A 56,265-nucleotide genomic window follows, 5' to 3' on the forward strand; every position below is an offset into this window, starting at 1 on the left:
TGCTGCAGCTTTCTGGTAGCGATGCAGGAAATCCGAGAACCGGGGGAGGTAAGGGCCATCCTGCTTTACAGTGCCGTTCTCCACCAATGCTGCGAGAAGCTGATCGGGCTCGCAGTGATCAACAAGCCGGTCGAGTTGCTCTTGGGTGAGCTGAATCGAAAGTGGAACGGTTTGCGTGGCGCCGCTATTCGCTGGACCATCAATGCGTTCCCAGCTTTCGCTGTGGCCGCGGTATTTCCACTGCTCGATGGGGTCCATGAGCTTGTCGCTGATTTCATCCCCCCAGACTTCCATTGCGAGCAGCAGATTGCGTGGGTCGTAATAGCGGACCAACGCCGTCATGCCATCGCCAATGTCGGCAATCAGGAATTGACGCAGGTGGCGCACGAGCGGATCAATATCGGCACGGCTCCAGATCAAGGTGAGACATGGGGCCTGCAAGTCCATCGCATCCAGCTCGGCCAGCCACGGTGCGTTGGCGTCAGCCACCCGTGCGAGGAAGAGCGAAGCATCTCCTGCTTCTTCTTCTGGCAAGCCGGCGTAGACGTTGCGGAATTCGGTGCCCGCCTCGCGCAGCAAGGCGGCCAGGCGCAAAGGGTAAGCAGCGCCATCCGCCAGCACATAGATATGAACCGTGTTTTCGTTTCCTGACATTGCACACTTTGGGATGGCTGAGAGAGTGGCCGGCTCGCGATGACGGAGCGACGTCTGCGAGCCGGAGGGCTTGCCGGGCGTGCTAGTCGTCTTGGCGCGCGAATGCGCTGGCATCCGGAACGTGCTGTACCAGGGCCGGATCAATGACGAGGGGTTGGGCTGCCTGGATATCGCGCGTGTTCTTTTGCACCGCAATGGCGCCGAACAGTGCAAGGGCAAACGACATGCCGTAGAAACCCTTTTCGCTCAGGGCAAGCGTGGCATTGAACAGACCCACGCACAGTAGCAACACCGCCAGAAGGACGGAAACCCAGCTCAGGCCGTAGTAGATGCCCGTGACGGGGATACCTTCGAGCCGGTCTCGCACGCTCTTTTGTACCGACACAGCGGCAAAGAGGCCGTAGACGAGCACGGTGAAGTAGTAGCCCCGCTCGTTCAACTGCATGTTGGCATTGAAGAGTCCAACGAGAAACGCAAGAAAGCCGGCTAGTAGCGCCGCCCAGGAAGTTGCGACAAAGGCAAAAGAGGGGTGGTGCGCTTGATAGGAATTTCGCATGATCAGTTCGATGATGGTTGATGAAAAGTTGGGGGGAGTTAGCGGGGCACCACGGCGGTATTGCGCATGGCGGCCTTCAGCAGGCATTCGAGGCACACCTGCTTGGGCTTGAGATCGACCGGCATGCTGCTTGGGCCGGTGAGGTTTTTACTGGCGGCGTGGACTTTCCACGCGCCTTCGGTGCCGTTTTCGATACCGCCGGTGGTCAACTTGATATAGCTGCCTCCACCGTTGAGTTGCAGCTCCTGCTTGGCCTTGATGATGATCTTCTCGGCGGTGGCGGTAATTTCGAGCTTGGCGAGCAGGTGGATGGAATCTTTGAGGGCCTGCACATTGATGTTGCCGGCGGCAGCAACAAAGCGCATTCCTGCCTCGTAGACAAAGACACGCCATGCCTGCCGAACGCTGGCGAAGAATCCTCCGCCAGCTGTGACGGATACATGGTCTCCGGTGGTAATGGCGAGATGCGTGCCACTCTGCAGGTGGGTCAGACCCGGTGTTGAGGTGGCGATGCCCACGGGGCTGGTCAGCGCAAGCTGAGGAGCCGTGAATTCCTTGAGCGGTCCATCGCCCTTGAGCGCGGCATGCTGGCGTGCCATGGCCTTGGCGATTTCCTTCTGCTCGCCATTCTGGGCATCCGCCTGCTGAGCGGCGTCGGCCAGTTGCTCGGTCTGACACTCCGCTTGTTGCAAGGCGTCCACCATATCGCCCATGCTCAAAGCGTAGTCGTCTCCGTGGTTACGCTTGTAGGTCGTCAGAAGCATCCCCATCGATGCCCGCATGGCTCCCCACGCATCGGTGCGCAGCTCGTAGCCCTCACCGCGCTTATGCCCGCGACCCTGCCAGCCAGGAATCGCAACGATGTGGCCGAGCGCCAATTCCGATGATTGAAAGTCCGAGCCGATTTGAGCCTGCGGTTGCCCCGGTGTGTCATCCGCCAGAATCTTGTTTTGGCGGCCACTGCCGCGGCCTTCTTCATCGGGCAATTCCTGGCTGGCAAAACCCGAGAGCGCTTGCATTTGAGGCAAGACCCACGGTGGCAGGTTCATCTGGTTGTAGACGCGCTCGGTGGCGATGAGGCAGTCCGGGTCGCCATGAATGCCAATTACCAGGACCTCTTGCCCGACCCGCGGCAGGTGCATGGCGCCAAAGCGATGGCCCGCCCACGCATTGGCAACGCGTAGCCAGCATGAGCTGTGCTCGTCGTTGTTGCCGTACAGGTCGTACGGCATCTGCACCTTGATGCGCCCGTACTGATCGGTATGTATCGGGTGTCCTGCCGGGCCGACTACACGCGCTTGGATCGGGCCAGACATACGTGGCTTGTGCTGCGTGCGTGCAGGCCGGAATATTTCGTTGGTGGGCTGTACCTCGAATTCCACTTCGCAACGCCATTGCTGGCCGGTTCCCGTGGTTTCGCCTATGTCTTCAATGCGAAGCTTGGTGCCGAAGATGAGGTATTCACGGTTAGCTTCCTGTTCAAGAAAACCAACGAGGTGGAAGGTGCAGCCCGGCACTATTGCGCGCAAGTTACCCTTGCCTTTGCCGCGCAATCCATGCTGCCGGATTTCCTCCATCCGAATGCGAGCGATGAATCGGCCTTCGTCCCATGGGTCGCTGCCGGTTGCCGGCTGGCTGTGGTCGCCGGGGTATTCGTAGAGACTGTGCGTTGAGTGCGCCGTCTCGCGCGGGTCGCAGTCCCGAATGCTCAGGTCGGCACGAGGCTTGCCAAAGTCGTAGTCCGATGTACGCCACTCGCCCGAGACAAGCTGGTCAATGAGTTCGAATTCATGGGCATGTTCTTCGTCGATGCGGTCTGGTGCGGCCTGCCAGCGGATCGTGTGATATGCGGCGCTTGAGCAGGGCCCGAATGCGCTATTGCTGTCGGTTAGCACAAGGCGTTGCCGCCCGCCGGAATGGGCCATGAACCAGGAAATTCCCCACTCTTGAGTGAGGCGCTGGAAGTAGGCGAAGTCCGTCTCGCCATACTGCTGCTGAAAGACCCTTGTGGGGTACCTCCGCATATCCAGGCGCTTTTCTACCGGATAGATGTAATTTGCGAGCAACGCATCCAGAATCTGAACAACGTTCTTTTCCTGGTAGATCTTGTAGTCTGAGCGCCGCGTTGCAAGCCATAGCCAGGGCCTCAGTGTGAGGCGATAGGCGATATGTCGGCCTACCAGATAGGGGCCGCGCACCCGTGTGACGATCCCGGTGATCTCGCGTGTGCCTGCACCTGCGCGGCCTTGCAAACCGATGCCCGAGCCATCCAGTTCGATCCGGATCGTGACTTCAGTGCCCTCCAGGGTCTTCTTGTCTAGGTCGGCTGCGGGGCCATAGATCGCGTGACGCTCATCTGGCGTGCGCAGTTCCAGATCGTATTCGAACAGTTCGTTGAGGTTGTCCGTGCCGGATAGACTTGAAAACACCAAGGTGGGTTGCCCAAGGAGCATGGGCAATGCTGCGCCTGAAACGGAAATGGTGCGGCCAGAAAGCGGCAAATGATCAAGGCCGTCCATGAGGGGGCTCCTTTGGCAGGTAATCGACAAAATGAAATACGTGCAAACCTGCCAAAGGCTGCCAAAAGCGATGCCGCAAATACATGAGACGGTTCTGAAAACCGTTTCTGATTTTCAAAATCAGAATTCAGAACAAGTGATAGCAAATCGAACGTCGAATGCGACATTGATGGGCTTGTCCCAAAAGAAAACGGGCACCCGAAGGTGCCCGTTTCTCTGGCGCGTTGAAAAGCAGCGTTTGGTTCAGCCTAGCAACAACGCATCGTCATCCACCTTGGCGCCGCGTGTTTCCTCGAACTTCTGCAGCAGATGCGGCACGTCCAGGCCTCGGCGTTCCTCGCCTTGCACGTCGAGGATCACGTTGCCCTGATGCAGCATCACCGTGCGATCGCCGTAGTCCAGCGCCTGGCGCATGGAGTGCGTCACCATCATCGTCGTGAGCTTGCTTTCCGAGACGATCTTGGCGGTCAGCTCCAGCACGAAGGCGGCCGTTTTCGGGTCCAGCGCGGCGGTGTGCTCGTCCAGCAGCAGGATGCGCGACGGCTGTAGCGACGCCATCAGCAGGCTCACGGCCTGGCGCTGGCCGCCGGAGAGCAGGCCAATGCGATCGGTCAGCCGGTTTTCGAGGCCCAAGTCCAGCCGGCGCAGTTGCTCGCGGAAGATCTCGCGCCACTTGCGGTTGGTCGCGAACTGGAAACCACGACGCTGGCCGCGGCACATGGCCAGCGACATGTTCTCTTCGATGGTCAGGTTTTCGCAGGTGCCGGCCATCGGGTCCTGGAACACGCGGGCGACCTTGTCGGCGCGTTGCCACGCGGTCTTGCGCGTGACGTCTTCGCCGTCGATGGTGATGCTGCCCGAATCGACGATGTAGTCACCGCTGATGGAGTTCAGGAACGTCGACTTGCCGGCGCCGTTCGAGCCGATCACGGCCACGAACTGGCCCGAGGGGATCTCCAGCGACAGGCCGCGCAGCGCGCGCATCTCGATGGGCGTGCCTGGGTTGAAGGTGAGGGTGAGTCCTTGTGCGCTCAGCATGTCAGTTCCCCTTGGTACCGGTCTTGGCCAGCTTGCCGAACACCTTGCGACGCATGCCGGGCAGCACGAGGGCGATCACCACCAGCGCAGCGGTCACCATATTCAGATCCTGTGCCTGCAGACCGATGAAATCGCTGTTGAGCGCCAGGGCGATGAAGAAGCGATACAGGATCGCGCCGACCACCACGGCCAGCGTGGTCAGCACCAGGCGGCGTGCCGGCAGCACGGTCTCGCCGATGATGACGGCGGCCAGGCCGATGACGATGGTACCGATCCCCATCGACACATCGGCGCCGCCCTGCGTTTGCGCGTACAGCGCGCCAGCGAGGGCCACCAGTGCGTTGGACAGCGCCATGCCGGCCAGCGTGGCTGCGCCGGTGGCGATGCCCTGGGCGCGGGCCATGCGCGGGTTGGCGCCCGTGGCGCGCAGCGACAGGCCGATCTGCGTGGAGAAGAACCAGTCCACCAGCAGCTTGACGACCACCACGACCACACCCAGCAGCACCGGGCGGAACACGTAGTCGGGCATCCAGTCCGGCTGCAGCAGCGAGAAGACGGTCGGCTCGGAGATGAGCGGCACATTGGGCTTGCCCATGATGCGCAGGTTGACCGAGTACAGCGCGATCATCATCAGGATACTGGCGAGCAGATCCATGATTTTCAGGCGCACGTTGAGCCAGCCCGTGACGAAGCCTGCAGCGGCACCGGCCAGGGTGCCACCCAGCGTCGACACGAACGGATCGTGTCCGCCGGCGATGAGCGTGGCAGCCACAGCGCCGCCCATCGGGAAGCTGCCGTCGACAGTGAGGTCGGGGAAGTTGAGGATGCGGAAGGAGATCAGCACCCCGAGCGCCACGAGACTGAAGATCAGACCGATCTCCAGGGCGCCGAGCAATGAAAACAGTGACATGACGGAGTAGGGCGCGGTGATTGGGCACCGGCCTGTGTGCAATGAACGGGACGCTTGTGGGTAGCAGCGTAAGCGCCCGGCCATTATGCGGCGGATAGCCACGTTGCGGCGCGGGCAGCCAGACCCGCGCCAGGCCGGCTCCGTCAGGCGGAGGCCGACCCGGCGCCTTGCGAGTTACTTGATGACTTCCTTGGCGTCCTTCAGCAGGTCCGCCGACAGGGTCGCGCCTTGCTTCTTGGCCGCGCCTTCGTTCACGAACAGCTCCAGGTCGGTGCTGCCGGCCGAGGCGATGGCGCCGGGCTTCTCACCCTTCAGGATGCGGGCGACGACCTTGCCGGTCTGCTGGCCCAGCTTGTAGTAGTTGATGCCCAGGGCGGCGATGGCGCCACGCTTCACGCTATCAGTGTCGCCAGCCACCAGCGGAATCTTCGCTTCGTTGGCCACCTTCACCAGCGATTCGTATGCCGACACCACGTTGTTGTCGGTGTTCGTGTAGATCACGTCGACCTTGCCGATCAGGTTCTTGGCGGCCGGGGCGATGTCCACGGTGCGCGGCGCAGCCGATTCGACCAGCGTCATGCCTTGCGCCGACAGCAGTTTCTTCAGCTCAGTCACGACCACGACCGAGTTCGCTTCACCCGGGTTGTAGACCATGCCGATACGCTTGGCATTCGGCACCACACGCTTGATCAGGGCGATCTGCTTGTCCAGCGGCAGCTTGTCAGACACGCCGGTCACGTTGGTGCCGGTCGGCGCCCAGCTCTTGACCAGTTGTGCGGCCACCGGATCGGTCACGCCTGAATACACGACGGGGATCGACTTGGTGGCAGCCACGACCGCCTGCGCCGACGGGGTAGCGATGGCGATGATGGCGTCCGGCTTGTCGCCGATGAACTTGCGGGCGATCTGCGCGGCGGTGGCCGTGCTGCCTTGTGCGCTCTGGTATTCCCACTTCAGGTTCTTGCCTGCGTCAAAGCCTTCGGCCTTGAGTTGTTCCTTGGCGCCGTCGCGGATGGCATCGAGCGCCGGGTGCTCAACGATGGCGAGCACTTCAACCGACTTCGTGGCCTGGGCCAGCGCAGGTGCGGCTTGCAGCAGAGCCATCGGAATGGCAGCGAGCGCGGCAATGCGGAAGGCGTGCTTGAACGTGGACATAAGGATCTCCTGTTTCCTTTTGGGTGGTTTCGCTCTGGCGGCGAGCGGGATATGCCCGTGCCGGCGTGGTTGGTTTTTCAGACTCTCTTGATTCTTGAGTGCACCGAAGCAGTGCAATGCCGGCGCACGTGGGCGCACATTATGGGACAAATCGCAATGCTTTTCAGCAAACACTTCAAAAGAACTTGGGGGTGCAGGAGGGGGATTCCGGTTGCGTGCGATGCAACGCGGCCATCAAGTCAAAAAGGGGCACGAGGCCCCTTTTTTCACTGCCCCAACGGGCTGCTGCTTACTGGATCTTCGCTTTTTCGCGCAGGTCTTTCAGCATCGCCTGGAACTTGCTGCGTTGCCAGTTCTGGTCGCCCATCATCATCTCAAGCAGTTGCGGCTTGACGTCTTCGTACGACGGGATCTTCGCGTCGCGCGTGTCGTCCAGACGGATCACGTGCCAGCCGAATTGCGTCTTGACCGGCGTCTGCGTGATCTGGCCCTTCTTCAGGCCGGTAAGAGCTGCCGAGAATTCCGGCACGTAGGTGCCCGGGTTCGCCCAGTCCAGATCGCCGCCGTTGGCGCCCGATCCCTTGTCCTTCGATTGCGCCTTGGCGATGTCTTCAAACTTGGCACCGGCCTTCAGCTTGGCGATGATGGCCTTTGCGTCGGCTTCCTTGTCCACCAGGATGTGGTGGGCGTGGTATTCCTTGCCGTTGCCGAACTGCGCCTTGATCTTGTCGTACTGCTTGTGCAGCTCGTCTTCGGTGGCGGGGCTGTTCTTGACGTAGTCCTCAAACTCGGCGGCCACGAGCACGTTCAGGCGGGCCGATGCCAGCTGTTCCTGAATGTCGTCGCGCTCCAGCAGACCGCGCTTGGCGGCGTCCTGCTCGATCAGTTCACGGTCGACCAGCATGTCGCGGGCCTTGGCACGCAGCTCGGGCGATTCGGGCTGGCCCGACTTCTTGATCAGCGCGTCCACCTTGGCGCTCGGGATGGCTTTGCCGTTGACCACCGCGGCATTTTGCGCCATGGCGGGAGCAACGGTCGCAGCAAAGGCAACAGCCAGCAGGCTGGCAGTGAGGCTGGAAATCTTCATGGGATTGCGTTCGAGGGAAGGACGAGTGAGCGTGGAATGCGCTTACGTGTTTTCTTCGGGAGTGACCGCGCGGATCGCCAGCGCATGGATTGCCGCTGGCCACAGCGTGTGCAGCGCATCATACACCATGCGATGACGCGCCAAACGGTTCTTGCCGGCAAAGGCCGCGCTGACGATTTCGACGTTGTAATGCCCGCCGCCGGAAGCCGCGCCGGCGTGTCCGGCGTGCTTGGCACTGTCGTCTTCCACGGCGAGGTGGACGGGCTCGAACGCCTCGCGCAGGAGGCGTTCGATTTCACGCGGATCGGCGGCCATCAGCGGTCGTCTCCGATGTTGGCGTCGTTGGCCGCGTTGGCAGGGCGCTCCTGCATGTGGCGCGCAAGCCAGACACTTTGCACGAGGATGAAGACCACCATCAGCCCCATCGATCCGAACAGCTTGAAGTTGACCCACACGTCGGTGTCGAAGTTGTAGGCCACGTAGAGGTTCAGGCAGCCCATGGCGAGGAAGAACACGGCCCACACGAGGTTCAGGCGGCCCCACATCGGCTCGGGCAGCGACACCTGCTGCTCCATCATGGCGCGGATGAGGTTCTTGCGAACGAACACCACGCTGCCCAGCAGCACAACGCCAAACAGCCAGTACAGCACCGTCGGCTTCCACTTGATGAAGGTTTCGTTGTGGAAGATGAGCGTCGCGCCGCCGAACACGCCGATGATGAGCAGCGACAGCCACTGCATGGCGTCGACCTTGCGGTGCTTGAACCACACCCAGGCGATCTGCAGCACGGTGGCGACCATCGCGACGGTGGTCGCCACATAAATACCGGCCACCTTGAAGGCAGCAAAGAACAGGATGACCGGGAACAGATCGAACAGGAATTTCATGCGGGAACGCGCTTAGGTGGGCAGGTGCGGAAGATCAATCGCCGAATTTTAGCGCAGCCGAGTTGATGCAATACCGCAGACCGGTCGGTGCGGGGCCATCTTCGAACACGTGGCCGAGGTGCGCGCCGCAGTTCTTGCACTGCACTTCAATGCGCAGCATGCCGTGCGAGCGGTCGGTTTTCTCGGCGATCACCTCGCCGTTGATGGGCTGGAAATAGCTCGGCCAGCCGCAGCCCGCATCAAACTTGGTCGACGATTCAAACAGTGGCGTGCCGCAGCAGACGCAGCTGTAGACGCCGCGATCCCAGTGGTCCCAATACTTGCCCGTGAAGGGGCGCTCGGTGGCGGCTTCGCGGGTGACGCGGTATTCGATGTCGGAGAGTTGGTCGCGCCATTCGGCGTCGGATTTCGTGACGGTCATGGTGATGAGATTCCTTGTTGGATTCGGCAGCCGCCGGACGGAAGCAATCGGGCGGCTGACGTTGTTTGTCGTGCTGCTGCGGCAATCCTGACAGGCGCGGATTAGAGCACGGTGTCAGTTCCGGCGCATCACGCTTGCCCGCATGTCGGCATACCGGATCACGACGAGCAGCTCACTTCCAACGACGATGCCCAATCGGGTGCGGGCTGGGCGTAATGCTCGAAGCCGGGGTGATCGTCGAACGGGCGGGCCAGCACGGCACGCAGGTTTTCGACTTCGGAGAAATCCTTTTCCTTGGCGCGGCGGATGGCGATTTCAGCCAGGTGGTTGCGCAGCACGTATTTCGGGTTGACGCGGTGCATAGCAGCGGCGCGCTCGTCGTCGGATTGCGGTTCGGCTTGCATGCGCTGGCGATAGGCGGCAAGCCACACGTCTGCGGCTGCGCGATCGAAGAAGAAATTGCGCACGGTGCGCGCTTCTGCCGCGGCGGGCGTGTCGTCGCGGCGCACCTCGGCAAGGTGGCGGAAGAACAGCGTGTAATCGGTGCGCTGTGTGTGCAGCAGTTTGAACAGGTCACCGAACAGGGTTTCGTCTTCGTCCTGCGCGGTGGAGAGGCCCAGCTTCGCGCGATAACGTGCGTAGAAGGCTGCGCCGTAGACGTCGCGGTAGGTCAGCAGGACGTTTTGCGCGGCGTCGATGGCGGGTTGAGCCTGTGCTTCGTCGCTCAAGTTGATGAAAACGTCAGGATCTTCGCCGAACAAAGGCAGCAACGCCTGCGCAAGGCAGAACAGGTTCCAGTAGCCAATTTGCGGCTGCTGGGCGTAGGCGTAACGGCCGCCGGTGTCGGAGTGGTTGCAGATGTGGTTGGCGTCGAAGCCATCCAGGAAGCCGAACGGGCCGTAGTCGAGCGTGAGGCCGAGGATCGACATGTTGTCGGTGTTCATCACGCCATGGCAGAAGCCAACGGCTTGCCAGTCGGCCATCAGTTCAGCGGTGCGGCGGGCAAGTTCGCGCAGCAGGGCGAGATACGGTTGCGGCTCGCTGCGGGAGGCGGGGTAGAAGCGGTCGATGACGTAATCGGCGAGTGCGCGAAGCTGCGGCAGTTGTTCGCTGGCCGCAAAGTGCTCGAAGTGGCCAAAGCGCACAAACGACGGCGCGAGGCGTGTGACAACAGCGGCGGTTTCGATCTCTTCGCGACGGACGGGGGCGTCAGCGCCGGTCACGCACAGGGCGCGCGTGGTTGGAATGCCGAGGCCCGCCATGGCTTCCGAGCACAAAAATTCGCGGATGGACGATCGCAGTACCGCCCGGCCGTCACCCATGCGCGAATACGGCGTACGGCCGGCGCCTTTGAGCTGGACTTCGCAGGGGCCTTCGGTGGTCTGCAGTTCGGCCAGCAACAGCGCGCGTCCATCGCCCAACTGACCGGCCCACACGCCGAACTGGTGGCCCGAATAGACGGTGGCGAGCGGGTCGCTCCAGGGGGCGACGGCGTTACCGGTAAAGACGGCCAGCCCGGCGGGGGTGTCAAGTTCGGCGCGCGTGATGCCGAGCGACGCCGCGGCGTCTGGCGAAAACCCAACCAGATAAGGTTCGCCAATCGGTCCGGAAGGCATGGGCATCGGCGGCAGGCGTGTCAGAAAGCGTTCGCCCAGCGCGGAAAAACCGGGGGCGACGGTGGGACGGCCAGGCCAGTCGAAAGGGCTCGCAAGGGAATCGTCAGGCAAGGCGGCAGGGGAGGCAGTCATAGGGTGGGGCGGTAGGGCAGGCGGCCGATAGCACAGGAAACGGCGCAAAAACAGTGCCGAACCTTCAAACGTTGTGCGCTTTGCAGCGCAGCAAAATACGCTTTACGTAGGGGAAAACGCCATGTTGAGACGCAGCAACGCTATCGCGTATTGTACTTGCGAGTAAAGAAAGCTGCAGCCTGCGAACCCTTGCACCACAACGATTCGCACGGTTTTTCAGATGGCCGGGTAAACATGGGGGCCGATGTGGCAGCGCACAACAATATCCCGTTGACGTGCTTGGCGATCACGGGAACAATCGGCCAAAAAATAGAACGGTTGTTCAGTTTTTTCTAGGAGACACCATGGCCCTGATGGGACAAATGATGAGCGCCCCTTTGCTCATCTCGACCATCATCGAACATGCAGCGCGCAATTCCGGTTCGACTGAAGTCGTGTCGCGCCGCGTCGAGGGCGATATCCATCGCACCACGTACCGGCAAGTGCGAGACCGCTCCAAGCAACTGGCAAATGCGCTGGCCGCACTCGGTGTGCAGCCCGGCGAGCGTGTCGGTACGCTGGCCTGGAACGGCTATCGCCACCTTGAAATCTATTACGGCGTGTCTGGCTCGGGCTCGGTGTGCCACACCATCAACCCGCGGCTATTTCCCGACCAGATCGCCTACATCGTCAATCACGCTGACGACCAGTACGTCTTCTTCGACCTGACGTTCGTGCCGCTCATCGAGGGCATCGCACCGCATTGCCCGAACGTGAAGGGCTGGGTGGCGATGACTGATCGCGCGCACATGCCCACCTCCAGCGTGCCGATGCTCTGCTATGAAGAGCTCCTGGACGCGCAGAGCGCCGACTACACCTGGCCGCAGTTCGACGAGAACACCGCAGCCGGCCTGTGCTACACCTCGGGCACCACGGGCAACCCGAAAGGCGCGTTGTATTCGCATCGATCCACGGTGCTGCATTCGTATGCGTCAGCCTTGCCGGATGCCCTTGGGTGCTCGGCGCAGGACGTGATCCTGCCGGTGGTGCCGATGTTCCACGTCAATGCGTGGGGGCTGCCGTATTCGGTGCCGTTGGTGGGTGCCAAGCTGGTCTTCCCGGGGCCGAAATTGGATGGCGCCTCGCTGTATGAGCTGTTCGAGCAGGAAAAGGTGACGTTCTCTGCCGGCGTGCCGACCGTGTGGCTGGGCCTGCTGCAACACGTGCAGGCCAACAAGCTGAAATTCTCGACGTTCCGCAAGACCGTGATTGGCGGTTCGGCTGCGCCGCCGGCCATGATCCGCACGCTCAAGGAACTGGACGTGGAGGTCATTCACGCGTGGGGCATGACCGAGATGTCACCGCTGGGCACCACGTGCAAGCTGATGGGCAAGCATGCTGACCTGCCCGATGAGGCCAAGCAGCAAGTGCTCGAGCGCCAGGGTCGCGCCATCTACGGCGTCGAAATGAAGATCGTCGATGCTGAAGGTCAAGAACTGCCGTGGGACGGCAAGGCCTTCGGCGATCTCTACGTGCGCGGGCCGTGGACGATCCAGAGCTACTACCGCAACGACATGTCGCCGCTGGTCGACGGCTGGTTCCCGACGGGTGACGTGGCGAATATCGATGTCGACGGGTACATGCAGATCACCGATCGCAGCAAGGACGTCATCAAGTCCGGCGGCGAGTGGATTTCGTCCATCGATGTGGAAAACGTGGCCGCTGCGCACCCTGGCGTGCACATGGCCGCGTGCATCGCGTGCCATCACCCGAAGTGGGACGAACGCCCGCTGTTGGTGGTGATGAAGAAGCCCGGTGTGGAACTCACGCGCGAGGAGATGCTCAAGTTCTTCGAAGGCAAGGTCGCCAAGTGGTGGATTCCGGATGACGTGGTGTTCGTCACCGAAATTCCGCTCACGGCCACCGGCAAGATGCAGAAGCTGAAACTGCGCGAGCAGTTCAAGGATTATCAGTTTCCCGCAGTACAGGCTTAGCTACATATAGAAACCGCCGCCCGTGCATGGGTCACCCCGGCACGAGGACGGCGGGCGTAAGACAACCGGATCAGGGCCGGCCGCCGCGCGACGGACACGTCGACGCAGTGGGATGAAGCCCGGGCGCGTTGCAACCTGGAGACGCAAGCAGCCGCACGCCCACCAGAGGCACGCGGAGAGTGACTCGCCGGCGGCTCCACCACATGAAGGAGACACGCATGACGAAGTTCCGTCCGTTGGTTGTGGCTGTTGCATGTGTTGCGGCAATCGGTGGGGCAGTCCTGCCCACTGCATCGTCCGCCGCCGAAACCGTGAAGATCGCCTGGATCGATCCGTTGTCCGGCCTGATGGGCGCGCTGGGCCAGAACCAGTTGCGCAGCTGGCAGTACATCGCCGATCTCGCCACGCAGAAGAACTGGGCCGGCGACGGCACGAAGTTCGAAGTGGTGGGCTTTGACAACAAGCTCTCACCGCAGGAAAGCCTGACGGCGCTCAAGCAGGTGGCCGATCAGGGCATCCACTACATCGTGCAGGGCAACGGCTCGAGCGTCGGCATGGCGCTGGAAGACGCCGTGGCCAAGTACAACGAACGTAATCCGGGTAAGGAGATCGTCTACCTGAACTACGCTGCGGTGGACCCGGATATGACGAACAGCAAGTGCAATTACTGGCACTTCCGCCTGGACGCCAACTCCGACATGAAGATGGAAGCGTTGACCAGCTTCCTGGCGAAAGATCCGAAGGTCAAGAAGGTCTACCTGATCAACCAGAACTATTCGTTCGGTCATCAGGTAGCGCGTGCGGCCAAGGAATACCTCAAGCGCAAGCGTCCGGACATCGAGATCGTGGGGGAAGACCTGCACCCGCTGGCGCAGGTGAAGGACTTCTCGCCGTACGTCTCGAAGATCAAATCGTCGGGTGCCGATACCGTCATCACCGGCAACTGGGGTAGCGACCTGGCGCTGCTGATCAAGGCCGGCAAGGACGCGGGCCTAAACGCGAACTTCTATACCTACTACGCCTCGACCACGGGCGTGCCGACGGCGATGGGCTCCGCAGGCGCAGATCACGTGAAATACGTGGGCTACTGGAACGTCAACAACGACGGTTACAAGGGTGCAGATATCGTCGAGGGCTACAAGAAGAAGTACAACGACGATTTCTACCTGATGGCGTCGTACACCGGTATCGCCATGCTGGCCAAGGCCATCAAGCAGACCAAGTCTGTCGAGCCTGCCAAGGTTGCCAAGGCCTTTGAAGGCATGAAGGTCGACAGCCTGAACGGCACCTTCGAGATGCGCGCGTCTGACCACCAGGGTCAGCAGCCGCTCTACATCGCCACCTGGGAAAAAATCAACGGCAAGAACGTCAAGTTCGACCAGGAGAACACCGGCTACGGCTGGAAGACCGACGCTGTGCTCGACCAGTACGTCGCGTCGCAGCCGACCTCCTGCCAGATGAAGCGTCCTCAGTAAGGCCGCGGATGGTGTGCCGAAGGGCTGCCCGATGCTATCGTGCGGCGATGTTTTAAACGGAGTCCATGGGCCACGCATTGATGCGTGCGTCCCATGCTCCGCCGAATCTGCTGGAAGGGTTGCAGCGTGGAATTTCTAGTCATCAATCTCTTGAACGGCATCAGCTACGGGCTGTTGCTGTTCATGTTGTCTTCGGGCCTGACGCTGATCTTCAGCATGATGGGCGTTCTCAATTTTGCGCATGCCAGCTTCTACATGCTGGGCGCGTATTTCGCCTATGTCGTCAGCGGCTATCTGGGCTTCTGGGCCGCGCTGATCGTGGCGCCGCTGCTCGTTGGTGCGCTTGGCGCCGTGGTCGAGCGCTACGGGCTGCGCACGGTGCACCGCTATGGCCACGTCGCCGAACTGCTGTTTACCTTCGGTCTGGCCTATCTGATTGAAGAAGGCGTGAAGCTGGTGTGGGGCCTGCCCGCCGTGGCGTACCGCGTGCCGGACGCACTGGACGGCCCGCTGTTCACGCTGTTTACCTCGTCGTTCCCGAAGTACCGCGCCTTCATGATGCTGGTGTCGCTGCTGATGCTGGTGGGCATCTTCCTGCTGCTCACGCGCACACGTATCGGGCTTGTCATTCAAGCCGCGCTCACGCATCCGGACATGGTGGAAGCGCTGGGCCATAACGTGCCGCGCGTGTTCATGCTGGTGTTCGGCGGCGGCTGTGCGTTGGCGGGGCTGGCGGGCGTGATTGGCGGCAATGCGTTCGTGACCGAGCCATCGATGGCCGCGGCGGTCGGCTCCATCGTCTTCGTGGTGGCGGTCGTGGGCGGCATGGGGTCTCTGGTGGGCGCGTTCATCGCGTCGCTGCTGATCGGCTGCATCCAGACCTTTGCCGTCACGCTGGATATTTCGGTGACGAGCGTGCTGGAGAAGATCGGCGTCACGCTCAATCCGGACGTGCCGCTCATCTCCGTCTGGAACCTGACGATTGCGCAAGTCGCACCGGTGCTGCCATATCTGCTGCTGGTGCTGATGCTGATCTTCCGCCCGCGCGGGCTGATGGGTACGCGGGAGAGCTAAATGGAACGCACCATGCACCAACAAGCGCAACAACAAGCCGCGCTGCCGGCCAACGATCGAGCGCAGACGATGAAATTCAAACCGGTCAATCTTGCCCGCTGGCTGCTCTGGGGCGCCACCGCGCTGGTGATGATCGTGCTGCCGCTCATCTGGCCGCAGGGTTTCGCCATCACGCTGCTCTCGCAGATGGGCATCATGATCATCTTCGCGCTCTCGTACAACATGCTGCTTGGCCAGTCCGGCATGCTGTCGTTCGGGCACGCGGTGTACGCCGGCCTGGGCGCCTTCATGGCTGTGCACGTGCTCAACAAGATCGGCGCCATGCAGACGCTGGGCATCGGCGGGCCGCTCGCCGTTGCGCTATTGCCCATTGCAGGCGGCCTGGGTGGCGCGCTGTTCGGCGTGATCTTCGGCTATGTCACCACCAAGAAGGCCGGCACGACGTTCGCCATGATCACGCTGGGTATCGGCGAGATGGTGTTTGCTAGCGCGTTGATGTTCCCGGACTTCTTTGGCGGCGAGGGCGGTGTCTCCACCAACCGCAGCATTGGCGACGCGCTGCTTGGCGTGACGTTCGGGCCGGGGCGCCAGGTGTATTACCTGATTGCCGCGTGGTGCCTGATTTCGATGGCGCTGATGTATGCGTGGACGCAGACGCCGCTGGGCCGCATCGCCAACGCCGTGCGCGACAACCCAGAGCGGGTGGAGTTCATCGGCTACAACACGCAGCGTGTGCGCTTTCTGGTGGTGATCCTGTCCGCGTTCTTCGCGGGCATTGCCGGCGCGCTGTCGTGCATCAACTTTGAGATCGTGACGGCCGAGAACGTGTCGGCAGTGCGCTCGGGTTCGGTGCTGCTGGCGGCCTTCATTGGCGGCATGGGCAGCTTCTTCGGGCCGATCATCGGCGCGGTGCTCACGGTGTTTTTTACCGTGGCGCTGTCGGGCATCACCAAGGCGTGGCTGCTGTACCTGGGGCTGTTCTTCGTGCTGATGGTCATGTACGCGCCGGGCGGCATCGCCAGTCTTCTGGTCATGCATCTGCCGATCCTTCGGCGCGGCAAGCTCAAGACGCTGCTGCCGGCTTATGGCGTGGCGATCGTGCCGGCTGTCATTCTGCTGATTGCGTTGATCTCCACCGTGGAAATGATCTACGCCGTGCAGGACGACGCCTCGGGTGGTGTGGCCACGCTGTTCGGCCTGTCTGTCGAACCGAATACCCTCAAGCCGTGGATTGTCACCGCCGTGCTGTGGCTGGTGGGCGCTTTCGGTCTGCGTGCTGCGGCTGGCAAGCTACGCACCGCTTGGGACAACGCATTGCAGGAGCCGCAACCATGAGCCAACCGACATCTGGGCCGACCGCAGCGCTCGAGTTGCGCGATGTTCGCAAGCGCTTTGGCGCAACTGAAATCATTCGAGGGGTCAACCTCACCATTGGCAAGGGTGAGCGCCATGCGCTCATCGGCCCGAACGGCGCCGGCAAATCGACCACGTTCAACCTGATCTCGGGCCGCTTTCCGGCCAGCTCAGGAAGCGTGCGCCTGAACGGAGAAGAGATCAGCGGCTTGGCGCCGTTCGAGATCAACCGCAAGGGCCTGTCGCGCAGCTTCCAGATCACCAACATCTTTCATCGGTTGTCGGTATTTGAGAACCTGCGCTGCGCGGTGCTCTGGTCGCTCGGCTACAAGTATTCGTTCTGGCACAAGCTGGCCGAGCTGCGTGACGCACGCGAGCGCGCTGAAGAAGTGCTCGAGCAGATCGGCATGACACATCGGCGCGATGCCGCCGCAGGCTTGCTGACCTACGCCGAGCAGCGGGCGCTGGAAATCGGCGTCACCATCGCGGGCGGTGCCGACGTGATCCTGCTGGATGAGCCAACCGCCGGCATGAGCCGTTCCGAATCGGATCACGCGGTGGACCTCATCCGCAAGGTCACGGTAGGCAAGACGCTGGTGATGGTCGAGCACGACATGAGTGTGGTGTTTGGCCTGGCCGATCGCATCTCGGTGCTCGTCTATGGCGAAGTGATCGCCACCGATACGCCCGAAGCCATTCGCAATAACCGCCGCGTGAAAGAGGCTTACCTCGGCACCACGCTGGACGAACCTGCAGGAGCGCATTGATGGCAACGAATACTCCGATGTTGGAGGTGCGCGACCTGCACGCGTACTACGGCAAGAGCCACATCCTGCACGGCGTCGACATGCACGTAGGCGAGGGCGAGATCGTTGCGCTACTCGGCCGTAATGGGGTGGGGCGTTCGACCCTGGCCAAGTCCATCATGGGCATGGTCCGGCACGAAGGCGAAATCCTGCTGCGCGGCAAGAACGTGAGCGGCCTGCGAACCTTTGAAGTGGCGCACAAGGGTATCGGCTATGTGCCCGAGAACCGGGACATCTTCCCCACGCTGACGGTGCGGCAGAACCTGCTGCTTGGCGAGAAACGCAACCCGAGTCAGCCCAAGCCGCGCTGGCAGGTCGAAGACATGTACCAGATGTTCCCGCGCCTGAAGGAGCGTGAGAACACGGCTGCAGGTGTGCTGTCGGGCGGCGAGCAGCAGATGCTGACGCTGTGCCGCACGCTGATGGGCGACCCCGATTTCATCATCATCGACGAGCCGACCGAAGGTCTTGCGCCGCTGATCGTGACACTCGTGGGCGAGTACCTGAAGACGCTCAAGGAGCGGGGGATTTCCGTGCTGCTGGTGGAGCAGAAGCTGGCCATTGCCCTGGACATTTCACAACGCGTCTATGTGATGGGGCACGGGCAGATTGTGTTTGAAGGAACGCCCCAGCAGTTGAAAGCGGACGCGAAAGTCCGGCAGGAGTGGTTGGAGGTTTAAACGCCACACGTCGGACCACAGCGCACAGAAGGCCCGCATGGACAACCGTGCGGGCTTTTTTTCTTGCAGTCAGTTGGCGATCGTGCCCGCCGCAGTTGCTTCGGCGGTGGTTTCGGCTTGCTGCAGGTGCTCCACGCTGAACTGCATCTCCGAGTACTTCACGAACCGCGTCTTGAATTTCCAGCGGTAAGCCAGCCAGATCGCCACAAACAGGATCACACCGCAGTACGTTGCGATGAAGGCGCCAAAGTTATCCACGGGTGCAAACAGCGCTTTGGTGTTCTGCCCAAGAATGATCACCACGCACAGGATCGCCACCATGATCGGCCCGAACGGGAAGAACGGCGACCGATACGCCAGTTGCTCCACGGAATGCCCCTGGCTCGTGAACCCCTTGCGGAACCGGTAGTGCGCCAGCGCAATGCCGAACCACGCGATGAAGCACGTTACCGCAGATGTATTCAGCAGCCACAGGTAGACCACCTGGTCGCCAAACAATGAACTGAAGAAGCACAGCGCGCCAACGGCGGATGTGGCCAGCAGCGCGCGGTGCGGCACGCCGTTTGCCGACACCTTGGCAAACCAGCGCGGCGCCTGACCTTCGAGCGACAGGTCGTACAGAATCCGCGTCGACACATAGAGGCTCGACGTGCCGGACGACAGCAGCGCGGTCAGCACCACCGCATTCATCATCCCGGCGGCAAACGCGAGGCCCGCATGCTGGAACACAAGCGCAAATGGGCTGACGCCGACGTCTGTCGCTTCATTGCGCAGCAGGTTCGGATCGGTGTACGGCAGCAGCACGCCGATGATCAGGATCGCCAGCACATAGAACAGCAGGATGCGCCAGAACGTCTGGCGAATGGCGCGCGGGATGGTGCGGGAGGGGTTCTCTGCCTCGCCGGCGGCAACGCCAATGGTCTCGACACCCTGGAACGAGAACCCGGCAATCATCGCCACACCGACCATGGCCGGCACACCGCCCACGAACGGCGCTTCACCCACGGTGAAGTTCTGCCAACCCGACTGCGGCCCGCCGTGCATGATGCCGAGGATCATCGCCAGGCCGATCAGCAGGAACACGATGATCGTCACCACCTTGATCATCGAAAACCAGTATTCCGCCTCACCAAAGCCGCGCACGGAGAAGGCGTTGAGGCCAAACATGAGCAGCAGGAATGCGGCGCTCCACACCATGCCCGACACGCCCGGGAACCAGTACTTCATCACCAGCTGTGCGGCGGCCAGTTCCACAGCAACGGACACGGCCAGCGCAAACCAGTAGTTCCACCCCAGCGCAAAGCCGAAGCCTTCTTCCACGTACAACCGGCTGTAAGTCACGAACGAGCCCGAGACGGGCAGATGCACTGCCAGCTCGCCAAGACTCGTCATCAGGCAATAGACCATCACGCCGATCAGCGTGTAGGTCAGCAGCGCGCCGCCAGGCCCGGCCTGCGCAATGGATGCGCCGGACGCGACGAACAGCCCCGTGCCGATGGCGCCGCCAAGGGCGATCATCATCAGGTGGCGCGCGCGCAGGCGTCGGCGCAGTTCGGATTGGGCCTCAAGCCCGGTGGGGGTGATGGATGTGTGCATAGCCGGAGGCGCCAGGGTGGGCGGCCCAATGAAAACGCCCGCCGGATGCTGTGCAAACGGCTGGCGGAGCGGGGTGATTACTGCGTACGGTGTGCGACGGTCGGCAATTCGGGGCCGGGGTCTTGGCCGGCCAGCGAATCGCGTAGCACAGGCGGGCGCGGGAAGTGCATGTCCTGGTAACGGACAATGCCGCCGCCACGCACCAGCCGGTAGCCGATCCAGATCAGGAAGAACACCGGGATGCCGATGTACGTGGCGATCACCGCCGGCCAATCAACGGTGCCGGTGGTGAACGCCTGGTAGTTCTGGCCGAGCGTGATGACCAGGCACAACCCAAACGCGAACAACGGGCCATATGGGAAGAACTTGGAGCGGTACGGCAACTGCGCCGGATCATGCCCCTGCGCCACGAGCCCCTTGCGGAAGCGATAGTGACTGATGGCAATGCCGAGCCATGCCACGAAGCCGGTCATGCCCGAGGTATTCAGCAGCCACAGGTAGACCGTCTTGTCGCCATACAACGAACTCAGGAAGCACAGCGCGCCGACGGCGGTCGTGGCCAGTAGCGCATTGCGCGGCACACCGTTCTGGGTGAGTTGCGCAAAGATGCGCGGCGCGCGGCCCTCGGTGGCCAGGTTGTAGAGCATCCGCGTGGACGCATACATGCCTGAATTGCCCGCCGACAGCACCGCCGTCAGGATCACCGCATTCATCAGGCCCGCGGCAAACGCCAGGCCTGCGTGCTTGAAAACGAGCGTGAAGGGGCTCACGCCAATGTTCGTCACTTCCGTCGACAGCAGATTGGGGTCGGTGTACGGCACGAGCACGCCGATGATGAAGATCGCCAGCACGTAGAACAGCAGGATCCGCCAGAACACCTGCTTGACCGCACGCGGAATGGTGCGCGCCGGGTCGGCCGATTCGCCGGCCGCCACGCCAATCAGCTCCGTCCCCTGGAACGAGAACCCCGCGATCATCGCTACGCCGATCATCGCCGGCAGCCCGCCCACGAACGGCGCATCACCCATCGTCAGGTTCTGCAGGCCCGATTGCGGACCACCCTTCATGATCCCGAAGATCATCGCCAGGCCAATGCCGATAAAGAAGATGACGGTGACGACCTTGATGAGTGCGAACCAGTATTCTGCCTCGCCAAAGCCGCGCACCGAGATGGCATTGAGCAGGAACATGATGGCGAGGAACACAGCGCTCCACAGTACGCCCGGCACGTCGGGAAACCAGTAATGCATGACGAGCTGCGCGGCCGCCAGCTCAACGGCAATCGTCACGGCCCAGTTGTACCAATAGTTCCAGCCGAGTGCGAAGCCAAAGCCTTCGTCCACATACAGCGCGCCGTAGGTGGCAAAGGACCCGGAAACGGGCATGTAGGCAGCAAGCTCGCCCAGGCTGGTCATCAGGAAATAGACCATTGCCCCGATGAGGATATAGGCGGCGAGCGCGCCTCCGGGGCCCGCCTGCGAGACCGACGCACCCGAGGCCACGAAAAGCCCGGTACCGATCGACCCGCCGATGGCGATCATGGTGAGATGGCGCGCGCGCAAGGTGCGGCGCAAGCCCGGCGTCTCTGAAGACGGGGTAGCGTGTTCTGACATGGATACAGAGTGGTCGATTTTGCTCGGATCGCGAATCAAATCGACGAAATGTGACGAGACGTTCCCGCGCCTGGTGGGCGTCCGGCGAACGAAATGCGCGACTCTATCAAAACCGTCACGCAGCGGGCAAAAAATCCATGCTGCAGCACACGCGTTTGAACCCATCGGGGCACGCTGCATCGCCCGCCAGACGGCGCCGTGCAGCGCAAAAATAAAAATTGAACGACCGTGCTATTTTGTGTATTCTGTGTCGAGTCGCGGCCTTACCGCGCGTTAAAAAAACGATAGTTGAGAGACAGTTCAACCGCGAGGCACGGTGCGCCTGATCTGCCGGCCCTCGCATCACCAAAGGAACCAGCATGACTGCGGAGTACAAGGTCCAGGACGGCGTTGCCGTCATCACGCTCAGCAACCCGCCCGTCAACGGCCTTGGCCACTCCACGCGCCTGGGTATTGTCGAAGGCATGGTCAAAGCTGGCGATGACGCCAACGTCAAGGCCATCGTGATCACCGGTGCGGGCAAAGCCTTCTCGGGCGGCGCCGATATTCGCGAATTCAATACGCCCAAGGCGACGCAAGAGCCGACGCTGCACGCCGTCATCAAGGCGGTTGAGTCGAGCAACAAGCCGGTCGTGGCGGCCATTCACTCGGTGGCGATGGGCGGCGGGCTGGAACTGGCGATGGGCTGTCACTATCGTGTGGCCGCACCGGGCGCGCAGATCGCGCTGCCGGAAGTGAAGCTGGGCATCCTGCCGGGCGCAGGCGGCACGCAGCGTCTGCCGCGCGCCATCGGCCTGGAACCGGCCTTGAACATGATTGTGTCCGGCAACGCCATTCCGTCGGAAAAGCTGGCCAAGAGCGGCCTGTTCGACCAGATGATTGAAGGCGACCTGATGTCGGGCGCCATCGATTTCGCACTGAAGGCCGCAGCCGAAGGCAAGCTCCCCAAGCTGCGCGATCGCAAGGTCGAGCACGATAACCCGCAAGGCTTCCTGCAATTTGCCCGCAACACCGTGGCCGCGGTTGCCAAGAATTTCCCGGCGCCGGGCAAGTGCGTCGACGCCGTGCAGGCCGCAGTGGAAAAGCGCTTTGACGACGGTATCAAGTTTGAGCGCGACTTGTTCATCGAACTGGTGAATACGTCGGAATCGCGCGCGCTGCGCCACGCTTTCTTTGGCGAACGCGCTGCCAGCAAGATCCCCGATGTGCCGGAAGACACGCCGGTGCGCAAGGTGGAGAAGGTCGCGGTGATCGGCGCCGGCACGATGGGCGGCGGTATCTCGATGAACTTCCTGAACGCAGGCATTCCGGTCACGATGCTGGAAACCAAGCAGGAAGCACTGGACCGCGGTGTCGCCACCATCCGCAAGAATTACGAGAACAGCGCCAAGAAAGGCAAGCTCACGCAAGAGAAGGTCGAGCAGCGCATGGCCCTGCTGACCCCGACGCTGTCCTACGACGACATCAAGGACGCCGACCTCGTCATCGAGGCCGTGTTTGAAGAGATGGGCGTCAAGGAAGTCGTGTTCAAGAAGCTTGACGAAGTCGTCAAGCAGGGCGCGATCCTGGCGTCGAACACGTCCACGCTGGATGTCGACAAGATCGCCAGCTTCACCAAGCGTCCGCAAGACGTGGTCGGCATGCACTTTTTCAGCCCGGCCAACGTGATGAAACTGCTGGAAGTCGTTCGTGGCAAAGAGACTGCCAAGGACGTGCTGGCCACGGTCATGAAGCTTGGCAAGGCCATCAAGAAGACGGCGGTCGTCTCCGGCGTGTGCGACGGCTTCATCGGTAACCGCATGATCGAGCAATACAGCCGCCAGGCCGGCTATCTGCTCGACGAAGGTGCGCTGCCGGAGCAGGTCGACAAGGCCGTCGAGAAGTTCGGCTTTGCGATGGGCCCGTTCCGCATGGGTGACCTGGCCGGCAACGACATCGGCTGGGCTATCCGCAAGCGCCGCGCCGTGGACAAGCCGGACATCGTCTATTCGAAGACCGCCGATCTGCTGTGCGAGATGGGCCGCTTTGGCCAGAAGACCGGTGGCGGCTGGTACGACTACAAGGCGGGCGACCGCAAGCCGTACCCGAACCAGCAGGTCAACGACATGATCGTCCAGCATTCGAAGGATCTGGGCATCACGCGCCGCAAGATCTCGGACGAAGAAATTGTCGAGCGCCTGGTATTCGCGCTGGTCAACGAAGGCGCAAAAATCCTGGAGGAGGGCATTGCCTCCAAGGCGTCGGATATCGACATGGTCTACCTGACCGGCTACGGCTTCCCGCTGTTCCGCGGCGGCCCGATGCTCTACGCAGACACCGTCGGCCTGTACAACGTCGCGCAAGCCATGCACCGCTACAGCAAGGGCTACCACGGCGAAGCGTGGAAGCCGGCGCCGCTGCTGCAGAAGCTGGCGGACGAAGGCAAAGGCTTCAACGGCTGATGCGCGGCTAACCGACCAAGCAACTAAGCGACTAAGCAACTAAGCAACTAAGCAACCGCCATGCAATTCACGCCCACCGATTGCCTGCTGATCATCGACGTGCAGAACGACTTTCTGCCCGGCGGTGCGCTGGCGGTGCCAGACGGCGACCAGGTCATTCCGGTCGTCAACCGGCTCGCACAGGCATTCGGGCGTGTGGTGCTGACGCAGGACTGGCACCCGCGCGAGCACGTGTCGTTCGCTGCCAACCATGCAGGAACGCAACCGTTCGGCACGATCGACCTGCCTTACGGTCAGCAGGTGCTGTGGCCGGTGCACTGCGTGCAGCACAGCGCCGGCGCCGCGCTGGCTGACAACCTGGACGTGCCGCATGCGCAGTTGATGGTTCGCAAGGGCTATCACCCGCACATCGACAGCTACTCCGCATTCTTTGAAGCGGATCGCAAGACGCCGACGGGCCTGCTCGGCTACCTGCGCGAGCTTGAAATCAAGCGCGTGTTCTGCGTTGGGCTGGCCACGGATTTTTGCGTGGCGTGGTCAGCGCTGGATGCCTGTGCTGCGGGGCTGGAAGTCGCTGTCATCGAGGATGCGTGCCGAGCGATCGACCTGAACGGCTCGCTCGCGCAGGCGTGGCAGCAGATGATGGATGCGGGCATCGCGCGGTTGCAGTCGCCGGACGTTTTGAACACCTTGTCTTGAACGGATAACGGAATACATCGGGCGCTGCCCAAGCCGCGCCCGCCACCAGATACGAGGAGCAACACCATGACCGAAGCAGTCATCGTTTCCACCGCACGTACCGGCCTGGCCAAGAGCTGGAAGGGCGCCTTCAACATGACGCACGGCGCCACGCTGGGCGGCCACGCTGTTCAGCACGCCATCGAGCGCGCCAAGATCGAGCCGGGCGAAGTGGAAGACATCCTGATGGGGTGCGCGAACCCGGAAGGCGCAACGGGCGCCAACATTGCGCGCCAGATCGCCCTGCGTGCCGGCTGCCCCGTGACCGTGCCGGGCGCAACCGTCAACCGCTTCTGCTCGTCGGGCCTGCAGACCATTGCCATGGCCGCGCAACGCGTGATTGCCGATGAAGGCGACATCTTCGTGGCTGGCGGTGTGGAATCCATCTCGTGCGTGCAGCAGGAGATGAACCGCCACATGATGACCGAAGGCTGGCTCAACAAGCACAAGCCGGAAATCTACTGGAACATGCTCCAGACCGCCGAGAACGTCGCCAAGCGCTACAACATCGCCAAGGAGCGCATGGACGAGTACGGCGTGCAAAGCCAGCAGCGCGCCGCCGCCGCTGCTGCTGCCGGCAAGTTCAACGACGAAATCGTCCCGATGACGACGGTGATGGGCGTGGCCGATGCCAAGACCGGCCAGCTCATGACCCGCGAAGTCACGATCTCTGCCGACGAAGGGATTCGCCCCGACACCACGCTTGAAGGCGTGGCGAAAATTCGCTCCGCCGTGCCGGGCGGCGTGGTCACTGCTGGCAACGCCAGCCAGTTCTCCGACGGCGCATCCGCTGCCGTGGTGATGAATGGCAAGGTGGCTGCCGCCAAGGGCCTGCAGCCGCTGGGCGTATTCCGCGGCTTTGCCGTGGCAGGTTGCGAGCCGGATGAAATGGGTATCGGCCCGGTGTTTGCCGTGCCCAAGCTGCTGAAGAAGGCCGGCCTGAAGGTCGAAGACATCGGCCTGTGGGAACTGAACGAAGCGTTTGCCGTGCAGGTGCTGTACTGCGCAGACAAGCTGGGCATTCCGATGGACCGCCTGAACGTCAACGGCGGCGCCATCGCCGTGGGCCACCCGTACGGCGTGTCGGGCGCGCGCTTGGTCGGCCACGCGCTGATCGAAGGCAAGCGCCGCGGCGTCAAGTACGTGGTCGTGACCATGTGCATCGGCGGCGGCCAAGGCGCAGCCGGACTGTTCGAGGTGCTCTAAACAGACAGGCTCCCGCATAAAAACGGGAGCCTGTTTTGTTTGTGCCAGAGCTGGCTTGATCGCCAGCCCATGCACCCAGACGGTTTGGCCGTTGCTGTTCTTGCCCTTGATGGCGCCTTGAATTTTCGTAAGCGGGCGGAAACAAGACGGGAAACTGTCTGAGCGAAGCGAGTTTTTCCCGTCTCGGCCCGGTTACGGAAATTCAAGGAATCCTTCGCCATCTCGGGCGCGCCTTTCTTTTGCTTACTTTTCTTTGGCAAGACAAAGAAAAGTGAGTCGGGCCCGGCAGGGCACGAAACACAGGATGCACCACCAACATCATGTCCTCGAAACTGCTATCCCGCCGCGACCTCAGCTTCCTGCTCTATGAATGGCTCAACGTCGAGTCACTCACAAGCATTCCCCGTTACGCTGATCACTCCCGTGAAACGTTCGACGCCGCACTCGACACCTGCGAGCGCATCGCAACGGACCTCTTCGCCCCGCACAACAAGAAAAACGATCAGGAAGAACCGCACTTCGACGGCAACAAGGTCCACATCATTCCCGAGGTCAAGGCAGCGCTGGATGCCTTTAACAAGGCCGGCCTGATGGCTGCCGGGCAAGACTTTGAGCGCGGCGGCATGCAACTGCCCACCGTGGTCGAGAAAGCCGGCTTCGGTTATTTCAAGGCCGCCAACGTCGGTACCAGTTCATACCCGTTCCTCACGATCGGCAACGCGAATCTGCTGCTCGCGCACGGCACGCCCGCGCAGATCGAGACGTTCGTGCAGCCTGAGATGGAAGGCCGCTTCTACGGCACGATGTGCTTGTCGGAGCCGCAGGCGGGCTCGTCGCTGTCGGACGTCGTCACGCGAGCCGAATACGAAGGCGAGTCGCCTCTTGGCGCGCAATACCGCTTGACCGGCAACAAGATGTGGATCTCCGCCGGTGAACACGAGCTGTCGGAGAACATCGTCCACCTCGTGCTGGCGAAGATACCCGGCCCGGACGGCAAGCTGATTCCCGGCGTGAAGGGCATTTCGCTCTTCATCGTGCCGAAGTTCCTTGTCAATGCCGATGGCTCGCTCGGCGAGCGGAATGACGTGGTGCTGGCAGGGCTGAACCACAAGATGGGCTATCGCGGCACGACCAACTGCCTGCTGAACTTCGGCGAAGGTACGCAGTTCCGCCCGAAAGGTGCAGACGGCCAGCCGCGCGCCGGTGCCATCGGTTACCTCGTCGGCGAGCCGCACAAGGGCCTTGCCTGCATGTTCCACATGATGAACGAGGCGCGCATCGGCGTCGGCATGGGCGCAACGATGCTTGGTTACACGGGTTATCTGCACGCGGTGGACTACGCGCGCAATCGCCCTCAAGGTCGCCCGGTCGGGCCGTCTGGCAAGGATGCGGCGTCTCCGCAAATCCGTATCGTCGATCATGCTGATGTGCGTCGCATGCTGCTGGCGCAGAAGGCGTATGTAGAAGGCGCGCTGGGCCTGAACCTGTATTGCGCCAAGCTCGTCGATGAAGAGCGTGGCGAAACCGATGCGGCCAAGCGCGCAAAGCTCGGTCTGCTGCTCGACATCCTCACGCCGATTGCGAAGAGCTGGCCGTCGCAGTGGTGCCTCGAGGCCAACAGCTTGGCGATCCAGGTGCACGGCGGTTACGGCTACACGCGCGAATACAACGTCGAACAGTTCTACCGCGACAACCGCCTGAACCCGATTCACGAGGGCACGCACGGCATCCAGGGGCTGGACCTGCTGGGCCGCAAGGTCGTGATGCAGGATGGCGCCGCCTTCGCCGCGCTGGGTGAGCGCGTGCAGGGCACCGTCGGCCGTGCGCTGGAAACCGACGATGAAACGCTGGTCGGCTATGGCCGCGCGCTCGGCATGGCCACGCAGAAATTGGCCAAGGTCACGCAAACACTGTGGGCCGCTGGCGACCCGCGCGTGACGCTGGCAAATGCCTCCGTCTATCTAGAAGCCTTCGGCCATGTCGTGGTTGCGTGGATCTGGCTGGAGCAGGCGCTGGCCGCCGCCAAGGCATTGCCGGCGGCGCAGGGCGACGATGCAGATTTCTATCGCGGCAAGCTGCAGGCCGCGCGCTACTTCTTCCAGTGGGAACTGCCGAAGATCGACCCGCAGATCGTGCTGCTGGGCTCGCTCGACACCACAACGCTGGACATGCAGGACGCCTGGTTCTAACGACGATAACGACACTGGAGACACCATGGGTACGCTCAAGCATCTGTTTGATCTTTCCGGCAAGACGGCGCTCATCACCGGCGGCTCACGCGGGCTCGGCCTGCAGATTGCCGAAGCGCTAGGCGAGCAGGGCGCGCGCATCGTTCTATCTGCCCGCAAGGCCGATGAACTGAAGGAAGCGCAGGCACATCTGAAGTCGCTCGGCATCGAAGCCGACTGGATTGCCGCTGACGGCGCCATCGAAGCCGACATTCAGCGCCTGGCCGACGAGGCGCTGGCCAAGCTCGGCCACATCGACATTCTCGTCAACAACGCGGGCGCAACGTGGGGCTCGCCGGCGGAAGACCACCCGGTCGAAGCCTGGGACAAGGTGATGAACCTGAACATCCGCGGCCTGTTCCTGCTCACGCAGCAGATCGGCAAGCGTTCGATGATCCCGCGCAAGTACGGAAAGATCGTCAATGTGGCGTCGATTGCGGGCCTGAAGGGCAATCCGCCGGGCTCGCTGGACACGATTGCCTACAACACAAGCAAGGGCGCGGTGGTCAATTTCACGCGCGCGCTGGCCGGTGAGTGGGGCGAGCACAACATCACCGTCAACGCCATTGCGCCGGGCTTCTTCCCGTCGAAGATGACGCGCGGCTCGCTGGAAAAGCTCGGTGTGGACAAGCTGGCCGAGCGCTCGCCGCTGCATCGCATCGGCGACGACGAAGACCTCAAGGGTGTGGCTGCGTTGTTTGCGTCGGATGCCTCCAAGCACATCACTGGCCAGATCCTCGCCGTCGACGGCGGCGTGAGCGTGGTCTAATTTCGGCTGCTTCTCACTCTTTCTGACGCAGCATGAACGCAGACAACAACGGTTTTCCGATCGACATCCCTTTCCTGAAGCTTCTCGGCATGCGCTGCCTGAAGGTGGCCGATGGCGAGGGCGTGGTCGAGCTTGCCCTCGAAGCGCAGCACATGAACAGCTGGGAAATGGCCCACGGCGGCGTGACCATGACGATGCTCGACGTCGCCATGGCCATGGCCGGCCGCTCGGCCGACGTGCACGGCCGCGGCGTGGTGACGATCGAGATGAAGACGGCGTTCATGCAGCCCGGGCGCGGCACGCTCAAGGCCAGCGCGCGTTGCGTGCATCAGTCCACCACCATGGCGTTCTGCGAGGGCGAGGTGCGTGATGCCGATGACAAGCTGGTCGCTCGCGGCTCGGGCACGTTCAAGTTCGTCAAGCGTATGCCGCCGCCGCGCACCCCAGAACCCGGCGCCGACGGCTGACCAGACCACACGGCAGTTGCAGTACCCAGTTGCACATCGGACAGCGTCCGACACACAAGAAGAGCAACCACGGAGACAAGCATGCAACAACCTGCGCGGCGCACGGCGTATGCCCTTGCCATTACTCTGCTTTGCTGCACCGGACTGACCATGACCCTGGAAGGATGCGCCTCCAACCCCGCGCCGGCCGACGCACCGGCTGCCAGTGCATCGACCGCCGTGCAGCCGCCGCCGGCGCCCAATCCGCCGATGCAGAAGCCGCTCACGGCCGACGAATCTGATCCGAACAAGATGGGCTGGATGCAAGGCTTCCCGCCGCCACCTGATCGCATCATCCGTTTTGACCTGGCGGGCAATATGTTCCCGCGCACGCGCTACGGCTACAGCCACGTGCGTGAGTTCGTGCCGACGCGCGTGATATGGCGCGGCGATGGCCCCGTCAGCAAGCTCCCCCGCGCCGAGCGTGACATCAGCGGCGTGCTGTTTACGGATCCGAACGGCACGCGCCGCACGTTTGCCGAAGCGCTCAAGCTGACCTACACCGACGGCATCCTCGTCATGCACAAGGGCAAGGTGGTCTACGAGCGCTACTTTGGCTCGCTCGATGCGCACACGCAGCACATTGCCATGTCGGTCACGAAATCGTTTGTCGGCACACTGGCCGCCATGCTGGTGGCCGACGGCAAGCTCGATCCGGCCGCGCCCGTTACGCAGTACGTGCCGGAACTGAAGGACACCGCCTACGGCGACGCCACCGTGCGCCAGGTCATGGATATGACCGTGGGTGTGCATTACTCCGAAAACTATGCCGACCCGAACGCCGATGTCTGGGCCTACGCCCGCGCCGGCGGCATGCTGCCGCGCCCGGCAGGCTACAAGGGCCCCGACAATTTCTACGACTACCTGACGACGCTGCGCAAGGAAGGCGAGCACGACGCGGAGTTCTCGTACAAGACCGTCAACGCTGAAACGCTGGCGTGGATCGTACGCCGCGCGTCGAACAAGTCGCTGGCGGCGCTGCTGTCCGAGCGTATCTGGCAACCGATGGGTGCACAGGATGACGCGTACTTCTCGGTCGACAGCATCGGTACGGAATCGGGCGGCGGCGGCCTGAACACTACGCTGCGCGATCTGGCGCGCTTTGGCGAGATGATTCGCAACGACGGCCGCTTTAACGGCAAGCAGATCCTGCCCAAGAGCGTGATCGAAGACATCCGCCGCGGGGGCGACCCGGCCAAATTTGCCAAGGCAGGCTACACGACGCTGCCCGGCTATTCGTATCGCAACATGTGGTGGGTTTCGAGCAACGACCACCACACGTTCGAAGCGCGCGGCATCCATGGCCAGCGCATCTATATTGATCCGGTGGCCCAGATGACGATCGTGCGCTATGCCTCGCACCCGATCGCCGCCAATGCGGCCAATGATCCGGTCACGCACCGCGCGTATGCGGCGCTGGCCGAGTACTTCATGCAACACAAGTAACACCTCGACCCAACACCGATATCCGATATTCAGGAGCGTTTTTTCATGTCGAAGACCTATCAGCGCATCGTTCTGGCTTCGCGCCCGCAAGGGGCCGTGACACCCGACAACTTCCGCCTGGAGACGGTGGAGATTCCGGAACTGCAGGACGGCCAGGTGCTGGTGCGCAACCATTTCCTGTCGCTCGATCCGTACATGCGCGGCCGCATGAACGACAGCAAGTCGTATGCGCAGCCGCAGCCGCTAGACGAAGTGATGATCGGCGGCACCGTTGGCGTGGTGGAAGCGTCCAAGAACCCGTCGTTTGCCGTGGGCGACAACGTCGTCGGCATGTTCGGCTGGCAAGAGGTTGGCGTGTCTGACGGCCGTGGCATCCAGAAGGTTGATACGCGCCACATTCCGCTGTCGGCGTATCTCGGTTCGGTCGGTATGCCGGGCGTGACGGCGTGGTATGGCCTGAACAAGATCATGCTGCCCAAGCCCGGCCAGACCGTGGCGGTGAGTGCTGCTTCCGGCGCGGTGGGCAGCGTGGTGGGGCAGCTTGCCAAGCTCAAGGGCTGCCGCGCCGTGGGCTTTGCCGGCGGCAAGGACAAGTGCGACTACGTGGTCAACGAACTGGGCTTTGATGCCTGCATCGACTACAAGGCCGCCAAGGACCCGAAGGAGCTGTACAAGATGCTCAAAGAGGCGACGCCCGATGGCATCGACTCGTATTTCGAGAACGTGGGTGGCTCGATCCTGGATGCCGTGCTGTCGCGCATGAACGCATTCGGCCGCATCGCCATGTGCGGCATGATTGCCGGCTATGACGGCCAGCCGCTGCCGCTGCAGAACCCGCAATTGATCCTGGTGTCGCGCCTGACCATCGAGGGCTTCATTGTCTCCGAACACATGGACGTGTGGCCGGAAGCACTGCGCGAGCTGGGCGGTTTCGTGGCGCAGGGCAAGCTGAAGTTCCGCGAGAGCGTGGCAGAGGGCTTGGCGAGCGCACCGGAAGCGTTCATGGGCCTGCTCAAGGGCAAGAACTTCGGCAAGCAACTCGTCAAGCTCGTTTGAGTAGAGCCGCACGCGGACTGTCAATCGCTTGACAGTCCGCCGGGCGAGGGCCGCCACAGAATGGCCCACCCACAACGAACGCGTGAAGGAGACACCATGAACGCACCTGAAACCGCACAGGCCAAGCGGCCCGACAGCATGACGGCCAACCTCAGCCCCGAGGCCGCAGCCCGCTACCGCAACCTGCCGCGCCCGCCGCAATTCGCCACGGTTGAAGAAGAGCGCCTGCACCGCAAACAGCGTCTGGCTGCAGCGTTCCGCCTGTTCTCCAAATTCGGCTTCGACGAAGGCGTGGCCGGGCACATCACGGCGCGCGATCCGGAACACCAGGACAGCTTCTGGGTGAACCCCTTCGGTGTGCATTTCAGCCAGGTGACGGTGTCGAACCTCATCCGCTGCGATCACCATGGCAACGTGGTGGAAGGCGATTACCCCGTCAACGCCGCCGCGTTTGCGATTCACTCGCGGGTGCATCAGGCGCGGCCCGATGCGGTGGCCGCTGCGCACTCGCACAGCACATACGGTCGCGCGTGGTCGACGCTCGGCCGCAAGCTCGATCCGCTCACGCAAGACGTGTGCGCTTTCTATGGCGACCATGCCCTGTACGACGATTTCGGCGGCGTGGTGGTCGAACTGGACGAAGGCCAGCGCATTGCAGAGGCCCTGGGTGACAACAAGGCTGCGATCCTGCAGAACCACGGCCTGCTGACGGTCGGCAAGACGGTCGATGAAGCAGCGTGGTGGTTCATCACGATGGAGCGCTCCTGCCAGGTGCAGTTGCTGGCCGAAGCCGCTGCGGCGCGCACCGGCGACGCACCGCGCACGATTTCCGATGCCGCTGCCCGTCAGGCGTATTCCATCGTCGGATCGGCGCAGGCGGGGTGGTTCCAGTTCCAGCCGCTATATGCGCGCATCGTCAAAGAACAACCCGATCTGCTCGACTGATCGGCATTACAAATTTCTGGAGCACGCATGACGGACTTGATCCTGCATCACTACGCCACCTCGCCGTTTTCAGAGAAGGTGCGCTTGATCCTTGGCTACAAGGACCAGCCGTGGAAGTCCGTCACGGTGCCCGTGATCCTGCCCAAGCCGGACGTGATGCCGCTCACCGGCGGCTACCGGCGCACGCCGTTCCTGCAGATCGGCGCGGACATCTATTGCGATACCGCGCTGATCGCGCAGGTGCTGGAGTCGATTCATCCCGCCCCGACGCTGTATCCCGCAGACCATGCCGCAGCGGTGTTTTCGATGGCGCAGTGGGCCGATACGACGCTGTTCTGGGCCACCGCCACTTTCGTGACGCAGCCGGCGGGCTTCCAGAGCCTGTTCGGCGACGCGCCGGAAGCCTTCGTCAAAGCCTTCGTGGAAGACCGCAAAGCAATGCGTGTGGGCGGCACCGGCTTGCGCACGCCGCTGCCGGAAGCCACCTCCACGCTGCAGGTGTTCCTTGCTCAGTTGGAGCGGCAGTTTGCGACAGGCGAACGCATCTTCCTGTTTGGCGAGCAGCCGACCGTGGCCGATTTTTCCGTCTACCACTGCCTGTGGTTCATCCGCCGCGCGACGGCGGTGGCGGGCATTCTCGATGCGCACCCCGAAGTCGTCGCATGGATGCATCGCGTCGCGGCATTCGGTCACTCGCAAGCGCAACCGATGACGCCTGCCGAAGCGTTGGATATTGCCAAGGCCGCCACACCACGCGCGCTGACTGAAGCGAACGCCACCTTCGACGACAGCCACGGCTTGCCCAAGGGCACGCGCGTGACGGTGGCCGCGGTTGATTACGGCGTTGATCCCGTCGAAGGGGACCTCGTGGTCTCCACACGCGACAGCGTCGGCGTGCTGCGCGAAGACCCGCGCGTCGGCCAAGTGGTGGTGCATTTTCCGCGCGTGGGTTACGCCGTGCGCAAGGTTGAGGCGGCAGGCTGATACGGCTGCGCCATCTCGATCGCCTTTCCTATTACAACGACATCAGTGAGACACGTATGAAGCAATTCGCAGGCGGTGTGGCCGTCATCACGGGCGGTGCGTCGGGTTTCGGCAAGGAGTTCGCCAAGATCGGCGCCAGTTTGGGCATGAAGCTGGTGCTGGCCGATATCCAGCAGGATGCGCTGGATGCCGCCGTGGCCGAATTCTCGGCGCAGGGCGTGGAAGTGATTGGCCTGCGCGTCGACGTGTCGAAGGTGGAAGATGTGCAGGCGCTGGCCGATGCGGCCATCAAGGCGTTCGGCAAAGTGAACCTGCTGTTCAACAACGCCGGCGTGGGCGCCGGTGGTCTCATCTGGGAAAACACCGAGCGCGACTGGGATTGGGTGCTCGGCGTGAACTTGCACGGCGTCATTCACGGTGTACGCATCTTCACGCCGCTGATGCTGGAAGCCGCCAAGAAAGATCCCTCGTACGAGGGCCATATTGTCAATACGGCCTCGATGGCGGGGCTGCTGAATGCGCCGGCCATGGGCATCTATAACGTGTCCAAGCACGCAGTGGTGGCGCTGTCCGAATCGCTGTATCAGGACTTGAGCCTGGTGACCGAGCAGATCCATTGCTCGGTACTGTGCCCGTACTTCGTGCCGACCGGTATTACGCAGTCTGACCGCAACCGGCCGCAGGATTTGGCCAACACGGCGCCGCCCACCAAGTCGCAGTTGGTTTCGCGGGCCATGTCGGAGAAGGCCGTCAGTTCCGGCAAGGTCACCGCCGAGCAAGTCGGCCAGATGACCTTTGACGCGATCCGCAACGCCGGCTTCTACATCTACTCGCACCCGCATGCGCTGGCGCCTGTGCAGCATCGCTTTGAAGACATCATCTCGCAGCGCAATCCGTCTGATCCGTTTGAAGGCAAGCCGGACGTGCGTGCGCGCCTGGTCGATGCGCTGCGCGGGTAACCACACATTTCCATGACTCCGGAATCGCCATGAACACTGCTACCGCCGCCGCTATCACGGAATCGCAATTCACCGATCTGCCTAACGGCACGCGGCTGCATTACGCCAGCGCCGGCAAGCGTGGCGCCCCGCTGATGCTGTTCGTTCACGGGTTTCCGGAGTTCTGGTACGAGTGGGAAGCGCAGCTTGCTGCGTTTGGCGACACGCACTTTGCCGTTGCGCCCGACATGCGCGGCTACAACCTGTCGAGCAAGCCGGCGGCGGTGGATGCGTATCGTCCGAAGTTCCTGGTGCAGGATCTGACGCAGTTCATCACGGCGCTGGGCTACGAGCGTGCCATCGTGGTGGCGCACGACTGGGGCGGGGCCATCTGCTGGAACCTTGCCATCCAACATCCGGAATTGGTCGAGCGACTGGTGATCGTCAATTCGCCGCATCCGTGGGTGTTTGCGAATGCGCTGCTCAGCGATCCGGCGCAGCAGGCTTCATCGGCGTATATGAACTGGCTGCGCCAGCCGGGTTCGGAAGACGCGCTGGCCGCCAATGACTTTGAAAAGCTCGAAGGTTTCTTTCACGGCATGGGGCAGCCGGTGGCGGAATGGTTCACGCCCGAGGTGCGAGCGCGCTATCACGCCGCCTGGAGCCAGCCGGGCGAGGGCGGTTCCCACGGCCTGACCGGCGGCGTGAACTACTACCGCGCCTCACCGTTGCATCCGCCTACCGAGGGCGTTGCGCCGTTGCGCATTGACCAGATGCCACCCGAGGCGTTTGTCGCGAAGGTGCCCACGCTCGTGATCTGGGGCGAGATGGACATGGCACTGCCGAAAAGCCTGCTCAATGGGCTGGAACGCTTCATTCCCGACATGCGCCTGGAGCGGATTCCCGACGGCACGCACTGGGTCGTGCACGAACAACCGGAGCGCATTACCGCGCTGATCCGGTCGTTCGTTTCCTGAGCGCCTGAGTTAGTTACATCGACTCCGCCAGCATGCGGCGGTAGTCGTCGGCCGTGGCGATGCGCGGGTTGGTCTTGTGGCAGTGGTCGAGCAAGGCGCCTTCCACCACGTGTTCCAGCGCATCTTCCGGCACGCCCATCTGGCGTAGGCCGGTCGGCAGGCCAAGGCGCGCCGTCAGGTCATGCACCGCCTGGGCGAGGTCCGCGCCGGCCGGCAGATTCATCACGCGGCGCATGCGCGCATACCGGTTGTCTCGCACCACCGTCTCGGCCGTCTCGTTGAAGCGCAACACCGCCGGCAGCACCACCGCGTTGAGCGTGCCGTGATGCAGCCCTGTCTTGCCATCGACCTTTACGCCGCCCAGCGGGTGCGATAACGAATGCACGCACCCCAGCCCCTTCTGGAACGCCATCGCGCCCTGCATCGACGCGCTCATCATGTTCAGCCGCGCATCGCGGTCGGCACCATCGCGCGTGGCACGTTCGATGTTGGCCCACGCACGTTCGAGGCCATCCAGCGCAATGCCGTCCGCTGGCGGGTTGAACGCGGGTGCGAGAAAGGTCTCGATGCAATGCGCAATCGCATCCATGCCGGTGGCGGCCGTCAACGCGGGCGGCAGACCCAGCGTCAGTTCCGCATCGCAGATGGCTGACTTGGGCAGCAGGTGCCACGAGTGGAAGCCAAGCTTGCGGCCGTCTTCCAGAATGATGATCGCGCCACGCGCCACCTCGCTGCCGGTACCGGCCGTGGTGGGGATCGCAATCAACGGCGCCGCCGCTTCGGTGATCTTCGTGCTGCCGCCCTCGATGGTCGCGTAGGTGGTGAGCGGCTCGGGGTGCGTGGCTGCAATCGCAATCCCCTTGGCCAAATCGATCGACGAACCACCGCCGATGGCGATCAGCCCGTCGCAACCGGCGTCTTTGTATTGCGCGGTGGCCTTCAGCACCATCGCCTCGGTCGGGTTGGAAGGCGTCTCGTCGAACACGGTGACGGGCAGGCCGCCCGTGGCGTCAATCGCGCGCTGTGCAAGTCCGGCGGCGGCCACGCCTTTGTCGGTCACGATCATCGGCCGTCGGATGCCCACGCGTGCGCATTCGCTTTTCAGTTCGTTGACGGTGCCAAAGCCGAGGTGAACGTGGGTGAGGTAGAAGATGAGGGCCATGCTGTCTCCGGATGGTGATTGTCGGTGTCGCCCGTCTTGTCGTGCGGGCGTGGTTCAATGGATACTCCGATGATAGCCAAATTAGAACGATCGTTCAGTTCTCGCCCTCATGCAGCACCCGTCTCTCGACTCGCACGTCGCCCAGTTACTCGATCTGGTTGCGCGTGCCAAGCGTCCGCCGCTGAATGCACTTGACCCAGCCGACGCCAAGATCGCCTACGAAAAGAGCAGCCCCATTGTCGACATCCCGGTCATCCCGCTGGAAGCCGTGCACGACCTGACGGTAACGGCGCGCGATGGCCATGTCATCCCCATTCGCACATACGCGGCGCGCGAAGCCAGCTGGGCAGATCCATTGCCGCTGCTGGTGTATTTCCACGGCGGCGGTTTTACCGTGGGCAGCATCAAGACGCACGACCAGCTTTGCCGGTCGCTGGCGGCCAAATCGGGCGCGATGGTGTTGTCGGTAGATTACCGGCTTGGGCCCGAGTGGAAATTTCCAACCGCAGCGAACGACGCGTTCGACGTGCTGCAGTGGGTGTTCGATGAGGCCGCCACCATCGGCGCCGACCCAGCCCGCATCGCTTTCGGCGGCGACAGCGCGGGCGGGACGCTTGCCGCGGTCAGTGCCATTGAGGCACGCAATCGCGGTTTGGCACCGGTGCTGCAACTGCTGATCTACCCCGGCACCACCGCGCGTGAATCCACACCGTCGCACCGCAAGTTTGCCGAGGGCTATTTGCTCACGCAGGAAATGATCCACTGGTTTTTTTCGCAATACCTGCGGACCGACGCCGACCGCGACGACTGGCGGTTCGCCCCGCTGGACGCCGGTGGCCACGGCGCAGACGTAACCGGCGTGTGCCCCGCGTGGATTGCCGTGGCTGGCTTCGACCCGATCCGCGATGCCGGCATCGGCTACGCCAACAAGCTGCGCGCAGCCGAGGTCCCGGTCAAGCTGAAACTGTACGAAGGCATGATTCACGACTTCTTCAAGATGGGGCGCTTCGTGCCGGCTGTGGAAGATGCGCACCGCGACGCCGCCAATGCGCTACGCCGCGCCTTCGGCACTGAGACCGAATCCCCATAACCCGAGCACAAGAGGAGACCACATGGCGATCGAGGATTTCCGCCACAGCACGCCGCTGCGCGTACGCTGGGCCGAAGTCGATGCGCAGAGCATCGTCTTCAATGGCCACTACCTGCTGTACGCCGATGTGTGCATCACCGAATACTGGCGCAGCATCGGCGTGCGGTATCCGGTGGATGTGGTCGACACCTTTGGCGTGGATTTCTACGTGGTCAAATCCACGCTCGAATATCATGCCTCCGCGCGCTTTGACGACGAGCTGGACCTGCGCTGCCGTGTGGCGCGTCTGGGCCGCTCCAGCATGCGCTTTATCATCGAGATGTATCGCGCAGACGAGCATCTCGTCACCGGCGAGGTCATCTATGTGTGTGCCGACCCTGCCACGCAGACCTCCGCGCCGATTCCCGATACGCTGCGCGAACGCATCCTGAACTTTGAAGTTCTGAAGCCTGAAGTGTGAGAACTGAGCATGACTGCCCCTGAATCTGTCCGCCCGCTTGCCGGCATTGAAGTCGACCGCTGGGACGCCGTGCGCGAAGAAGCCCGCGCCATCCGCTACGACGTGTTTGTCACCGAACAAGGCGTGCCCGTTGAACTGGAGTGGGACGCGTGGGATGACCAGTGCTGGCACGCGCTGGCGCATGACACGGCTGGGCGCGCTGTCGCCACGGGCCGCCTGCTGCCCGACGGCCATATCGGCCGGATGGCGGTGCGCAAGGAGGCGCGGGGCACGGGCGTTGGGGCGCGCGTGCTGGAGGCCCTGATCGACAAGGCGCAGTCGCTGGGTTACCCCGAGCTGATCCTGAACGCGCAAACCCACGCCATGCCGTTCTATGTACGTGCGGGCTTTACGGCCGAGGGCGAAGAGTTTGAAGAGGCCGGCATTCCGCACCGGACCATGCGCCGCGTGCTTACACGTTGATGTCCTGGGCGGCCCTCGCAATGGCTGCGATGGCCACCTGCGCTGCCGGCGACGCGGTTCTGCCGTGCAGCCGCACGATTCCCGTCGTGGATGGCGGCGATAGCCAACCCTTCACCGCAAGCCGCACCAGCGCACCGGTTTCCAACTCGTCCTGCACTGCTGCGTCCGTAGCACCCAGCACGGTGTCCGTCGTGAGCGCCACCGTCTTCAATACGCCGTAGTTGTCGCACTCCAGCGCGATGCTGGCCTCCTGACCGGCTGGCAGGCCAAGCAGCATCGCCAGCTCCACCTTGGATGGGCTGAGGAGCTTCGGTACGGCAATGCCGTATTCCCAGACCTCACGCAGCGTGTGCGTGTGCCCTGCTAGCGGGTGGCCAGCGCGCGCGTACAGGTGAGGGGGCTGGCCTCCAATCAATTGGATATCGAGCGCGGCGTCTTTCGGCATGTCGCGCACGTCGGCGGCGAAGAATTCGATGTTCTCGCTACGCAGGCTCTCCAGCAATTGCACCCAATTGCCGACCTCCATGCGCAGGGCGACTTGCGGGTGCTGCTGCCGCAGTTCCTGGAGTGCCCGGGGCATAAGCGTTGCCGTCAGCAGCGGCCCCACACCGAAGGCCGTGTCGCCGAGCTGGCTGTCGCGATACAGATCAACGTCGCGTTGCAGGCAGCGCGCCTCGAACAGCAGGCGCCGCGCGCGTTCGATGACGAATTCGCCGGCGGGCGTGGGGCGCACGTCACCGGTTTCGCGATCGAACAGGCGGATGCCGAGATCGTCTTCAATCGCCTGGATGCTCCGGCTGAATGCGGGCTGGCTCAGATGCACCGCTTGCGCGGCACGCGCGAAGTGCAGCGTATCGGCAAGGGCTACGACGTGACTCAGGCGGCGCAAATCCATGGCGTTGCGTTCTGTGCATCAAATAAATGTTCATTATGCATTGGACGCATTGATGGCGAACTCCTAGGCTTGTCTGCACAACAAAAGCGAGGAGACACCAATGAGTTCGCACATGGAGCACGCGCTGATCGTCGCCTGCATCCTGGGATTTGCCGTCATGGAGTTCGTGACACGGCGCTACCAGGCCAACGTGCGCGGCCGCGCGACCGCCAACGATGCCTGGCTCGAGGTGCTGATGTTTATCAGCCTAGTCGCTGTCACGCAGCCGATCGCGCTGCTGGGGAGCAACGCCCTCTGCAAGTGGCTCATTCCGGCGCAGCACAACGCGTGGGCGGATCTGCCCTGGTGGGCGATGACCGGGTTGCTGCTCATCGGTGACGACCTCACGCAATACCTCTGGCACCGCGCTTCGCACACGCCGCTGCTGTGGCCGTTGCACCGCGCGCATCACAGCGCGTCGTACATGAGCGTGCGCATTACGTACCGCAACAACTTTTTCTACTACCTGATGATGCCGGGGCTGTGGATTGGTGGTGTGGCGGTGTACCTGGGCTTTGGGCCGGTGTATGCGGCGTACCTGGTGGTCAAGCTGGCCGTCATTGTTGGCGCACATTGCGCCTGGCCGTGGGATGCACCGCTGTATCGCATCCGCGCGCTGCGTCCGTTGATGTGGGTGATCGAGCGGACGATTTCCACGCCCGCCACGCACTGGGCGCATCACGCGCTCACAAACGCCGATGGCATCGGCCACTACAAGGGCAATTTCGGCAACCTGCTGTTTTTCTGGGATGTGCTGTTTGGCACGGCGCATATCACGCGCAAATATCCCGCGAAGATTGGCTTGCAGGATGACGTGCTGTTCGGCGCCGAGCGGTGGACGGCGCAGATGTTCTATCCGCTGGTGCAGTCCAAGCGCGAACATTCTGCATTGCGCCCGGGCGGCGGCGCCGTCACCGAAATGGAAATGGACCAGGCCGCGAGCGCGAAGCAGGAAGCGGCCTGAGCGGCGCGCCGCTTACGTATCGGCGTGCGTGACGGTATCGAGCACGCCGAGGTAGCGCGTCTCACCAATCTGGCCTTGCGCGTCGAAGCGGCGCTCGGTCACGTCAAAGCAGCCATCGTGGCGGATACGCACGATCGTGCTGGCGCGCGTGCCATAGCGCGGCGAGCGGATGAAGGCGGCAGAGAGCAGCTTCTCCCATTCGGGCGCCACGCCCGTGGCGGGCAAGGAGGCGGTCGGCGCTTCACGCGTTTCCGACAGCAGATCGAGATAGCGCGCCACATCCAGCGCATTTCCGTGCCGGCCCGTATCTGCGGCCAGGGCCTCGGCAAAGGCGGCCATGCGGTGCCGCACCTTGAACCACGGCGTATCGAGCAATGCGTTGGACAGGCCATACAGGCCGGGCGCGAGCTTGCGCGGTGCTTCGGCGCGGTTGCTCGTCCACCAGAGTTCGTCGCGTGTGGCGGTGAGCAGGTTGTAGCCGTTGTATGCGCGGTCGCGAGCGGTGAGGCTATCGAGATAGGCGGGCACCGACATATCGTCCGCCGTCAGGAAATTCGAGACAAGTTCCCCGCGCGAGCGCGCATCGGGCCGGCGCTCGGACGGCGCGCGGTAGTTCGTCAGCGCGGCAAAGCGGCCATCGCGCGTCATGCCCATCCACGTACCTGCGTGACCGACCACCTGGGCCATGTCACGCCCAGCCAGCACGTTGGGCGCGTCGCTCCACCACGCCAGCGGCGCTGCAGGGCGGTCATAGAATTCGTCCCGGTTGGCGGCCACCACCAGCGCGTAGTCGGGGTGGGCGTGCCAGGCCGTGAGAATCAAACACATGAGCACTTCCTTTGAACATGCCGCGCAACGAACGGCCAATGGTCAATGTGACGACCTGTGTTGCGCGGGCTTCGGCCAAGCATAGCAGCCTGCCGAATTTTTGCGATGACGATTGCGGCAAGGCACCGTCAGCTGTTTTCTAGATCGACAAACAGCTCTGCATGGCGTTCACCCGCGACGAATTCACGCGGGCCGCCGGTTTCCCACAGGGCCGCCAGCGTGGCTGCAAAGGCGGGCGGGACGTCGTCGTAGGATTCCATCCACGTGGCCTGGCCGTCGCGTGTTTCGGGACGGCGCATCAAGGCGCCTGCCACGCCTGTCGCTTCTTCCACGGTATCGAGCCAACGCTGCCACTGCGGCAAGGCAGCAGCGGCGTCATGCTCGGCGATGCGGAAGTAGACGAACAGGTGATCGGCCATGGTGGAGTCCGGTGTCAGGCGTTTTCTGAAACGGGAATGACGTACGGCAGGTTTTGCAGCGTCAGCACTGGGCCGTCCGGCGTGGCGAGGTGGATGACGGTGTCGAGCGCGTCCAGCTTCAACTCGACCAGCAGATCGGTGCCGCCATCCGGCGCCATGGCTGCGTTGACCACCATGCCACAAGGTTGGTTCGGGTCGGTTGCGCTGTAGACCTCGGCACCGGCCGACGTGGGTGCATTCACGTGCGCGCGCTGCATGCGCCGCTTGAGCGTGCCGCGATACTGGCTGCGCGCCACGATTTCCTGCCCCGGGTAGCAGCCCTTGCGGAAATCGACGCCGCCCAGCAATTCCAGGTTGACCATCTGCGGGACGAACTGTTCCTGCGTGGGCAGGGTGATGTGCGGCACACCTGCTTGCAGGCTCAGCCAGTCCCACACCTCGGTGCCGACCAACGACAGGCGCGACGACAGCGTCTTCCAGGCGTCCTGGAAATGCTCGGCATGGACCATCCATTGATAGCGGGGGCGTCCGCCAGCATCCGGCAGGCGGACGACCGCACCGAATTGCTGGCCCACCGTGGCAGGCTGCTGCGCCACCGCATTGACAGTATCCGGTTCAGGCAACACGGCACCGGCCTCGCGCAGCGCTTGCGCCGCATCGGGCCCGGCGACGCCGATGGCGATGAACTCGTCCATCGGGCGCAGCTTGGCCTTGGCGCGCAGCACGAACATCGACAGGCGCTTGGTCAGCGCCGGAGCGATCGCCTTGTCTGTCTGCAGCACGATCGTATCGGCTTGACGCCACACCAGCAGCGTGGCCAGCAGCCGTCCCTTGGGCGAGCAATAGCCGGCCAGACGCGCCTCATTCAAACCAAGGCCTGTAACGGCGTTGGTGAGCTGGTTATGCAGAAACTCGGCCGCATCGGCGCCTTCGACGGCGATGCGCGCAATATCGGTCGGTGCGCAGAGCACGCTGCCGCGCGTGGCGGCGTCAAATTGCACGTCGAGCGGGGGAAAGCTCAGCGTATCGACAAAATCGTGGAAGACATCGTTCATGGTGTGCGGGGCCGCCTTAGATTGACCGGTATTATATTGGGCTGTCTAAAGGGCGGCTTGTGCCCTATCTATCCATTTCAAGAGTGCGGAAATCGCCGGGGTCAGCCGGCTCCGCGCGCAGATTCGCAACAGAATGTTCTCTTTTCTCAAACGCTTGATCCTGCTGGCGATCCTGATTGTGCTGGCAGCAGCAGGCGGTGTGGTGTGGTGGGCCCAGCAACCGGTGAGCCTATCGGCCTCGCCGCTGGAGGTGGTGATCAAGCCGAACTCGAGCGTGATCTCGGTCGGCAAGCAGCTTGCCAATGCCGGCGTCGGCGTGCAGCCGCAGTTGTTTTCGGTGCTGGCGCGCGCCACGGGCAACGCCAAGAGCCTCAAAGCCGGCGGTTATGCGCTGGAAACCGGCGCGACGCCCATGTCCATCCTCGACAAGATGGCGCGCGGCGAGGTCACGCATTACGTCGTTACCGTTATCGAGGGCTGGTCGATGCGGCAGATGCGGGCGGTGGTTGACGCAGAACCTGCGCTCAAGCACGACACGGCCGGCATGTCTGACGCAGACCTGATGCGCAAGATCGGCGCGCCTGAAACCAACCCGGAAGGCCTGTTCTTTCCAGACACCTATCTTTTTGCGCGCGGCAGCAGCGATGTGGAGCTCTACCGCCACGCCTACCAGGCGATGCAGAAGCGCCTGAACGACGCCTGGACGAAACGCTCGCTGGATCTGCCTTACAAGACGCCGTACGAGGCGCTGACCATGGCGTCCATCATCGAGAAGGAGACCGGCCAGAAGCTGGAGCGGCCGATGATTGCCGCCGTGTTCGTCAACCGGCTGCGAAAGAACATGCTGCTGCAGACCGACCCGACGGTCATCTATGGCCTTGGTGCCGGTTTTGACGGCAATTTGCGCAAGCGGGACTTGCAAACCGACACGCCCTACAACACCTACACGCGCACCGGCCTGCCGCCTACGCCGATCGCGCTGCCGGGCATGGCGTCGTTGCAGGCGGCGCTGAACCCGGCACCGTCAGACGCGCTGTATTTCGTGGCGCGCGGCGACGGCAGCAGCCAGTTTTCGACCAACCTGACGGACCACAACCGGGCCGTCAACAAATATCAGCGCGGCCAACCATGACCGGCAAGTTCATCACATTCGAAGGGATCGACGGCGCGGGCAAGAGCACGCACCTCGCGTGGTTTGCCCAGCAACTGCAGACGAAGCTCGCTCTCCAGGGCAAAAAGGTGGTCGTCACCCGCGAGCCTGGCGGTACGCCGCTGGGCGAGCGACTGCGCGAAGTACTGCTGCACGAGCGCATGCACCTGGAGACCGAAGCGCTGCTGATGTTCGCCAGTCGCCGCGAGCACATCGCCGAGGTGATCCAGCCCGCGCTTGAGGCGGGCGACTGGGTCATTTCCGACCGCTTTACCGACGCCACGTTCGCCTATCAGGGCGGGGGCAGGGGCTTGGCAATCGACCGGCTGGAGGCGTTGGAGCACTGGGTGCAGCAGGGCCTGCAGCCGACCAAGACCATCCTGTTCGATCTGGCCCCCGAGATTGCAGCCGCGCGCTTGGCCGATGCCCGTACGCCAGACAAGTTCGAAGCCGAGTCAGCACAGTTCTTCCTGCGCACGCGCGCCGAATACCTGCGCCGTGCGGCAGCCGAGCCGGATCGATTTGTCGTGCTCAACGCCAACCGGGAGCGAGCCGATATCCAGAAAGACTTAGAGAATCTGCTTGCAACGCTCTGATTTTGCAGGCAATTTCGGATATGGAAATAATGGTTTCACGACAAGTTTTTGCATCAACAATCTGACGCAACCCATTGATTCATGATGCTTTATCCCTGGCAATCCGCTGATTGGTCCCGCCTGCAGGCCATGCGGGCCAAGTTGCCGCACGCGATTCTGCTCAACGGCCAGGCAGGCACCGGCAAGCGCGATTTCGCCATGCATTTCGCGCAAGGCCTGTTGTGCGATACGCCCATCGCAGACGGCCAGCCCTGCGGCACGTGCGCGGCCTGCAACTGGTTTGCGCAGGGCAACCATCCGGATTTCCACCTCGTGCGCCCTGAAGCGATGGAAGATGCGCCCGAGACCGAGAAAGACGCTGACGGCAAGAAAAAGGCACCCAGCAAAATCATCCGCATGGAGCAGGTCCGCAACCTGATCGAGGCGGTGGGCGTCGGCACGCACCGGGCCGGGTTGCGGGTGGTGGTGTTGTATCCGCTCGACGCATTGCAGACTGAGGGCGCCAACGCGCTGCTCAAAACGCTGGAGGAGCCGCCGCAGAACACCGTGTTCCTGCTGGTGACGGATCGAATCGACCGCATCCTGCCCACCATCCTGTCGCGCTGCAGGCAGTTTCCGCTGCAGCCGCCGCAGCCCGAGGCCGCGCGCCAATGGCTGGAGCAACAAGGCGTGCCACATGCGCAAAGCCTGCTGGCGGAGTTCGGCAATGCGCCGCTGGCCGCGCTGGCCGCCGCCGAGTCCGAGGACCGCCCGCTACTGCAATTTTTGCTCGAACAGCTTGGCCAGGGCGCAAAGCTGGACGCGCTGGCCACGGCCGATCATTTACAAAAATTGTCGGTCCCGGCCGTTCTCAGTACCATGCACCGGTGGGTCTTTGACCTGATGGCGGCGCGGCTGGCGGGGCGCCCGCGTTACTTTCCGGCACAGCGCGATGCGTTGCAACGTTGCGCAAACACCATCCCGCTGGACCGCCTGGAACGTTTTGCGCGTGCTTTGCCGCAACGGCGCCGCACCGAGCAACATCCGCTGGCGGCAAGGCTCGTCATCGAAAGCCTTTTGCTGGATTACCGGCAGCTCTTTCCGGCGGTCTGAACCCGAACCCGCACCTGAACGTTTGCACTCTCTGGACACCCTGTGAGCACTGCACCTCTTCGTACGCCTGGCACTCCTGTCACCCCTGGCACGCCCACTGCGGCCGGCACGGCTCCGGGCGCACCGACCCGTCCGGGCATCGTCTCGCTGGCCATCAAGGATGAAGCCGGCCTGCACGCCGCGTATATGCCGTTCCTGAAGAACGGCGGTATCTTCGTGCCCACGCAACGTCCTTACCGGATTGGCGAGGAAGTCTTCCTCGTGCTGTCGCTGCTGGATCGCCCGCAGAAGTATCAGGTGGCCGGCAAGGTGGCCTGGATCACGCCGGTGGGCACGCCCGCCAAGACGCCGGGCATTGGCGTGCACCTTGGCGAAGATGAGCAGTGCCGCGTGCTGCGCCGCGTGATCGAAGAGTTGCTCGGTAAGCAGATCAACTCGCAGCGCCCGACGCAAACCCTCTGATTTTTTCTGATGCAGCGCAAGAGGTTTGCGTCGTAACCTACTGATTATTCGATGTTTGTCGATTCCCACTGCCACATCAACTTTCCCGACCTGCGCGCGCGCCTGCCTGAACTGCTGACGCACATGCGCGAGAACCGCGTTACCCACGCGCTGTGCATCTCCGTCACGCTGGAAGATTTTCCGAGCGTGCTGGAGATTGCCGAGCAGGAGCCCAACGTGTACGCCACCGTGGGCGTGCACCCCGATGCCGAAGCGGATGTTGAAGAAGGCAGATCCATTGAAGAGCCCACGCTGGAGCGTCTGCTGACCCTTGCTGATCACCCGCGCGTGGTCGGCATCGGCGAGACCGGACTCGACTATTACCGTCTGGGCGACCGCACCGTGGCCGACATGGAATGGCAGCGCGACCGCTTTCGCACACATATTCGCGCGTCGAAGCAGACCGGGAAGCCGCTGGTGATCCACACCCGCTCGTCGGCCGAGGACACGCTGGCCATCATGCGCGAAGAGGGCGCGGAGGCCGCACGCGGCGTCATGCATTGCTTTACTGAGACCTGGGATGTGGCCAAGGCCGCGCTGGACCTGGGGTTCTATATCTCCTTCTCGGGCATCGTGACGTTCAAGAACGCGGTGGACCTGCAGGAAACCGCCAAGAAAGTGCCGCTGGACCGCATGCTGATCGAGACCGACTCGCCGTACCTTGCGCCGGTGCCGTTCCGCGGCAAGACCAACGAGCCGGCATACGTGCGGCACGTGGGCGAATTCCTGGCCACGCTGCGCGGCGAACCGCTGGAGCGCATCGCCGGTATCACAACCGAGAATTTTTTCAATTTATTCAATGCAATACCGCGATAACTTGAAACAACAGATGAACAAGATCGCCCTTGCTGGCGCACTGACCATGGCGTTCTCGGGCGCTGCGCTCGCCACGCCGCAGGACGATCTTCGCAACGCCGTCGAGTACAACCGCCCGGCGCTGGTGCAGAAGTACATCGCGCAGGGCGTCGATCCGAACCTGAATACGCGCGATGGCACGCCGCTGCTGGTCGACGCGCTCAAGGACAAGAACATTGAGGTGGCCGAGGCGCTCATCCGCGCCAAGAACATCGATTTCGAGCGCACCAACGCCGCCGGCGAAGACGCGCTGATGATGGCCGCCTACCAGGGCCTGCTTCCCATGGTGAAGCTGCTGGTGGAAACGTACGACGTGGAGGTCAACAAGACCGGCTGGACCGCACTGCATTACGCCGCCACCAACGGGTATGACGACATCGTCAAATACCTGCTGGACCACGCGGCCTATATCGATGCGGAAAGCCCCAACGCGACCACGCCGCTGATGATGGCGGCCATGGGCGGGCACATCACGACCGTCAAGCTGCTGCTGGACGAGGGCGCCGACATGAACCTGCGCAACCAGCAGAAGATGGACGTGATCGACTTCGCCAAGCGGTATCACCAGGATGAAATTGCGGCGGGGCTGGAGTCGCGCCGGCGCAAGTTGGCGGAACAGGCGGGCAAGCCTGCTCCGGTGGCGGCACCCGCGGCGGCTGTCCCTCAGCCCGCCAAGGCAAGCGCGCCGGATGCGCCCACGCCGATGCCGGCAGCCAAACGGGATGCAGCAGCACCCAGCCCGGCTGGCCAAGATACGATCGGCACCCCAACCAATATGCTGTTTGACAGCAACCGCTAGACGCTAGACGCGGCCCGAATGGCGCGGCAATCGTGCCGCAGTGCCGGTTGTGATGCGCCTCACGCCCGCCGCGCCAGCCGCACCCCGGTGAACTGCCACCGCTGGTGCGGATAAAAGAAGTTGCGGTACGTCGCCCGCAGATGCCCCTCGGGCGACACACATGATCCGCCGCGCAGCACCATCTGGCTGCACATGAACTTGCCGTTGTATTCGCCCACGGCCCCTTCGGCCGGCTCAAAACCCGGGTACGGGCCATAAGGGCTGGCGGTCCATTCCCACACATCACCGAACAGTTGACGCAGGCTGCCTGCCTCGGCGATGCCGTGGTCGGGCAACGGGCGTAGCGCGCCCCGGCCGGCGAAGTTGCCTTGCACGGGTAGGCCTTCTGCGGCGTGCTCCCACTCAGCTTCAGTCGGGAGGCGGGCGCCGGCCCAGCGGGCATAGGCATCGGCCTCGTAAAAGCTGACGTGCGCCACGGGCGCATCCAGATCCACCGGCTGCAAACCGTGCAGCGACATTTGCTGCCAACCTTCGGCTTCGTCCATGCCGGTGCGCCAGTAGAGCGGGGCATCAACGCCTTCACGCTGCACCCACGCCCAGCCGTCGGACAGCCACAGGGTGGGCTGCCGATAACCGCCGTCCTGCATGAAGGCAAGCCACTCGCGGTTGGTGACCGGGTGCGTGGCCAATGCATGGGGCTCAAGCCAGACGGTGTGGCGCGGGCCTTCGCAATCAAACGTGAAACCGGTATCGGACTCGGTCTTGCCGATCTGCACGGCGCCGCCCTGGAAGCTCACCCAGCCCGGTTGCGCGGGCGCCGCATGCACGCGCGGCGGCGGTTCTGCATAGGCCGGGCATAGCGGATTCTGCGCAAACAAGTGGAGCAGATCGGTCAGCAGCAGTTCCTGATGCTGCTGCTCGTGATGCAGGCCAAGCGTAATCAAGCGAGCCAGGTCATCCGGTACGCCATCGGCCAGCAAGCACTGCATGGCCGCATCGACATGGGCGCGATAGGCGCGCACCTCATCGAGCGTAGGGCGGGTGAGCATGCCGCGACGCGGGCGCGGGTGCCGCGCACCCACGGTCTCGTAGTACGAATTGAACAGGTAGCGGTAGCGTGCGTCCGGCGAGCGATAGCCCGGCACGTTCGGACCCAGGATGAATTCTTCGAAAAACCACGTCGTGTGGGCCAGATGCCATTTGGCGGGGCTGGCGTCGTCCATGGATTGGACGGTGGCATCGGCGTCGGACAGCGGCGCGGCCAAGGCCAGGGATTGGGCGCGGACCACGCCGTAGTGTTGCATCAGGGCGGGCAGAGCGATGCTAGGCACATCGAAAACGGGCGATACACGCATGGTGTCTCCAGAGCAGGCAGCGAGAACAGCACAGCAGCAAGTGGGCCATGCCGCTGCGCACGCATTGGCGCACGCCGCTTGCCCATTTTCGTAAGAAGAATATGCGAGCTTTGTAACTTTGCCATGCACAACACCGGCGATGCTGCATTGCGGCGACGGCTGCACTGCAGCATCGATTGTCATGAAATAGTCACTGCGCGCACCTAGGATGTAAACGTTTACAAATTCCGAGGGGCGAGCAGTGGGCAGCAGCATCAAGGACGTAGCGACGCATGCCGGCATTTCGATTGCCACGGTGTCGCGGGCGGTCAATACGCCGGAGCGCGTGAGCGCATCGACGCTGGCCCGTGTGCAGGCCGCCATGGATGCGCTTCACTACCGCCCCAACGCGCTGGGCCGCCAGTTACGCGCCGAGCGCACGGGCTTGCTGGGTGTGGTGCTGCCGTCGCTGGCCAACCCCGTGTTTGCCGAATGCATGCAGGGCATCGAGGAAGCAGCGTCCATCACGGGCCAACGTGTGATGCTCATGACGACTGCGTACGACCGCGAGCGTGAAGCCCGCGCCATCGAAACCATGCTCGAGCAACGTGTCGACGGCCTGATCCTGACCGTGGCCGATGCCGCCGCCAATCCGCACCTCGATCGCCTCGACGCCGAGCACGTGCCTTACGTGCTGGTCTACAACGACACGGTTGGCCAAGCGCGCATTCCTGCCCGCTGCTGCGTCACGGTCGACAACCGGGCGGCCGCACGCGACGCCATTCGCGCGTTGCTCGCGCAGGGGCATCGTCAAATCCGCATGCTCACTGGCACGCTGGCAGCGTCGGACCGTGCGGCGCTGCGCCACGATGGCTACCGCGAAGCGCTGGAAGCGGCCGGCATTGCGTCGCAGCCGCCCGTCGAAATTGATTTCAATGCCGATGCCATGCTGCCCGCCGAGCTGGCCCGCCTGCTGGCCCCGCCGCGCCCGACCGCCATTTTCTGCAGCAACGACCGCCTTGCGCTGCTCACCATCCGCTCGCTGCGCGAGATGGGCCTGCGCGTGCCAGAAGACGTGAGCGTGGTTGGCTTCGATGGCCTGGCGATGGGGCAGTGGCTTTCGCCCACGCTTGCGACGGTGGCGCAGCCGCATCGCCGAATCGGCACCGACGCGGCCATGGCACTGGCTCGCCGCATCACCGGCGAGGTGGTGCCCTCGATTACGTTGCCGCACCGTCTGCTGGCGGGCGGCACGCTGGCCCGTGCGCCGGCTGAAGCGTCTCTCTCCGTTGTTTCTTCCCTCACGTCTGATACGCAAGGAGCGTCTCGATGAAACGTCTCGTTCAATGGCTGCGCGCGTGCGGCCTCGTGGCAGCCGGCGCATTCGCCCTGGCTGCGCCGGTGCAGGCACAGCCGGCCGGCCAGCAAGTCGCCATCTGCTACAACTGCCCGCCCGAATGGGCCGACTGGGCCAGCCAGATCAAGGCCATCAAGGAAAAGACCGGCATCACCGTGCCGTTCGACAACAAGAACTCCGGCCAGGCCATCGCGCAGATGCTGGCCGAGAAGTCGCATCCCGTGGCTGACGTGGCCTACCTGGGCATCACGTCCGCGTATCAGGCCAAGGAGAAAGGCCTGGTCGCGAACTACAAGCCCAAGCATTGGGAAGATATTCCGGCCGGCATGAAAGACCCGGATGGCGCGTTCTTCTCGATCCACTCCGGCACGCTGGGCTTCTTCGTCAACAAAGACGCATTGGAAGGCAAGCCCGTGCCGCGCTCGTGGAAGGACCTGCTCAAGCCCGAATACAAGGGCATGGTCGGCTACCTGGACCCGAGCAGCGCCTTCGTCGGCTACGTGGGCGCCGTGGCGGTCAACCAGGCGCTGGGAGGCACGCTGGACAACTTCGGCCCGGCTATCGAGTGGTTCAAGCAGTTGAAGAAGAACGCACCGATCGTGCCGAAGCAGACCGCCTACGCACGCGTGGTGGCAGGCGAAATCCCCATCCTGCTCGACTATGACTTCAACGCCTACCGCGCCAAGTACAAGGATCACGCCAACGTGGAATTCGTGATTCCGCAGGAAGGCACGATTGCCGTGCCGTACGTGATGAGCCTGACGGCCGGTGCACCCCATGCCGAGAACGCCAAGAAGGTGCTGGATTTCGTGCTGTCGGATGAGGGCCAGACACTGTGGGCCAACGCCTACCTGCGCCCGGTGCGCGCCAGCGCCATGAGCAAGGAAGCCGCCTCGCGCTTCCTGCCGGCCAGCGAATACGCCCGCGCAAAGACGGTCGACTTCAACAAGATGGCAGCCGGCCAGCAGGCGTTTGGCACGCGCTACCTGAACGAGGTCCGCTGAGCATGAGCACCGTCACCCGAACCACCTTGCCTGACGATGCGGTATTGCCCGCACGGTGGCGGGTGGCGTTGCTGGCGCCGGCCGTTGCACTGTTCTGCGCGTTCTGGCTGCTGCCGATGGCCGCGTTGCTGCGTGTGAGCGGCAGCGAAGGCCTTGTCGCCACCTACACGGCGGCGGTCACTACACCGCGCTACCTGGGCAGCCTGTTTTCGACGGTGGTGCTGTCGGCAGCGGTCACGCTGGCCACGCTCATCCTCTCGACCATCGCCGGGTTGTTTCTGGTGCGCCACGAGGTGCCGGGCAAACGGATGATTACCGCCATGCTGACGTTCCCGCTGGCGTTTCCCGGCGTGGTGGTCGGCTTCATGGTGATTCTGCTGGCCGGACGGCAGGGCCTGCTGGGCGATCTCACACACAAGCTGGTCGGAGAGAAATGGGTCTTCGCTTATTCCATCGGCGGGCTGTTTCTCGGTTACCTGTATTTCTCGATCCCGCGCGTGGTGCTGACGGTCATGGCAGCGGCGGAAAAGCTTGATCGTTCACTGGAAGAAGCGGCGCGCTCGCTGGGCGCGTCGTCGTGGCAGGTGACGCGTGACGTGCTCGTGCCGGGGTTGGCGCCTGCGCTCATCGCCTCGGGGGCGATCTGTTTTGCCACGTCGATGGGCGCGTTCGGCACGGCCTTCACGCTCGCCACCGATATCGACGTTTTGCCGATGACGATCTATACCGAGTTCACGCTCAATGCCGGGATTGCCATGGCGGCCGCGCTGTCGGTTGTGCTGGGCGTGGTGACGTGGCTGGTGCTGGCGATTGCACGCACGGCGGCTGGCGGACAAGCGGGGGCGGCGGCATGAAACGCGCCTTGTCTGCTGCGCAGTGGATCATCACGCTGCTGCTGTGCCTCTTCCTGATCGTGCCCGTCGTGCTGTCGATGGCCGTGGGGCTGACGCGCAACTACATCCGCGGCTTCAAGAGTGGCTGGACGCTCGATTGGGTCGCCCAGGTCTGGGATATGTACCAGGCGTCCATCTGGATGTCGCTGCTGGTGGCGCTGTGCACGCTGGTGATCGTATTGGCGGCGGGCGTGCCGGCAGGCTATGTGCTGGCGCGGCGCCAGAGCCGCGCGAGCCGCCTGATCGAAGAATTCCTGACGCTGCCCGTGGCGCTGCCGGGGCTGGCCACGGCGCTCGGGCTGATCGTGGCGTACGGCGGCTTTGGTGGCTTTCGCGAGAGCTTGTGGTTCATCGTCGTCGGCCACGTGGTGTTCACGCTGCCGTTCATGGTGCGCTCGGTCGCAGCCGTGGCGGCAGGCCAGAACCTGAAGACGCTGGAGGAGGGCGCCGCCAGCCTGGGCGCATCGTTCTGGCAGCGGTTTCGCACCATCGTGCTGCCCAACGTGCAGCCCGGCATCCTGGCTGGCGCGTTGACGGTGGTGACGCTCTCGGTGGGCGAATTCAACCTCACCTGGATGCTGCACACACCAGAAACCAAGACCCTGCCGGTCGGCCTGGCCGATACCTATGCGTCGATGCGCCTGGAGATTGCCAGCGCCTACACGCTGATCTTCTTCGTCATGATCGTGCCGCTGCTGGTGCTGATGCAGCGCTTTGGCGGCCTGCGGGTGAACAACGGAAAGGCTTCCCGATGAGTACCGAACCCCTACACCTCGCCCCCGTGCCGATCCGGCTGCGCGGCTGCGGAAAACACTTTGGCGGCCAGCGCGTGCTGGAGTCGATGGACCTCGACATCGCCGCCGGGGAGACCGTCGTGCTGCTCGGCCCGTCGGGCTGCGGCAAGACCACCACGCTGCGCATCGTCGCCGGGCTGGAGGCGCCGGATGCCGGCGGCACCGTGCACTTTGGCGACGAAGACGTCACCGCGCGCCCGATCGAGCGCCGCCGCGTCGGCATGGTGTTCCAGAGCTACGCGCTGTTCCCCAATCTGAGCGTGCGCGGCAACGTGGAATACGGCCTGCGCATCCAGCGCCGGCAGAACGGCTTGTCTGATACGCAGATCAGCGCCCGGGCGAACACGCTGCTGGAGATGATGCATCTCACGCCGTACGCAGACCGCGGTGTGGATCAGCTCTCCGGCGGGCAGCGCCAACGTGTGGCACTGGCGCGCGCGCTGGCGCCCGAGCCGCGGGTGCTGCTGCTCGATGAACCGCTCACAGCGCTCGATGCCAAGCTGCGTGAATCCGTGCGCGCAGAGATGGACCGCCTGCTGCGCAGCCTCGGCATCACGACCATCTACGTGACGCACGATCAGGAAGAGGCGATGGCGCTGGCGGATCGCATTGTCGTCATGGAAGCCGGCCGCATTGCGCAGATCGGCACGCCGCGCGAAATCTACTTCCAGCCGGCCAACCGGCACGTGGCGGATTTCATCGGGATCATGAACCGGCTGGACGGCACGCGGCAGGATGGCGCATTCGTCTGCGCGGGCGGCCGCGTCCTCGTGCCGGCAGGCGAAGGCAACGCCGTGTTTTTCCGTCCCGAAGATGCCGTGCTGGCGGACCCGGCCCAGGCCGCGCTCAAGGGCACGGTCGAATCGGCGGTGTTTCTCGGCTTCCGCACCCGCGTGCGCGTGGCCGGCGTGTCGGCCATGCCGCTGTTCATCGACGTGCCCGGCCGCCAGCAGTTTGCGCCGGGCCATGCGGTCGGCTTCGATGTTCCGGCAGACCGCCTTCTGACCCTGCAAGCCTGATGCCGATGCATTTCCTGCAACTCACCGATCTTCATATCAAGCGCCCGGGGCGACTGGCGTATCGGCGCGTAGATTCGGCGGCCTATTTGGCGCGCTGCGTGGCGCATATCCTGGCGCAGCCGGAGAAGCCCGACGCCATCGTCCTGACCGGCGATCTTGTGGATGCCGGCGCGCCGGAGGAATATGCCCACCTGCGCGCCGTGCTGGCGCCGCTGGATGCGGCGGGCATCCGCATGCTGCCGGTGCTGGGCAACCACGACGGCCGTGACGCCGCGCGCGATGCCTTTGCCGATTGGGTCGCGCCCATTCCAGCCTCGGCGCAGGATACGCACGCTTTCCAGTACTGGACAGACATTGGCGACGTGCGCCTGGTCGTGCTCGATACGCTGGACACCGGCCATCCCGGCGGCCGCCTGGGCGTACAGCGCCTTGATTGGCTGGCCGAAGCGCTGGCGCGCGAGACGCAACGCCCGACCGTCATCGCGATGCACCATCCGCCGTTCGCAACGGGCATCGGCCACATGGACGTGCAATCGCTCGCCGAAGAAGACATCCCGGCCTTCGCGCAGATCGTGCGTGCCGCCGGCAATGTCGAGCGCATCATCTGCGGCCATCTGCATCGCTCCATTGACGTGCGCTTTGCGGGCACCGTCGCATCGACATGCCCATCCCCCGCGCACCAAGTGGCGCTGGATCTTGACCCCGACGCGGCGCCCGGTTTCGTGATGGAGCCGCCCGCGTACAAGGTCCACGCCTGGGTGCCGGGCCAAGGCCTGGTGAGCCATCTCGCGTACGTGGGCGAGTTCGACGGGCCGCACCCATTCTTCGAGGCCGATGGCCGGCTGATCGACTAAGCCGCTTCCACGGCGGCGCCTGCCATGCGCGCGGCCAGCGCATCGACCTCGTTTTCTGCCGAGGCAATCGATGCGCGCAGCCGGTCGTCTGCAAACTCGTCGTATTCGATGGCCACCGATGCCACATCGCTGATCCCGATGTAGCCGAACGCTGTTGCGACGCCGCCTTCCACGTGGTTCATGTGGGCGATGCGCTGGCCAGGGCCGTAACCGAAATCGCCGCGAGAACTCAGGATGACCAGGCGCTTGTTCATGCCGGCCAGCAACGGCCAATAGGGCTCGCCGGTGCGGCTGCGGTCGAAGCCGAACGTGCGGCCCACGCGCACGATGTTGTCGATGTACGCCTTGAACTGCGCGGGCATGCCGAAGTTGTACATCGGCACGCCGGCCACGATCACGTCGGCGGCAAGCAACTCGTCGATCAGCGCATCGCTTTGCGCAAGGCGATCGTGCATCCACGGCTCGCGCTGCGCAGGCGGCGTGAACGCGGCGTGTACCCAGGGGCCGTCGACGGGCGAGGGCGGTTCACCGCCGATGTCGCGATAGACGACCTGCGCGTCGGGCGCATGTTCTAGCCAGCGTCGCACGAAGCGCGCAGAGAGCCGACGCGTATGGGAGCCATGGCGCGAAGTCTCGGAGGTGCCCGGCCGGGCGCTTGAATCGAGGTGCAACAGGCGGATCGGAGAAGTCATTTGCGCATCCGTTTTGAGTTGAGTGGAGGTGTGGCCACTCTACGAACCGCGCTGCACCGCGACAAACGAGTTGTTTTGCGCGCCACGGCTGACATGGATTCATCCATGCCGCTCACGCGGGAAAAACGCCCATGACACAATCCCGCGCATGCGAAAACTGCCACCCCTGAGC

Annotated in this window: 55 protein-coding genes (2 of these 55 only partly in view); 35 read left to right on the forward strand and 20 right to left on the reverse strand. The window is 63.3% G+C overall.

Annotated features, from left to right (window positions below; translation table 11 throughout):
• The 11 genes from BG83_RS0104670 to BG83_RS0104720 all read right to left on the reverse strand — a co-directional run.
• A protein-coding gene (locus tag BG83_RS0104670) for a DUF4123 domain-containing protein (protein ID WP_024975624.1) crosses the window boundary here: on the reverse strand, positions 1-654 show its 5' portion. Its footprint begins 201 nt before the window's first position; only the first 654 of its 855 coding nucleotides appear in the window; the start codon lies at positions 652-654; the stop codon falls past the left edge of the window.
• 82 nt (positions 655-736) lie between these two features.
• Positions 737-1,210, reverse strand: a complete 474-nt coding sequence (gene yiaA / locus BG83_RS0104675; RefSeq protein ID WP_024975625.1) for an inner membrane protein YiaA — start codon at positions 1,208-1,210, stop codon at positions 737-739.
• Between the two features lie 38 nt (positions 1,211-1,248).
• Positions 1,249-3,729, reverse strand: coding sequence for a type VI secretion system Vgr family protein (locus BG83_RS0104680; RefSeq protein WP_024975626.1), 2,481 nt, complete (start codon positions 3,727-3,729; stop codon positions 1,249-1,251).
• 243 nt (positions 3,730-3,972) lie between these two features.
• Positions 3,973-4,767: an ABC transporter ATP-binding protein gene (locus tag BG83_RS0104685; RefSeq protein ID WP_024975627.1), complete on the reverse strand. Its 795-nt coding sequence runs from the start codon at positions 4,765-4,767 to the stop codon at positions 3,973-3,975.
• Position 4,768: 1 nt separating this feature from the next.
• On the reverse strand, positions 4,769-5,677 hold the full coding sequence (locus BG83_RS0104690; RefSeq protein WP_024975628.1) for an ABC transporter permease: 909 nt from the start codon (positions 5,675-5,677) through the stop codon (positions 4,769-4,771).
• 174 nt (positions 5,678-5,851) lie between these two features.
• A complete protein-coding gene (locus tag BG83_RS0104695; protein WP_024975629.1) occupies positions 5,852-6,832 on the reverse strand; it encodes an ABC transporter substrate-binding protein in 981 nt (326 codons plus the stop codon).
• A 289-nt stretch (positions 6,833-7,121) separates the two neighbouring features.
• The gene (locus BG83_RS0104700; RefSeq protein WP_024975630.1) at positions 7,122-7,919 is read right to left on the reverse strand and encodes a peptidylprolyl isomerase; all 798 of its coding nucleotides are present in this window, start codon (positions 7,917-7,919) and stop codon (positions 7,122-7,124) included.
• Between the two features lie 42 nt (positions 7,920-7,961).
• Positions 7,962-8,234, reverse strand: coding sequence for a BolA family protein (locus tag BG83_RS0104705; protein WP_024975631.1), 273 nt, complete (start codon positions 8,232-8,234; stop codon positions 7,962-7,964).
• Positions 8,234-8,806 (reverse strand): septation protein A, encoded by a 573-nt coding sequence (locus tag BG83_RS0104710; RefSeq protein ID WP_024975632.1) that lies wholly within the window; start codon positions 8,804-8,806, stop codon positions 8,234-8,236. The genes BG83_RS0104705 and BG83_RS0104710 overlap by 1 nt, the downstream gene beginning before the upstream one ends.
• 34 nt (positions 8,807-8,840) lie before the next feature.
• Positions 8,841-9,227 (reverse strand): peptide-methionine (R)-S-oxide reductase MsrB, encoded by a 387-nt coding sequence (gene msrB, locus BG83_RS0104715; protein ID WP_024975633.1) that lies wholly within the window; start codon positions 9,225-9,227, stop codon positions 8,841-8,843.
• A 158-nt stretch (positions 9,228-9,385) separates the two neighbouring features.
• Positions 9,386-10,975 carry a protein adenylyltransferase SelO gene (locus BG83_RS0104720; protein ID WP_024975634.1) on the reverse strand — a complete coding sequence of 530 codons (1,590 nt, stop codon included), beginning with the start codon at positions 10,973-10,975 and terminating at the stop codon, positions 9,386-9,388.
• A 344-nt stretch (positions 10,976-11,319) separates the two neighbouring features.
• Here BG83_RS0104720 and BG83_RS0104725 point away from each other — a divergent pair, with 344 nt between their 5' ends.
• The 6 genes from BG83_RS0104725 (at position 11,320) to BG83_RS0104750 (ending at position 18,336) form a co-directional block, all read left to right on the forward strand.
• Positions 11,320-12,948 carry a 3-(methylthio)propionyl-CoA ligase gene (locus BG83_RS0104725; protein ID WP_024975635.1) on the forward strand — a complete coding sequence of 543 codons (1,629 nt, stop codon included), beginning with the start codon at positions 11,320-11,322 and terminating at the stop codon, positions 12,946-12,948.
• Between the two features lie 218 nt (positions 12,949-13,166).
• The gene (locus BG83_RS0104730) at positions 13,167-14,423 is read left to right on the forward strand and encodes a branched-chain amino acid ABC transporter substrate-binding protein (protein ID WP_024975636.1); all 1,257 of its coding nucleotides are present in this window, start codon (positions 13,167-13,169) and stop codon (positions 14,421-14,423) included.
• A gap of 126 nt (positions 14,424-14,549) precedes the next feature.
• Positions 14,550-15,497, forward strand: a complete 948-nt coding sequence (locus BG83_RS0104735) for a branched-chain amino acid ABC transporter permease (protein ID WP_024975637.1) — start codon at positions 14,550-14,552, stop codon at positions 15,495-15,497.
• Complete coding sequence (locus BG83_RS0104740) at positions 15,498-16,832, forward strand: branched-chain amino acid ABC transporter permease (RefSeq protein ID WP_024975638.1); 1,335 nt, start codon at positions 15,498-15,500, stop codon at positions 16,830-16,832.
• Positions 16,829-17,617: an ABC transporter ATP-binding protein gene (locus BG83_RS0104745; RefSeq protein WP_024975639.1), complete on the forward strand. Its 789-nt coding sequence runs from the start codon at positions 16,829-16,831 to the stop codon at positions 17,615-17,617. The genes BG83_RS0104740 and BG83_RS0104745 overlap by 4 nt, the downstream gene beginning before the upstream one ends.
• Complete coding sequence (locus tag BG83_RS0104750; RefSeq protein WP_024975640.1) at positions 17,617-18,336, forward strand: ABC transporter ATP-binding protein; 720 nt, start codon at positions 17,617-17,619, stop codon at positions 18,334-18,336. The genes BG83_RS0104745 and BG83_RS0104750 overlap by 1 nt, the downstream gene beginning before the upstream one ends.
• A gap of 69 nt (positions 18,337-18,405) precedes the next feature.
• Here BG83_RS0104750 and BG83_RS0104755 read toward each other — a convergent pair whose 3' ends face one another.
• Positions 18,406-19,932, reverse strand: coding sequence for an amino acid permease (locus BG83_RS0104755; RefSeq protein WP_024975641.1), 1,527 nt, complete (start codon positions 19,930-19,932; stop codon positions 18,406-18,408).
• A gap of 77 nt (positions 19,933-20,009) precedes the next feature.
• Complete coding sequence (locus tag BG83_RS0104760) at positions 20,010-21,545, reverse strand: amino acid permease (RefSeq protein ID WP_024975642.1); 1,536 nt, start codon at positions 21,543-21,545, stop codon at positions 20,010-20,012.
• Positions 21,546-21,904: 359 nt separating this feature from the next.
• Here BG83_RS0104760 and BG83_RS0104765 point away from each other — a divergent pair, with 359 nt between their 5' ends.
• The 12 genes from BG83_RS0104765 (at position 21,905) to BG83_RS0104820 (ending at position 35,779) form a co-directional block, all read left to right on the forward strand.
• On the forward strand, positions 21,905-23,986 hold the full coding sequence (locus BG83_RS0104765; RefSeq protein WP_024975643.1) for a 3-hydroxyacyl-CoA dehydrogenase NAD-binding domain-containing protein: 2,082 nt from the start codon (positions 21,905-21,907) through the stop codon (positions 23,984-23,986).
• Between the two features lie 60 nt (positions 23,987-24,046).
• Positions 24,047-24,685 carry a bifunctional nicotinamidase/pyrazinamidase gene (gene pncA / locus BG83_RS0104770; RefSeq protein ID WP_024975644.1) on the forward strand — a complete coding sequence of 213 codons (639 nt, stop codon included), beginning with the start codon at positions 24,047-24,049 and terminating at the stop codon, positions 24,683-24,685.
• 66 nt (positions 24,686-24,751) lie between these two features.
• Entirely contained in the window at positions 24,752-25,930 is a 1,179-nt protein-coding gene (locus tag BG83_RS0104775) for an acetyl-CoA C-acyltransferase (protein ID WP_024975645.1), read from the forward strand.
• A gap of 320 nt (positions 25,931-26,250) precedes the next feature.
• Positions 26,251-28,119: an acyl-CoA dehydrogenase gene (locus BG83_RS0104780; protein WP_024975646.1), complete on the forward strand. Its 1,869-nt coding sequence runs from the start codon at positions 26,251-26,253 to the stop codon at positions 28,117-28,119.
• Positions 28,120-28,144: 25 nt separating this feature from the next.
• Complete coding sequence (locus tag BG83_RS0104785; RefSeq protein ID WP_024975647.1) at positions 28,145-28,927, forward strand: SDR family oxidoreductase; 783 nt, start codon at positions 28,145-28,147, stop codon at positions 28,925-28,927.
• A gap of 32 nt (positions 28,928-28,959) precedes the next feature.
• Positions 28,960-29,394: a PaaI family thioesterase gene (locus tag BG83_RS0104790; protein WP_012762007.1), complete on the forward strand. Its 435-nt coding sequence runs from the start codon at positions 28,960-28,962 to the stop codon at positions 29,392-29,394.
• A gap of 81 nt (positions 29,395-29,475) precedes the next feature.
• Positions 29,476-30,879, forward strand: coding sequence for a serine hydrolase domain-containing protein (locus tag BG83_RS0104795; protein WP_024975648.1), 1,404 nt, complete (start codon positions 29,476-29,478; stop codon positions 30,877-30,879).
• A gap of 45 nt (positions 30,880-30,924) precedes the next feature.
• Positions 30,925-31,935 carry an NADP-dependent oxidoreductase gene (locus BG83_RS0104800; protein ID WP_024975649.1) on the forward strand — a complete coding sequence of 337 codons (1,011 nt, stop codon included), beginning with the start codon at positions 30,925-30,927 and terminating at the stop codon, positions 31,933-31,935.
• Positions 31,936-32,031: 96 nt separating this feature from the next.
• Entirely contained in the window at positions 32,032-32,880 is an 849-nt protein-coding gene (locus BG83_RS0104805) for a class II aldolase/adducin family protein (protein WP_024975650.1), read from the forward strand.
• A 27-nt stretch (positions 32,881-32,907) separates the two neighbouring features.
• Positions 32,908-33,864, forward strand: coding sequence for a glutathione S-transferase family protein (locus BG83_RS0104810; protein ID WP_024975651.1), 957 nt, complete (start codon positions 32,908-32,910; stop codon positions 33,862-33,864).
• Between the two features lie 56 nt (positions 33,865-33,920).
• Positions 33,921-34,823: an SDR family oxidoreductase gene (locus BG83_RS0104815; RefSeq protein WP_024975652.1), complete on the forward strand. Its 903-nt coding sequence runs from the start codon at positions 33,921-33,923 to the stop codon at positions 34,821-34,823.
• A 29-nt stretch (positions 34,824-34,852) separates the two neighbouring features.
• Entirely contained in the window at positions 34,853-35,779 is a 927-nt protein-coding gene (locus BG83_RS0104820; RefSeq protein ID WP_024975653.1) for an alpha/beta fold hydrolase, read from the forward strand.
• Positions 35,780-35,792: 13 nt separating this feature from the next.
• Here BG83_RS0104820 and BG83_RS0104825 read toward each other — a convergent pair whose 3' ends face one another.
• Positions 35,793-36,941 (reverse strand): iron-containing alcohol dehydrogenase, encoded by a 1,149-nt coding sequence (locus tag BG83_RS0104825; RefSeq protein WP_024975654.1) that lies wholly within the window; start codon positions 36,939-36,941, stop codon positions 35,793-35,795.
• A gap of 109 nt (positions 36,942-37,050) precedes the next feature.
• On the opposite strand from BG83_RS0104825, the gene BG83_RS0104830 reads away from it, so the two are divergent.
• The 3 genes from BG83_RS0104830 to BG83_RS0104840 are packed head-to-tail and all read left to right on the forward strand — an operon-like array spanning position 37,051 to position 38,953.
• Positions 37,051-38,031, forward strand: coding sequence for an alpha/beta hydrolase (locus BG83_RS0104830; protein WP_024975655.1), 981 nt, complete (start codon positions 37,051-37,053; stop codon positions 38,029-38,031).
• Between the two features lie 22 nt (positions 38,032-38,053).
• A complete protein-coding gene (locus BG83_RS0104835) occupies positions 38,054-38,491 on the forward strand; it encodes an acyl-CoA thioesterase (RefSeq protein ID WP_024975656.1) in 438 nt (145 codons plus the stop codon).
• 9 nt (positions 38,492-38,500) lie between these two features.
• The gene (locus tag BG83_RS0104840) at positions 38,501-38,953 is read left to right on the forward strand and encodes a GNAT family N-acetyltransferase (protein ID WP_024975657.1); all 453 of its coding nucleotides are present in this window, start codon (positions 38,501-38,503) and stop codon (positions 38,951-38,953) included.
• Here BG83_RS0104840 and BG83_RS0104845 read toward each other — a convergent pair.
• Entirely contained in the window at positions 38,943-39,848 is a 906-nt protein-coding gene (locus tag BG83_RS0104845) for a LysR family transcriptional regulator (RefSeq protein WP_024975658.1), read from the reverse strand. The two genes, BG83_RS0104840 and BG83_RS0104845, sit on opposite strands and share 11 nt — an antisense overlap.
• Before the next feature lie 100 nt (positions 39,849-39,948).
• On the opposite strand from BG83_RS0104845, the gene BG83_RS0104850 reads away from it, so the two are divergent.
• On the forward strand, positions 39,949-40,851 hold the full coding sequence (locus BG83_RS0104850; RefSeq protein ID WP_024975659.1) for a sterol desaturase family protein: 903 nt from the start codon (positions 39,949-39,951) through the stop codon (positions 40,849-40,851).
• Positions 40,852-40,863: 12 nt separating this feature from the next.
• Here the strand turns inward: BG83_RS0104850 and BG83_RS0104855 are convergent, their stop codons facing one another.
• The 3 genes from BG83_RS0104855 to BG83_RS0104865 all read right to left on the reverse strand — a co-directional run bounded on the left by BG83_RS0104855 (position 40,864) and on the right by BG83_RS0104865 (position 43,153).
• Positions 40,864-41,679: an NRDE family protein gene (locus BG83_RS0104855; protein ID WP_024975660.1), complete on the reverse strand. Its 816-nt coding sequence runs from the start codon at positions 41,677-41,679 to the stop codon at positions 40,864-40,866.
• A gap of 128 nt (positions 41,680-41,807) precedes the next feature.
• Complete coding sequence (locus tag BG83_RS0104860; RefSeq protein WP_024975661.1) at positions 41,808-42,098, reverse strand: DUF4936 family protein; 291 nt, start codon at positions 42,096-42,098, stop codon at positions 41,808-41,810.
• Positions 42,099-42,112: 14 nt separating this feature from the next.
• A complete protein-coding gene (locus tag BG83_RS0104865; RefSeq protein ID WP_024975662.1) occupies positions 42,113-43,153 on the reverse strand; it encodes a YgfZ/GcvT domain-containing protein in 1,041 nt (346 codons plus the stop codon).
• 133 nt (positions 43,154-43,286) lie between these two features.
• On the opposite strand from BG83_RS0104865, the gene mltG reads away from it, so the two are divergent.
• The 6 genes from mltG (at position 43,287) to BG83_RS0104895 (ending at position 48,146) form a co-directional block, all read left to right on the forward strand.
• Positions 43,287-44,285 (forward strand): endolytic transglycosylase MltG, encoded by a 999-nt coding sequence (gene mltG, locus BG83_RS0104870; protein WP_024975663.1) that lies wholly within the window; start codon positions 43,287-43,289, stop codon positions 44,283-44,285.
• Complete coding sequence (tmk, locus tag BG83_RS0104875) at positions 44,282-44,899, forward strand: dTMP kinase (protein ID WP_024975664.1); 618 nt, start codon at positions 44,282-44,284, stop codon at positions 44,897-44,899. The genes mltG and tmk overlap by 4 nt, the downstream gene beginning before the upstream one ends.
• Before the next feature lie 81 nt (positions 44,900-44,980).
• Entirely contained in the window at positions 44,981-45,991 is a 1,011-nt protein-coding gene (locus BG83_RS0104880; RefSeq protein WP_024975665.1) for a DNA polymerase III subunit delta', read from the forward strand.
• 42 nt (positions 45,992-46,033) lie between these two features.
• A complete protein-coding gene (locus tag BG83_RS0104885; protein ID WP_024975666.1) occupies positions 46,034-46,453 on the forward strand; it encodes a PilZ domain-containing protein in 420 nt (139 codons plus the stop codon).
• 51 nt (positions 46,454-46,504) lie between these two features.
• On the forward strand, positions 46,505-47,308 hold the full coding sequence (locus BG83_RS0104890) for a TatD family hydrolase (RefSeq protein WP_024975667.1): 804 nt from the start codon (positions 46,505-46,507) through the stop codon (positions 47,306-47,308).
• Entirely contained in the window at positions 47,292-48,146 is an 855-nt protein-coding gene (locus tag BG83_RS0104895) for an ankyrin repeat domain-containing protein (protein ID WP_024975668.1), read from the forward strand. Before BG83_RS0104890 ends, BG83_RS0104895 begins: the two co-directional genes overlap by 17 nt.
• 59 nt (positions 48,147-48,205) lie before the next feature.
• Here the strand turns inward: BG83_RS0104895 and egtB are convergent, their stop codons facing one another.
• Entirely contained in the window at positions 48,206-49,501 is a 1,296-nt protein-coding gene (gene egtB / locus BG83_RS0104900) for an ergothioneine biosynthesis protein EgtB (protein ID WP_024975669.1), read from the reverse strand.
• A 241-nt stretch (positions 49,502-49,742) separates the two neighbouring features.
• On the opposite strand from egtB, the gene BG83_RS0104905 reads away from it, so the two are divergent.
• Genes BG83_RS0104905 through BG83_RS0104930 form a run of 6 tightly spaced genes read left to right on the forward strand, consistent with a single transcriptional unit; the run spans position 49,743 to position 55,401 of the window.
• The gene (locus BG83_RS0104905; protein ID WP_024975670.1) at positions 49,743-50,813 is read left to right on the forward strand and encodes a LacI family DNA-binding transcriptional regulator; all 1,071 of its coding nucleotides are present in this window, start codon (positions 49,743-49,745) and stop codon (positions 50,811-50,813) included.
• Positions 50,810-51,841 carry an ABC transporter substrate-binding protein gene (locus tag BG83_RS0104910; protein ID WP_024975671.1) on the forward strand — a complete coding sequence of 344 codons (1,032 nt, stop codon included), beginning with the start codon at positions 50,810-50,812 and terminating at the stop codon, positions 51,839-51,841. The genes BG83_RS0104905 and BG83_RS0104910 overlap by 4 nt, the downstream gene beginning before the upstream one ends.
• A gap of 2 nt (positions 51,842-51,843) precedes the next feature.
• A complete protein-coding gene (locus BG83_RS0104915; RefSeq protein WP_037031573.1) occupies positions 51,844-52,695 on the forward strand; it encodes an ABC transporter permease in 852 nt (283 codons plus the stop codon).
• Positions 52,692-53,489, forward strand: a complete 798-nt coding sequence (locus BG83_RS0104920; RefSeq protein ID WP_024975673.1) for an ABC transporter permease — start codon at positions 52,692-52,694, stop codon at positions 53,487-53,489. Before BG83_RS0104915 ends, BG83_RS0104920 begins: the two co-directional genes overlap by 4 nt.
• Complete coding sequence (locus BG83_RS0104925; protein ID WP_024975674.1) at positions 53,486-54,547, forward strand: ABC transporter ATP-binding protein; 1,062 nt, start codon at positions 53,486-53,488, stop codon at positions 54,545-54,547. Before BG83_RS0104920 ends, BG83_RS0104925 begins: the two co-directional genes overlap by 4 nt.
• Before the next feature lie 5 nt (positions 54,548-54,552).
• Entirely contained in the window at positions 54,553-55,401 is an 849-nt protein-coding gene (locus BG83_RS0104930; protein ID WP_024975675.1) for a phosphodiesterase, read from the forward strand.
• Here the strand turns inward: BG83_RS0104930 and BG83_RS0104935 are convergent.
• The gene (locus BG83_RS0104935; protein ID WP_024975676.1) at positions 55,398-56,093 is read right to left on the reverse strand and encodes an FMN-dependent NADH-azoreductase; all 696 of its coding nucleotides are present in this window, start codon (positions 56,091-56,093) and stop codon (positions 55,398-55,400) included. The genes BG83_RS0104930 and BG83_RS0104935 overlap by 4 nt on opposite strands.
• A gap of 148 nt (positions 56,094-56,241) precedes the next feature.
• On the opposite strand from BG83_RS0104935, the gene BG83_RS0104940 reads away from it, so the two are divergent.
• Positions 56,242-56,265: the beginning of a LysR substrate-binding domain-containing protein gene (locus BG83_RS0104940; protein WP_080693647.1), read on the forward strand. The gene runs 906 nt beyond the window's last position; the window shows 24 of its 930 coding nt (coding positions 1-24); the start codon lies at positions 56,242-56,244; its stop codon lies off the right edge, out of view.

Source organism: Ralstonia pickettii (assembly GCF_000607165.1).
Lineage (GTDB): Bacteria > Pseudomonadota > Gammaproteobacteria > Burkholderiales > Burkholderiaceae > Ralstonia > Ralstonia holmesii.

Excerpts from the sequence above, each read along its gene's own strand:
- yiaA (WP_024975625.1), bottom strand. The coding sequence starts at position 1,210 with ATGCGAAATTCCTATCAAGCGCACCACCCCTCTTTTGCCTTTGTCGCA.
- BG83_RS0104680 (WP_024975626.1), bottom strand. The coding sequence starts at position 3,729 with ATGGACGGCCTTGATCATTTGCCGCTTTCTGGCCGCACCATTTCCGTT.
- BG83_RS0104685 (WP_024975627.1), bottom strand. The coding sequence starts at position 4,767 with ATGCTGAGCGCACAAGGACTCACCCTCACCTTCAACCCAGGCACGCCC.
- BG83_RS0104690 (WP_024975628.1), bottom strand. The coding sequence starts at position 5,677 with ATGTCACTGTTTTCATTGCTCGGCGCCCTGGAGATCGGTCTGATCTTC.
- BG83_RS0104695 (WP_024975629.1), bottom strand. The coding sequence starts at position 6,832 with ATGTCCACGTTCAAGCACGCCTTCCGCATTGCCGCGCTCGCTGCCATT.
- BG83_RS0104700 (WP_024975630.1), bottom strand. The coding sequence starts at position 7,919 with ATGAAGATTTCCAGCCTCACTGCCAGCCTGCTGGCTGTTGCCTTTGCT.
- BG83_RS0104705 (WP_024975631.1), bottom strand. The coding sequence starts at position 8,234 with ATGGCCGCCGATCCGCGTGAAATCGAACGCCTCCTGCGCGAGGCGTTC.
- BG83_RS0104710 (WP_024975632.1), bottom strand. The coding sequence starts at position 8,806 with ATGAAATTCCTGTTCGATCTGTTCCCGGTCATCCTGTTCTTTGCTGCC.
- msrB (WP_024975633.1), bottom strand. The coding sequence starts at position 9,227 with ATGACCGTCACGAAATCCGACGCCGAATGGCGCGACCAACTCTCCGAC.
- BG83_RS0104720 (WP_024975634.1), bottom strand. The coding sequence starts at position 10,975 with ATGACTGCCTCCCCTGCCGCCTTGCCTGACGATTCCCTTGCGAGCCCT.
- BG83_RS0104725 (WP_024975635.1), top strand. The coding sequence starts at position 11,320 with ATGGCCCTGATGGGACAAATGATGAGCGCCCCTTTGCTCATCTCGACC.
- BG83_RS0104730 (WP_024975636.1), top strand. The coding sequence starts at position 13,167 with ATGACGAAGTTCCGTCCGTTGGTTGTGGCTGTTGCATGTGTTGCGGCA.
- BG83_RS0104740 (WP_024975638.1), top strand. The coding sequence starts at position 15,498 with ATGGAACGCACCATGCACCAACAAGCGCAACAACAAGCCGCGCTGCCG.
- BG83_RS0104745 (WP_024975639.1), top strand. The coding sequence starts at position 16,829 with ATGAGCCAACCGACATCTGGGCCGACCGCAGCGCTCGAGTTGCGCGAT.
- BG83_RS0104750 (WP_024975640.1), top strand. The coding sequence starts at position 17,617 with ATGGCAACGAATACTCCGATGTTGGAGGTGCGCGACCTGCACGCGTAC.
- BG83_RS0104755 (WP_024975641.1), bottom strand. The coding sequence starts at position 19,932 with ATGCACACATCCATCACCCCCACCGGGCTTGAGGCCCAATCCGAACTG.
- BG83_RS0104760 (WP_024975642.1), bottom strand. The coding sequence starts at position 21,545 with ATGTCAGAACACGCTACCCCGTCTTCAGAGACGCCGGGCTTGCGCCGC.
- BG83_RS0104765 (WP_024975643.1), top strand. The coding sequence starts at position 21,905 with ATGACTGCGGAGTACAAGGTCCAGGACGGCGTTGCCGTCATCACGCTC.
- pncA (WP_024975644.1), top strand. The coding sequence starts at position 24,047 with ATGCAATTCACGCCCACCGATTGCCTGCTGATCATCGACGTGCAGAAC.
- BG83_RS0104775 (WP_024975645.1), top strand. The coding sequence starts at position 24,752 with ATGACCGAAGCAGTCATCGTTTCCACCGCACGTACCGGCCTGGCCAAG.
- BG83_RS0104780 (WP_024975646.1), top strand. The coding sequence starts at position 26,251 with ATGTCCTCGAAACTGCTATCCCGCCGCGACCTCAGCTTCCTGCTCTAT.
- BG83_RS0104785 (WP_024975647.1), top strand. The coding sequence starts at position 28,145 with ATGGGTACGCTCAAGCATCTGTTTGATCTTTCCGGCAAGACGGCGCTC.
- BG83_RS0104790 (WP_012762007.1), top strand. The coding sequence starts at position 28,960 with ATGAACGCAGACAACAACGGTTTTCCGATCGACATCCCTTTCCTGAAG.
- BG83_RS0104795 (WP_024975648.1), top strand. The coding sequence starts at position 29,476 with ATGCAACAACCTGCGCGGCGCACGGCGTATGCCCTTGCCATTACTCTG.
- BG83_RS0104800 (WP_024975649.1), top strand. The coding sequence starts at position 30,925 with ATGTCGAAGACCTATCAGCGCATCGTTCTGGCTTCGCGCCCGCAAGGG.
- BG83_RS0104805 (WP_024975650.1), top strand. The coding sequence starts at position 32,032 with ATGAACGCACCTGAAACCGCACAGGCCAAGCGGCCCGACAGCATGACG.
- BG83_RS0104810 (WP_024975651.1), top strand. The coding sequence starts at position 32,908 with ATGACGGACTTGATCCTGCATCACTACGCCACCTCGCCGTTTTCAGAG.
- BG83_RS0104815 (WP_024975652.1), top strand. The coding sequence starts at position 33,921 with ATGAAGCAATTCGCAGGCGGTGTGGCCGTCATCACGGGCGGTGCGTCG.
- BG83_RS0104820 (WP_024975653.1), top strand. The coding sequence starts at position 34,853 with ATGAACACTGCTACCGCCGCCGCTATCACGGAATCGCAATTCACCGAT.
- BG83_RS0104825 (WP_024975654.1), bottom strand. The coding sequence starts at position 36,941 with ATGGCCCTCATCTTCTACCTCACCCACGTTCACCTCGGCTTTGGCACC.
- BG83_RS0104830 (WP_024975655.1), top strand. The coding sequence starts at position 37,051 with ATGCAGCACCCGTCTCTCGACTCGCACGTCGCCCAGTTACTCGATCTG.
- BG83_RS0104835 (WP_024975656.1), top strand. The coding sequence starts at position 38,054 with ATGGCGATCGAGGATTTCCGCCACAGCACGCCGCTGCGCGTACGCTGG.
- BG83_RS0104840 (WP_024975657.1), top strand. The coding sequence starts at position 38,501 with ATGACTGCCCCTGAATCTGTCCGCCCGCTTGCCGGCATTGAAGTCGAC.
- BG83_RS0104845 (WP_024975658.1), bottom strand. The coding sequence starts at position 39,848 with ATGGATTTGCGCCGCCTGAGTCACGTCGTAGCCCTTGCCGATACGCTG.
- BG83_RS0104850 (WP_024975659.1), top strand. The coding sequence starts at position 39,949 with ATGAGTTCGCACATGGAGCACGCGCTGATCGTCGCCTGCATCCTGGGA.
- BG83_RS0104855 (WP_024975660.1), bottom strand. The coding sequence starts at position 41,679 with ATGTGTTTGATTCTCACGGCCTGGCACGCCCACCCCGACTACGCGCTG.
- BG83_RS0104860 (WP_024975661.1), bottom strand. The coding sequence starts at position 42,098 with ATGGCCGATCACCTGTTCGTCTACTTCCGCATCGCCGAGCATGACGCC.
- BG83_RS0104865 (WP_024975662.1), bottom strand. The coding sequence starts at position 43,153 with ATGAACGATGTCTTCCACGATTTTGTCGATACGCTGAGCTTTCCCCCG.
- mltG (WP_024975663.1), top strand. The coding sequence starts at position 43,287 with ATGTTCTCTTTTCTCAAACGCTTGATCCTGCTGGCGATCCTGATTGTG.
- tmk (WP_024975664.1), top strand. The coding sequence starts at position 44,282 with ATGACCGGCAAGTTCATCACATTCGAAGGGATCGACGGCGCGGGCAAG.
- BG83_RS0104880 (WP_024975665.1), top strand. The coding sequence starts at position 44,981 with ATGATGCTTTATCCCTGGCAATCCGCTGATTGGTCCCGCCTGCAGGCC.
- BG83_RS0104890 (WP_024975667.1), top strand. The coding sequence starts at position 46,505 with ATGTTTGTCGATTCCCACTGCCACATCAACTTTCCCGACCTGCGCGCG.
- BG83_RS0104895 (WP_024975668.1), top strand. The coding sequence starts at position 47,292 with ATGCAATACCGCGATAACTTGAAACAACAGATGAACAAGATCGCCCTT.
- egtB (WP_024975669.1), bottom strand. The coding sequence starts at position 49,501 with ATGCGTGTATCGCCCGTTTTCGATGTGCCTAGCATCGCTCTGCCCGCC.
- BG83_RS0104910 (WP_024975671.1), top strand. The coding sequence starts at position 50,810 with ATGAAACGTCTCGTTCAATGGCTGCGCGCGTGCGGCCTCGTGGCAGCC.
- BG83_RS0104915 (WP_037031573.1), top strand. The coding sequence starts at position 51,844 with ATGAGCACCGTCACCCGAACCACCTTGCCTGACGATGCGGTATTGCCC.
- BG83_RS0104920 (WP_024975673.1), top strand. The coding sequence starts at position 52,692 with ATGAAACGCGCCTTGTCTGCTGCGCAGTGGATCATCACGCTGCTGCTG.
- BG83_RS0104925 (WP_024975674.1), top strand. The coding sequence starts at position 53,486 with ATGAGTACCGAACCCCTACACCTCGCCCCCGTGCCGATCCGGCTGCGC.
- BG83_RS0104930 (WP_024975675.1), top strand. The coding sequence starts at position 54,553 with ATGCATTTCCTGCAACTCACCGATCTTCATATCAAGCGCCCGGGGCGA.
- BG83_RS0104935 (WP_024975676.1), bottom strand. The coding sequence starts at position 56,093 with ATGACTTCTCCGATCCGCCTGTTGCACCTCGATTCAAGCGCCCGGCCG.